This window comes from Thermobacillus xylanilyticus, assembly GCF_907165215.1.
In the GTDB taxonomy this organism is placed as follows: Bacteria; Bacillota; Bacilli; order Paenibacillales; family Paenibacillaceae; genus Thermobacillus; species Thermobacillus xylanilyticus.
Genome location: NZ_CAJRAY010000057.1, coordinates 1 through 47710 on the forward strand (window position 1 = coordinate 1; position 47710 = coordinate 47710).

Genomic DNA, 47710 nt, shown 5'->3' on the forward strand with positions numbered 1-47710 from the left:
CCGCGCCCGCCCGCTGGAGCGCCGCGTTCGCCGACGCGGCGCTCCAGCTCGCGGCCCTGCTGGGCCGGCTGCGCCTCGGCAGCGCCATCGCCCGCAGCGACGGTGTCCGCGGGCGACGGCGCAAGCGCCGCTGCCTCCGCTGCGGCAGCGGCGAGGCGCACATGCGCCGCACGCCCTGTGCGGCGTGCGGCAGCGTCTGCGCCTACTGCGAAGCGTGCCTGCTGCTGGGCCGATGCAGGGAATGCACGCTGCTCATCAGCGGCATTCCCGAAGGCGGCGCATCCGTCCGCATGCGCACGGCGGACGAGCTGCCGCCCATTCCGGCGCGGCTTGAACGCTGGGGGCTCAGCCCGGCCCAATCCGACGCGGCGGCGGCAGCGCTCCGCTGGCTGGAATCCGAGGACGGCGATACGGACCACGGCATCTCCGGACAGCTTCAACAGACGGTTGCGCGCATGGCCTCCCGATTCGCCATCGCTGGAGCGGCTGCCCGGAAGCAGACCGCCCGTTCTGTTCACACCTACGGCGCAGAACGTCCGCCGTTTCTTCTCTGGGCGGTAACCGGTGCGGGAAAAACCGAGATGATGTTCACGCTCATCGACTCCGTGCTCGCGCGCGGCGGGAAAGCGATGGTCGCGACGCCGCGGCGGGACGTCGTGCTTGAGCTGGAGCCGCGCATCCGGAAAGCTTTTCCCGAACATACCGTCGCGGCATTGCACGGCGCCAGCCGGGAGAAGTGGACGAACGCCGATATTACGCTGGCGACGACGCACCAGGCGATCCGGTTCGAGGCCGGCTTTGAGTTGGTCGTGATCGATGAGCTGGATGCATTTCCTTATCACAACAATCCCATGCTGCAATATGCGGCAGCTAAATGCGTGATGCCCGGCGGGCACCGCGTGCTGCTCTCGGCGACGCCGCCGGCGCAGCTTCGGCGCGCGGCCGCGAGAGGGCGCCTGCCGCATGCGCGCATTCCGGTCCGGTTCCACGGCTTTCCGCTGCCGGTGCCGGTCGAGATTCGCGTGCCGCCTGTCCGCGAGATGATCCGCCGCAGGTCGGTGCCGGACAAGCTGAGAAAGGCCATTGCGGCATCATTGTCCAGGGGGGCGCAGGTGTTCGTTTTCGTTCCGCGCATCTCCGACACGGGGCCCGCGGCAACGCTGCTCGGCACGATTTGTCCGCCGGATGCGGTGATCGGTTATACGTCCTCGCAGGATGAACAGCGGACGGAGACGGTGATGCGGTTCCGCCGCCGCGAGCTGCGCGTGCTCGTGACGACGACGATCCTCGAGCGCGGGGTGACGATCCCGCGCAGCGATGTGTTCGTGCTGGACGCCGATGCGCCGCTGTTTGACGAGGCATCGCTTGAGCAGATGGCGGGGAGGGCCGGCCGGTCGAAGGATGACCCGCATGGGCGGGTTTATTTTTGCGCGCCGCATGCGACCCGTGCCCAGCGCGCCGCCATTCGCCAGATCCGGGAGATGAACGCGCTCGCTGCCGCCCGCGGGTATATCCGGAAGGAAACGCTTGCCGCCGTCGGGAAGCAAGAAGCGCGAGCGGGAGGCATGATGCATCGATGAAATGGACCGCGATCCTGCGAAGTCTGTTTTCGCAATCGGTCGATCTGCTGGGACCGCCGGATGCGCATTGCCTCGTCTGCGGCGGGCGTCGGCGCGGCCTGCCGCCGCGATCGGCGGACGGGCTGCGCATCGGGGATTGGCTGTGCGACGGCTGCCTGGCATGCATTCCCTGGATCCGCCGGCCCGCCTGCCCGCGCTGCGGGCGGCCCGTGTTTTGTCCCGATTGCATCCGGCAGCCGGTGCGCGCCTTCGAGATGAACCGCAGCGCGGTGCGTTACAACGACGACATGAAGGCATGGCTGGCGCTGTACAAATTCCGCGGAGATGAACGTTACGGCGAGGTGCTGGCCGAGATGATGCTGCCGGCTTTCGAACGTTTGACCGCGGAAGTATCCGCCGCGGCGGGTGACGAAGCAGGCAGGGTTGTCTCCGGGACAGGTTTTGCCGGCTTGAAGAAGATCTCCGGATGGCCGGACCGGATGCGCGGAGGTCGTCAAGCCGCCGGGCAAGTGTGGCATGCCGTCACCTATGTGCCGGTCAGCCGGGAGCGGGCGGAGGAGCGGGGATTCAACCAATCGGAGCGGCTCGCCCGGGCTACCGCCATGCGGGCGAATGCGCCGCTTCTGCCGCTGCTCCGGCGCATCCGCGACAGCGGCAAGCAGAGTCAGCGCGGACGGTCCGAACGGCTTCGCGCGATGCGCGCCGTGTTCGGGCCGGATGACGCGGGGATCAGGCGGCTTGCCGAACTGCGCGCTTCCTGCGGAAACCGGGCTTCCGAGCCGGTCCGGGTGCTGCTCGTGGATGACATTTACACGACCGGTTCCACGGTGGAAGCATGCGCCGGCGCGATCCGCGCCGCCGCTTCGTATCCCGTTCAAGTCTATGTGCTGACCTGGGCGCGATCGTGAACAAGCATCCGGCTTACCGGTTTTGAACCTGCTTGTCGTAGAGAAGTTTGTTTTCTATTAATTGATAGACCAAGACGCAGAATAAATAGATCATCATGCCGGCAGCCGCCTGGATGAGGTTGCCGTGATGCCATAAACAGAACAACAAAGCCCCCGTGGCAAGCACTGAAGCAAGTATGAGGCGGGAAATCGTTTCAATTTTCTTGCCCGCAGGTTTTCCAAAATGAAAAACATGCGCGACAGCAAAGGCGATCAGCATCCACTCGTAACCGGCCAATGCTTCGCTGCGTTGGACGGATTTCAACAGCTGCACGCCGCCCAGATAAACGCCTCCTCCAACCAGACAGATGAACAGCGCAATCAAAACCGCCCGCCGGATGTAGGTTTTCAATCGAAAAACTCCCTTCCCGCTGCCGGCATTTGAAGAAGTGTAAATTTTTATAACTATTATACTATAATGGAATTTCCGTACGCGGCAGAACAAAATAAGCACAATCTACCAAATTTCGGAGGTGTTACCGATACCCTGACGCCGCCGGCGCCCGATGCACCCTCGAGAAGTACGCCTTAAGTCCCTATTTTTCGCAAAATCTCGCATTATTCTTCCAATTTCGGTACAATAGCAACAGAGTAATCTGTGTGCATGGGGGACTGGAGGCCAATGAACCTCGATTACTGTCCGCGCTGCGGCAAGCTGTATGCCAAGGGATATCGCGACATTTGCCCGAACTGCATAAAAGAGATAGAAGAAGAATATCAACGATGTGTCGAGTATCTGAAGGAGCATCGCCACATCAACATTCAGCAGCTCTCGGAGGCAACCGGGGTATCCGTGCGCCAGATTACCCGGTTTATCCGCGAGGGGCGGATCTCCATCAGCGCCTTTCCGAACATGTATTATGGCTGCGAATCGTGCGGAGCGCCGATCCGGGAAGGCAACATGTGCCCGAAATGCGTACGGAAGCTGGCCAATGAGATCAAGGCGCAGCAGGCGGTCGACGAGCGGCTGAAAGCCGATACGCAGTCCGATCGGCTGGGTACGTATCAGATCAACAAGACCGAGCGGAAAGATCGCTGACCCTCCTATAAATTTTGTGATGAAGGCAACCGATAATACCCTCATAAGGGATTATCGGTTGTTTGCGTATTGTCGCAGGGAAAGAGGTGGCAGCCATGAAAATCAACGAGATCGGACGCCTGAGTGCCGTCCGGACCTATCAGCAGCAGCAGGAGACGCGCGCCGGCAGCAAGGGCGCGGTGAACCGTAAGGATGAAGTGCGGATCTCGGCGGAAGCGCAGCAGCTTCTGTCGGACAGCCGGATCATGGGGGCCGATCGCGCCCAACGGATCGACGAACTGAAGCAATCCGTATCGACGGGCACGTACCATGTCGATGCCGGCAAGATCGCCGAGAAGCTGTGGCCGTACTTGAAATAATGAAGAAAGACGGTGAGCCGGATGGCGGTCCAGGACATTGTCCGGATATTGGACGAACAAGCCGAACTGTACAGAGAGTTGCTCGATACGGCCAATCAGAAGACGCCCGTGTTGGTCAAAGGGGACGTCGACCAGCTTAACGTCATCCTGCAGAAGGAACGCAAGCTGATCGCCAAGGCCGAACAGCTCGAGCAGCAGCGCATCCTCGAGACGCACCGCCATTTCGTATCGCTCGGTTATATATCCCGCTTGAATACGCTGCGCGAAGTCATCCAGTCGGTGAATCAGCCGGAACTGAAGCAGAAGCTCATCGAGCAGCAGCGTGAGCTGTCAAAACTGCTGGGTGAATTGCGCCGCGTGAACGAATTGAACCAACAACTGATCCGGCAAGCGCTGGCGTTCATCGACTATTCCATCGGACTTGCGGTTGACGATCCTGCCGAGGATATCGTGTATCAACATCCGCAGAAGACTAACGCCAGCGGCGGCAGGAACGGCATTTTTGATACGCGGGCCTAGGCCAAGGAGGCGGCGACGTTGAGATCGACTTTTCATACGCTGGAGACATCCAAACGCAGTCTGTTTACGCAGCAGACGGCCATCAATACGGTAGGACACAACATAGCGAACGCGAATACCAAGGGCTATTCTCGCCAGGTCGTCAGCATGACGGCCGCGCGGCCGATCGAAGCCTACGGCATGAGCCGTTCGGTGGTGCCGGGACAGCTCGGCACGGGCGTCGAGTTCACGGATATCCGCCGAATCCGGATGGCGTTCCTCGACGACCAGTACCGCAATCAGAACAAGCTGGTCGGCACCTACTCGATTCAGGCGGATACGCTGGACAAGCTGGAAGCCATTATCAATGAGCCGAGCGATTCCGGCATCCGGACCGTGCTGGAACAATTCTGGAACGCCTGGTCCGATCTGAGCAAGGATCCCGAGAATGTCACGGGACGCAAGATTGTCCGCGAGAGCGCATTGGCGCTGGTCGACGCATTCAATTCGATCAGCCGCAGGCTGAACGATCTGACGGCGGACTTGACGACGAGCATCGGCGTCAAGGCGACGGAGATCAACACGATCATCGAGACGATCGCCTCGCTCAATACGGAGATCCGCCGGATTGAAGGTCTTGGCGACAATGCGAATGACCTGCGCGACCAGCGCGATCTGCTCGTCGACAATCTGTCCCGGATCGCGAACGTCTCCGTCGTCGAGTCGGAGGCGGGGTACACGATTTCGATCGGCGGCATTGTCGTCGTCGACGGCAGCACCTATACGCCGGTTACGGCGGATGCGCTTGTTGCAGCCGTCCAGAGCGGGGATCTGAACAGCGGCGAAGTGCACGGCATGATCGTTTCGCGCGATACCTATGTGGCGGAATATCGCCGTCAGCTCGACTCGCTGGCGAATACTCTGGCGAACGGTCAGATTCAGGTCGTCATTCCGAAAGGTTCCGTGCTCCCGGGAAGCACGACGCCGCTTGCCAGCGATACCGTCATTACCGTGAACGGCATTAACGGTTTGCATCAGCTGGGGTACACGCTTGAAGGCGGAACGCCTCCGGCCGTCGGTCTTCCTTTCTTCACGGCGTCCGACGGATCGGGGAATATTACGGCCGGCAATCTGCAGCTGAATCCCGCAATCGTGGCCGACATCAACAAGATTGCGACGTCCATGAGGCTGGATACGAGCGGTACCGTCGTCCGCGGGAACAATACGCTCGCGCTTCTGATGAGCGAACTGAAAGAAGTCAGCTTCAGATTCGACGAGACGGCGAGCGGCAACGGCGTGACCAATGCGAAGATCGGAGACTATTACAATGCGCTTGTCGGCGAAATAGGCGTCATCTCGAACCGGGCGCAGCGCAATCTGCAAAATTCGCAGATGCAGCTGGATCAGGTGGATGCCAACCGGCAATCGGTCAGCGGCGTATCGCTCGACGAAGAAATGTCCGACCTGATCCGCTTCCAGCATGCTTACAATGCGGCTGCGCGGCTGATGACATCCTTCGACGAGATGCTGAACAAATTGATAAACGGCACCGGTATTGTCGGCCGCTGACGGGTAAGGAGGAGTAAGCAATGCCATTGCGCATAACGCCGGGGATGATGCATATGCAGCTTACCCGGAACCTGAACCGCACGCTGACGGAGATGTCGAAACTGCAGGAGCAGATGACGACCGGGCGGAAGATCAACCGTGCGTCTGACGATCCCGTAGGCATTACGTACGCGCTCCGCTACCGTAGCGAGCTGTCGGCCAACGAGCAGTATCAGAAAAGTGTCGATATGGCGCTCTCGTGGCTCGATTTCAACGATACGGTGCTGCATCAGGCGCAGGATGTGTTGAAGCGGCTCAAGGAACTGGCCGTTCAGGGATCGAACGGGACGAATCCGGATGTCGCGCTGAACAATATTGCCGTCGAAGTCATCCAGCTCAAGGAACAGATCGTCGATATCGCAAACAGCACGTTGAACGGCAAATATGTATTCAACGGCGAGAAAACGGACGTCATCCCCTACGATCCGACGGTCACGCCGTTTGATCCGAGCACGATTGAGACGGATTCCGGCGCCATCTACTATATGGTTGGCGTCGGCGTGAAATTGCAGATCAATCTGAGCGGTTCGGACGTATTCGGCAGACCCGGGGAAGCGGACAACATTTTTGCCGTGTTTGATCAGATCATTACGGCATTGCAGAATGGCAATCACAGCGGAGTTTCGGCGCAGATCGCGAATATCGAATCGCGGATGGACAAGATCTTGAATCAGCAGGCGGAGATCGGCGCGCGCGTCAACCGCGTCGAATTGATGCAGAACCGGCTGAAGGATCTGGAGCTCAATCTGACGGATCTCCAGTCGAAGACGGAGGACGTCGATATGGAGAAACTGATTATCGATGCGAAAGTCAACGAGAATATTTACCAGGCTTCCTTGTCCGTCGGCGCCAAGATTATTACGCCGTCATTGGTCGATTTCCTGAACTGAGGCGGCCGGAGTCATGGTACCGCAGATTTCCATTCATACGCAGCGCGGCTTGATCGGCGTTGATTCGGAACCGGGAAGGTTCGAGATCAGGCAGCGGCAGCCGGAGGTTCAGGTCGAGACGAAGCGGCCGGTCATTGCGGCGCGCAACCGGCCGGGTGAACTGATCATCGATCAGACATTGACGCATAATGCGCTCAACGGCGGCAAGCTGGAAGCTTTCTGGCTGCGTATATACGCCCAGTACCAAGAGGTTGCCCGCCGGAATCTCGAGAAGATCGTCATGGACGGCAACCGGATCGGCGATCTGAGAATCAAGCAGAATCCGATTCCGGATATCGCGCTGGATGAATTTATTGAAGGACCGCCGGATTTGCAAGTGTATGGTGAAGCAAGGCCTGACAACACGAAGTTCGAATATATCCCGAACGATCCGGATATTCAAGTCGATCCGGGCGGCGTGGAAATCGATGTGCAGCTGCATCGTCCTGAGATTCGCTACCACCGTGGGTATGTCAAGGTGTACATGGTGCAGTATCCGGCCGTGACGATCACGCCGCCGCCGGCGATTGAATTGATGGCGTAGGCTGTGGGAATACAGCTATAAGCGAGGATTGCGCTTATAGCTTTCTTTATTTCTCAAATGGAGGCTTGCAGGGTATGAAGATGGAAACGACCCGATTCGGCGAAATCGAGATCAACGAGCAGGAGATTATCACGTTTCCGGATGGAATTCCCGGATTCGAACGGGACAGGCGATTCGTCATTCTCGAGTTGGAGGATCTGGATGGCTTTGCCTGTCTGCAGTGCATTGATCGGGGAGAATTGAGTTTTATCATTGTCAATCCGTTTGTTTTCTTTCCCGAATACGAATTCAATTTGCCGGATGCGGAAGCGCAGCAGCTTGAAATTGCGGAGCCTGGCGACGTTGCCGTGTGGTCGATTGTGACGATCAGGGACGAGCTGGAGTCGGCGACCGTCAACCTGGTGGCGCCGATCGTGCTGAACAGACAGAAACGGCTGGGCAAACAGGTGATCCTGGTCGATCCCAACCTGAGCACGCGGCATGCGCTGTTCCGAACGGCAAAGGAGGTGTAGCGGATGCTGGTGCTCTCGCGCAAGAAAGGGCAGGCGATCATTATTGACGGCCGCATCGAAGTCACGGTGCTCGAGGTGGAGGGGGACACGGTGAAGATCGGCATCGCCGCGCCCCGTGAAGTTCAGATCACGCGCAAGGAACTGCTGCAGTCCGTGAAGGAAACGAATGAGGAAGCGGCATCCGCGGTCATCGATGTCGGCCAGCTCCGTCAATCACTGCAGAAGATGAAAAAAAATTTGCCGAAGCTATAAAATATCCGCTGATTCTGCCGATATAGGAATTAGGTTCGCATGGGGCGGCCGACCCATGGCGAGCGATCCACAAGGAAGTGGACGACTATCATTTCAAGGAGGAAAATGAATCATGCGCATTAACCACAACATTACGGCACTGAACAACCATCGCAACATGTCGCTGAACAACACGGCACTGGCGAAGAACATGGAGAAGCTGTCTTCCGGTCTCCGCATCAACCGTGCAGCTGACGACGCTGCAGGTCTTGCGGTCTCCGAGAAGATGCGCGGCCAAATCCGTGGTCTCGAGCAAGCGCAACGGAACGTTCAGGACGGCATCTCGTTCGTTCAAACGGCAGAAGGCGCAATGAACGAAATCAGCGCCATGCTCGTTCGGATGAAAGAGCTGAACGTTCAAAGGGCGAACGGCACGTACTCCTCCACAGACATAGATAACATTAACCAAGAACTCGACGCTCTGGGCCAACAAATTGATAGCATCCTCACGGGCACGAAGTTCAACGGCATCTCGATTACGGGCGGCACGGTTGCGATCCAAGCGGACGACAGCTCGCAGCAAATCTCGATCGCAGGCATCGATTCGAGCGGCTTCTCGAATCTGTCGAGCACTAACTCGCTTGGTGATATCGAGACGGCGATTGTGAACGTCGCAACCGAGCGTGCGAAACTCGGTGCGCTGCAAAACCGTCTCGAGTACACGTCGAACAACCTGGGCACGACGATCGAGAACCTGTCGGCTTCCGAATCCCGGATCCGCGACACCGACATGGCGAAAGAAATGGTCGAGCTCGCGAAGAACCAAATTCTGCTGCAATCTTCGCAAGCAATGCTCGCACAAGCAAACGCAGCACCGCAAGGCGTACTGTCGCTCCTGCGCTAATCGAATTTCCGTTCATGAGAGGCTCTGGAATTTCAGGGCCTCTTTTTTTGTTTCATACTCGTGTTGCCCACGCAAGAAAATGGACGGCGTCAGCCGTTTTCTTGTGCGATGGGAAGCCGCATTCTCTAAACTTGAACCGCAATTCTGTCGATAATAGTAGATAATAACAGATTAGAGCGGAGTGATCAGGGATGATTGTGCAGACCGGCGGCAGCAAGCCGCAAACCGTAATGTTGCAATCCGCTTCGATGCGGACGCCTGTCGACCAGCCCGTACATCAGCCTGAGTCGACGCCAGTGCCTGCCATGCGCAACTGGAGGGAATTGGATCGACTCGAACGGGAAGGCGTCAGGCTGTCCATTGGCGAAGAACAGATTGTAAGGGCAATCGAAACTGCACTCAAGGCGCTGGAAGGGCCTTCGACGATGTTTGAGATGAGGGTGCACGAAGAGACGCGCTCCATCATTGTTCGCGTATTGAACAGGGAGACGGGCGAGCTGATCCGGGAGATACCGCCCGAGAAGACGCTGGACCTGGTCGTCAAAATGATGGAATTCGCCGGGCTCTTGGTCGACGAGAGAGTATAAGGGGGGACAGGATATGCCGCTTCGAATTACCGGGTTTTCCGGCCTCGACATTGATGCCCTTGTCAAGGACTTGATGAAGGCGAAACGCGTGCCGCTCGATCGTCTGAATCAGCAGAAGACGAAACTGGAATGGCAGCGGGAGCAATACCGGAGCATCAATGCGAAACTGGTGGATTTCCGCAATAACAAGCTGTTCAACTACAGCCTGAGCAGCGCGATCAATGCCAAGAAGGCAACCGTTACAGGGGAGGCTGCGTCTGCGGTTACAGTGAAAGCGAACTCTTCTGCCCTGACGGGTTCACTTACGATCGAAGTCAAAAAACTGGCGACGGCAGCTTCTGCTCTAAGCTCGACCGGCGTTGGCAAGACGTCGTCAGACAAGCTGACAGAGCTGGGGTTTGTACCGGATAATGGTGAGATTAAAGTTGAAGTGAACGGTAAAACGATCAGCGTTTCCGCAGACGCGACGATCGGCGATCTGGTGAGCGCCATCAACGCAAGCGATGCGGGCGTGACGGCGTTCTTCGACGACGCGACACAGAAACTGTCTTTGACGGCGAAAGCGACGGGTGCGGGCAATATCGCGCTGTCTGCCGATTTGAAGGACAATTTCAAGCTCGATCTTAAGCCGGGCGACAATGCGCAAGTTGTCATTAACGGCATCGACACCACGCGCGATTCCAACACGTTCACCGTGAATGGCGTCGAGATCACCCTCCATGCCGAAAATCCCGGCAAGACGGCCGTCATCAATGTCACGACGGACACGGACAAAATTGTCGACACCATCAAAACGTTCATCAATGATTACAACAGCCTGATCGACCTTCTGAACAAGAAGGTAAGCGAGGAACGGTACCGCGACTATCAACCGCTCACGGCCGACCAGAAGAAGGAAATGAAGGATTCCGAGATCGAACTCTGGGAAGAGAAGGCGAAGAGCGGGCTGCTGCGAAGCGATTCGACGCTGACGAAGCTGATCAACGATATGCGCATAGCCATATATTCCGATGTTGAATTTGATGGAAAAACGTACAACCTCCTGAAGGATTTCGGCGTTGAGACCGGGACGTGGGAACAGCGGGGCAAACTGATCCTCAAAAATGAAGACCAATTGAGGGCGGCAATTGAAGCGAATCCGGAAGCTGTCATGGAGTTCTTTACACGGAAGACGACGGTCACGGATCCGGATATCAAAGATTCGCCGACAAACACGGACAACGGACTGTTCAACCGTCTGTCTACGGCTGTCATGAAGGCCATTGAGCAATTGTCGACAAAAGCGGGGACATCCAAATTCAGCACGGACGAAACGGCGGCCTTCCTCCCCAACAGTTACATGGGCGAGCAGCTTCGCCAACTTGAACTGAGGATTTCGGATATGTCTCGACGTCTGACTCAGATGGAGAACCGCTATTACCTGCAATTTGCGGCAATGGAGTCCGCCATCAACCGGTACACCGCAATGTCGAGCAGCCTGTTTGGAATGACCATGTGACATGAGCAGCTTGTCACTTGTCATGATCGTGCGAAATGAATCGGAGCATTTGCCGCGTTGCATCGAGAGTGTGCGGGGACTGGTCGATCATGTCATCGTGGCCGACACGGGATCGACGGATGATACACCGAATATTGCCGCCTCATTGGGAGCCGAGGTTGTCCGGTTTCCCTGGGTCAACGATTTCTCGGCCGCGCGAAATTTTGCTTTGTCTTGCTCAAAGGCGGAATGGAATTTGATCCTCGACGCTGATGAATATGTTGTCGAAGCGGATATTGAAGCGGTCAGGGCATTCATGCGCGGCAATCGAGCTGTCGGCCGTATTCAAATCGTCAGTTTGACACAGGCGGACGATGAGACGAATGAAACTCGAAACTTCATTACACGTCTCATCCCGCGCAATCTGAGGTTCAAAGGCAGAATCCACGAGCAAGTGGATACGGATTTGCCCCGTATCAATGTTCCGATAGTTGCCCGGCACCTCGGCTATTATAATCGCAACAAGGCAGAGCGAAACATACCGTTGCTGCTCGAAGAGTTGAAAAACTCCGGCGATCATGCGTACCTGTACTATCAGTTGGCGAAGGAATATGACGGCATTCGGGATGCGTCCAACAGTTTGGCATGTTACAAGAAAGCTGTGACGCTTCTGACCGGCCGGGAACGTTATGCGCCCAATGTCATCGTGGATTATTTGTACCTTCTCATCAAACTGCAGCAATTTGATACCGGTTTGGAACTGATTCACAGCCGGTCGGATTGGGTGCGGGCGTTCCCGGATTTTCATTTTGCTTGCGGCATATTCTACCGGGAGTTGATTCTGCATGATCCCGGCCGGTATGCCTCGATGCTTCCGATGATTGAAGCATCGTACCGTCGGTGCATCGAGATTGGCGAGACGGACCGTTATGACAGCGTCGCGGGAACTGGCTCATATGCCGCATGGTACAATCTCGGCAATTATTACGAAATCATCGGCGATCGGGACAGAGCGATCGAATGTTATCGGCAATCCGCAAGTTATCGTTATGAGCGGGCGTTGAAACGATTGCAAGAGATTGTGTGAGGAGTGTGTAGGATGCTCACTTCGCCTATCCAGAAATATCAACAGTCGTCTGTGCAGACTGCTTCTCCGGGTCAGTTGATTCTGATGCTGTACGATGGTGCGATTCGATTTGTCAAACTCGGAATTGCCGGAATCGAGGAACGGGACATCAGCAAAGCGAACAATTCCCTCATTCGGGCGCAACGTATCATCAACGAGCTTATGGCGTCGCTGAACACATCTTTACCCCTATCTGCAACCCTGATGGGGATATACGAATATATGAACCGGCGGCTGATTGAGGCAAATATCAAGAAGGACAAAGCTCCGGCCGAAGAAGTGCTCGGACACCTGGTGGAGTTGAGGGATGCCTGGGGCAAAATCATTCAGCCGGGACAGCAAGGACATGCTTGACGGTCTGTTGGATCAGGTATTGAAGGAGACGCAACGGCTAAGCGATGAAGGACCAGAAGCCGGCTACGAAGCATTTGTCGCATTGACTGACCTGCGTGAGAAGCTGATGCAAGCCGTGGGGGAACAGCAAGCGGCGCTGACGCCTGAACAGAAGATGTCTCTGCGCCGGCTGCTGGAACTGGATCCGGTCATCCTTCGGCATATGCAGACGTTGAAGGCCGAGGCGGAGCAGGGCCTGGTTCGCATTCATCAGTCCAGCCTGCAGCGCGAAGCCTATCAACCGCACTACGATGTGGGCAGTATAATGTTTGACCGAAAAAAATAAACAAAAAATTGAAGGCGCCAATAACGGCGCCTTCGTTGTGGTTATAACTCATGCAGCAACGATAAATTCTTGTAACCAGGGTCCAATTCGAACAGTTTTTGTTTCATGGCGTTCCGGGCTGCAGGATCCGGGCTGATCAACAAGTGCTTGATATACCATAATTTGCGATTCGGCTCAAGTTTGATGGCTTGTTCCCAATATTGTTGCGCTGAATGGACATCTCGTTGCAGTGTGCACCAGTCAGCCAGGTTGGCGTAACTGTTGGCGTCCATGCCGTCATGCGTCAGCAAATGGTGATAGTACTGGAGCGCCAGGTCGATCTGATGTCGACCGTAGAAAAAATTCGCCAGTTGATTGACGACAGGAAGGTCGTCAACGGCTTCCATCAACCGATCGAATGCTTCGAGCTTTCCCATCGTGTACAGTTCTTGCAGCATTTCGGCTGCATAGCCGTGAGGCAATGAACGGTCGGCAATCCCTGCGAACCAGGATTTAATCCATGCGAGCAACGGCATGTAAACATGGTCGTCGGGCAGTTGAACATCTTCAAGCCACTCCGGACGGTTCCAGACGAATGCACCAATTATGTAATGCTTCACGGTCGAGACGGCCTGTCGTTCAGCGGGGGATGCGCCCTCCCATTCATTCCGCACGGCCGCCGGATCGTTCGTCATGATGGCATATCGTATCCGTTCATCCGGTTTCAGCAGTTTGCGAACAGAAGCGTGGCCCGCATAATGTGTTGCAAGCGGCGTAATGCCCAGCTTGATTGATATTTTCCCGAGCATGGCCGTCAGCAGCGCGTCCGGGTTCAGCAACTGGTCCAACAGATGAATGATGGATTCGGTTTTTTCCTGTAGCGACATCAATTCAACAAGTTTGCTGACGGCTGAAACTTCTTTCGGGTTGGTTACGATGATCTTGGTCAAGTAGTACACAGTTTGCGCAAAGTTCTTTTCTTTCTCATATATCATTGCCAACTGATATAATGGAAGCCGCAATGCCGTATCCGGACTGGTGATCGCAATCGGTTCATTGCGCGCGGCACGTCGCTCTGCTTCCTCCACCGCCATATGAAATGTCTGTTTTGCCTTGTCGTGGAACCCCAGATTGTAGAGAATGATGCCTTTGACAGTGCAAATGTCAGGATTGAATTCATAACTCTCTAAATGTTGTTCAAAGAAATGGTAGGCTTTGGCGAGGTCGCCCTTGTTGATCAGCACTTGAATGGTGGTGAATAAGACTTGTTGATATGCCGCCCCCAAATCTTTTGCGTTTTGCAGCGCCTTGTTCAAATGTTCCAATGCCTTGTCGTATTCCCGCATCATCGAGTACTGATTGCCGAGTTGGAGATGATCGTAGGCAGAAAGTCCCGTTGTCGCTTCCAACTTCTTGAACAGTTCCAGATTGCGCTGGTGCTTGTTTTTGGCGCGAATCGTCTCTTCGACGTAACCGGAGTGAAATAGGCGCACCGGAAGGCTTGCGCTATGCATTCGGACCCCTGGACGGGCCGATATCGGTTGTTCATGAATGGGACGGACATAACGAATATCCAGATGGTTGCCGAATACGCGCCCGACCTTGCTCTCATTCGTAGAAAAATTGTGCTTCTCTCCAAGCAGACTGATGATCGTGAGATTGTAAATGAGGTGCGGCTCAGGGTCCATCGAGCCGAGCAATTCCCGGAGTTTGCGAATTTCGGATTCCTCGAAATATTCATCCGCATCCAGCACCAGAATCCACTTGCCGCGCGCATATTTTAATGCTTCGTTGCGTGCAGCGGAAAAATCATTGACCCACTCGAATGTGTAGATCCGATCAGTGAAGCGGCTGGCGATATCCCTTGTCGCATCGGTAGAACCGGTATCGACAATGATGATCTCGTCGACATAGCCTTGGACGCTTTTCAGGCAGCGTTCCAGAACGGATTCCTCGTCCTTGACGATCATGCAGAGCGAAATAAGAGGCGTCATCTGTTTCCTCCTCAAGAATCTTTCGGATGCCTGTAGACGTTCAAAAGTGATGCGAGATTGATCGACCTTTGGCAAATTGGACGAGCGACTCTCTCCATTATAATCGGTTATTTCATTAAACAACATAAATAAGGCGCCGCAACATAAATCAGTTTCGCAATTTGACGATAAGCGGTATTAAAAGTATGAAGAATTTTGTCGAAATAAGATATATTACCTGATAGGAGGGGACGGCACTCTATGCGGATATTAATCTATTCTTTTGATTTTCATCCGTGTCCCGGCGGAGTGGATACCTATGTTCGGCAATTGATTAACGGGATGAGAAAACGCGGCCATACGGTTGACTTTTTGTGTTCGTCTCATATTCGATTTTTGCCTGGTGAAGTCCAATCGGCGATCGCGGCTTACCAAACAAATCTGGAATTAATTCAGTTGCCCGCCGCAGTAAAAAGAATCGAATACTTAAAATACGCCAACGAACTGCTTGTCAACTCCATCGATTTGCATCATTATGATTTGGTACATTCGAATAACGGCGTCACAAGCTACGTTATTAATAGAATCGCTCCACAGATCCCCCTGATCGGTACAGTTCATGGAATCTACTATGAAGAGGCGCTGGCCAACGGATGGGTGTCGACAAAAGAAGAGGCTGAGTTAATGGGCATCTACGACCAATACGCTGTGAATTGCCCGGATATTGTTCACATGGTATCTCATGATATGCTGCAGCGAGTCCCGGTAATGGATAACAAGAGACATGTTGTGATCCATCATGGATTGCAGCTGGATGAATTTCAACCGACTTACTTGAATAATGAGACGGTTCGAATGGCATGTTCGGGGATGCTTACGTCACGAAAAGGGTATGACATCCTCATGGATGCGTTGATCATGCTCAAGGATGAAGATGTTGAAGGGTACGAAGTCGTCATCTATGGTGACGGTCCGGCAAAAGACGAGTTGCTGCAGACCGTACAAAGGCATCAGCTGCCCGTTTCATTTCGCGGAATGGTGGCACCCGAAATTTTGCGTAAAGAATTGCCGGGGTTTGACATCTTTATTCATCCTTCGCGATACGAGTCGTTCGGGTTATCCGTCACCGAGGCGTTGGCATCGGGGTGCGCGGTAATCTGCTCAAATACCGGCGGACTCAAAGAACAGATTACACATGAACATAATGGTCTGCTTTTTGAAGTCGGTGATACAAGACAACTGGCCAACTCGATACGCCGTTTGCTGGATGAAGTCGATTTAAGAAACCAGTTGCGGCGAAACGGAGTAATGACCGCACAGACGCATTTTTCTGAACACAAAATGTTGGATCAATACGAGCAGCTCTATGCCGAAGCCATAAGCCTCAAAAATTGGAGGGGGATTCAATCTTGAGAGGATGTTACATCGGAAACAACCGGGTATTGGTCAGCCTGACGTGGGGCGGCAAACTGATCGTTCATGCCAATGATATGAGCATCTCTCCCGATTTGATCATTCACGGCATCTACGACGTGCCTTTGACAAATTTTCTCTTGAAGAATCTCAAACCCCACCATGTCTTTGTTGATGTTGGCGCGAACATGGGGCTCTTTACGGTTTTGGCCGGTTATTTGGTGGGAGCGAAAGGAAAAGTTATCGCCTTTGAAGCAAATATTAACCACTATGAACTCATCAAAGACAATATCGCACTCAATTATTTGACCGGAAATACGCTGGTCTTTCATGCAGCGGTTTATTCAACGGAGACGCGGTTAACCTTTCACGCCACAGAAAGATTTATGGGAAACGGCTCGATTGTTCCGCATGATGATTTTTATAAAAATCGCTATAACGTCGATACGTTTCAGTCCTATGAAGTGGATGCGGTAGCTCTGGACGATGTATTGATTGAACTTCCGTACATTAACTTTGTGAAGTTGGATATCGAAGGCGGCGAATATCATGCTTTTATGGGCATGCAGAGGTTGCTGGAGAAGAAGGCGATTGGAACCGTCATTTTTGAATTGAACAAGAGAATGCTGGGCAAAGATTGGTTTTCTTTGTACAGCCGGTTAGCAGAATATCGCGATTTGCACGGTTATTCGTTCTTCCTTCTCAATCTAGAAGGAGATCTGAAGCCCATCGAGCTGGATGCTTTGTTTACGTTGGATGAAGTGCCTGCTGTTGTCATGACAGCATAATAAAATGACAGGGTGATACCGCTTTGGATATATCCGCTGAGATACAACAACAATACTACAAGCGCATTCATTCTTACCTGTTGAATTATAAGCCTGGTGAAAAGCGCTGGAAAATAGACAACTGCATGGATGGCGCAAAGAAGAGGAAGTTGACCGTTGCCTATATCATGAATCACGTGAGAGTTTGCGGCGGTGTCAAAATCATCTTCGAGCATACCCAGCGTCTGGTCGAGCGTGGTCATGATGTCTACATCGTCAGCCATGCGGCAAGACCGGATTGGTTTGATCTGAAGGCCGAATTTATTACCGTGCCCCCTCAGTTCAGCAGAGTGCAATATGTTTCCGAAGATGTGGACATTATCGTGTGCACGGTTGCGGATCAGTTGCCGGAATGCTTTTTATTGTCCAACAAACCGGTGGTGATGTTCGAGCAAGGAGATACCTACATCTTTGAATTCGAAAAAAATCCCCCCGGGAAGAAAGAATATTTTGCAAAGTTATGGAGCATACCGGTTCCGGTATTCGGGGTATCAAAGGTATTGGTGGATACGTTGCAACGCCATCTCGGAGTTCAGGGCACGATTATTCACAACGCATTGGACCCCAATATTTACTATCCCCGGGCCGAACACTCCAACCCTTCGAAACCTGCGATACTGTTTGTCGGAAGAGAAGATGTTCCATTCAAGGGAATACAAGATGTTCGAAAGGCGTTGGAGATCGTAAGAGAATCGGGCAGAGCGTTCGATGAAGTCTGGGTCACTCAGGTGAAACCCAAATCTTCATTTGAGGGGAAGCTCTATGTCGATCCCTCGCAAGCGGAACTGGGAAATATTTACCGAATGTGCGACATTTATGTTTCTGGTTCATATTATGAATCTTTCTCGTTGCCGCCGCTGGAAGCGATGGCGTGCGGATGCGCCGTGGTCTCGACTGACAATGAAGGAGTTTTGGAGTATGCGCAACATGGCGTGAATTGTTTGCTGGGGAAAGTCGGAGATCCGGGCAGCCTGGCGCAACGCATTATCGAGTTGATCGACGATCAGCAGAAAAGAGAGTATCTTGTCCAGAACGGATATCAAACCGCTGCCCGTTTCAATTGGAACAACATTATGTCACAATGGGAGGATTACCTTGGTGCAATCGTCCAGAATTGGGAGACCGGCCGTTATCCCGGACTGCTCATCAAACGATTGCCTTCCCGTTTGAGCCAACAAGAAGCTATCCGAATCATACAAGATGCTGTTTCTCGTATGGAAGAAGAGTACTGCCTGTGGCTATTCGAAGGAGAAGCCCTGTCAGATTCGGATGTTGAACGGATCAGGCACATTTTAAGCCACAGTCTGTCATCCATTTATGCTTTGCAAGTGCAGTATTCGAAAGATATTCCAGAGCACCCGGTAGCACGCCTGGAAAACAGGATATTCAAACGCCATTCAATCGTTTCTGACGTATCCGACCTGTCGCAGTCCATGGTTATTCCCGTTCAATTGGAGGGTGTCGGCGACTCCTGCTTCCTCCCGGACTGGCTGAGAGAAACCCGTTTGCAGTACTCCCGTGGCGATTATGAAGGTATTATTGTCCATTTGAAGAGCAGGTATGCAGCGCTTTCTCAAGATGACAAGCCTGTAGCGGTCAAATGGCTGGCACTCGCTTTGATGGAGAAAGACAGGCTTACGGATTGTATGGATGTACTGAGCAAAGCGATGCAATCGTTTCCTTCGTATAGTGACCTCTCGTATCTGCTCGGCAGAGTATTACTCTTTGCGGGCGACGTGAAAAGGGCGGAGATGTGCTTCAAATTGGCAAAGACGTCAGGGACGGCCGCATTGTTCAAGGAGTATTTCCACGATATGGAAAAAATATGCAGCATGTACCTGCAGTGATTTGCGGCATTGGGACAGTCTGGAATGAATTCGCTTTCAAAAAATGTTTGACTTTGTTTTCCCCGGAGTGTATAGTCAAGTTGTGGGCCATGATAAAACCGTGTCGCCTCACAGCCATATGAACACGAAGGGAATGTATGTTTGATGCAAGGAAGAGTAAAATGGTTTAACGCGGAAAAAGGCTATGGATTCATCGAGACGGAGGAAGGCGGCGACGTATTCGTTCACTTCTCCGCGATCCAAGCCGAAGGTTTCAAGACGCTCGAGGAAGGCCAAGCCGTCGAGTTCGACATCGTTCAAGGCGCACGCGGTCCACAAGCAGCCAACGTCGTTAAGCTGTCCTAAACGTGAATCGAACTGTCAGACGTTGACCAAGGCCCCGTACCCCCGGTTTCATCCGGGGGTTTCATTGTTTGGCGGACCTTTCGGCCATACCGGCCGAAACCGGTTCGTCCGAACCCGATAAGCGCCATATTTCTGGTCTAAAAATTCAAAAAATTCAAAAATTATTCACGGAAAAGAGTGTTAAGTTTTTGTAAATGCCTGGGCCGATGTGCTACAATGAAATCAGGTCAGATAAGGAGGAGTGCGATATGAGGTTCAACATCCGTGGCCGACAATTGCCTGTAACGGAAGCACTGAGGGATTACGCCGAGAAAAAGCTGTCCCGGCTGGACAAGTATTTCGAGGCGCCTCTTGCCTCAGACGCACAAGTCACGCTCTCCGTCATCAAGAACAAGCATGTCGTCGAAGTGACCATTCCGCTTCCGGGCGTGCTGCTCCGGGCCGAGGAACGGCATGACGACATGTACGCGGCGATCGACCTGGTTGTGGACAAGCTCGAGCGTCAGATCCGCAAGCACAAGACCCGTGTGAACCGCAAACTCCGCCAGGACCGGGGATTGAAAGCGTTGTTCACGGAAGATTCGGCCGGCGCGGTCACCGTTGCCGAAGCCGAGGAAGACGACGCTTTCGAAGTTGTCCGCACGAAGCGGCACACGCTGAAGCCGATGGATGTGGACGAAGCGATTCTGCAGATGAATCTGCTCGGTCACAACTTCTTCGTCTTCATCAACGATGACACGAAGGAAGTCAATGTCGTTTACCGCCGCCATGACGGCAAATACGGACTCATTGAACAAGGTTGATGGTTTGTTCATCCAGGATTGCGGCCGGCCCGGAAGGGCCGGCTTTTCTGATATGCGGCCCGGGCGGCGGACGGGTTTGCCACGCTTCCGCCGAACTGCTACAATTGATTTTATGAGTTGACAGACGAAAGGGGCTCTCACGCCATGCTCGGTCTTGTGAAGAAAATTTTCGGCGACGCCAACGAGCGTGAGATCAAACGGTGCCTGAAGACCGTTGAGCGCATCAACGCCTTGGAGCCGGATTTCGCCAAGCTGTCGGACGAGCAGCTCCGCGGGAAGACGGACGAGTTCAAGGAGAGGCTCTCCCGGGGAGAGACGCTCGACGACCTGCTGCCGGAGGCGTTCGCGGCCGTGCGCGAAGCGTCCAAGCGGACGCTCGGCATGCGGCATTTCGACGTCCAGCTGATCGGCGGCATGGTGCTGCATGATGGCAAGATTGCCGAGATGAAGACAGGGGAAGGCAAGACGCTCGTCGCGACGCTTGCCGCGTATCTGAACGCGCTGGAAGGCAAGGGCGTGCATGTGGTCACGGTCAATGACTACCTGGCCCAGCGGGACAGCACGATGATGGGACAGATCTACCAGTTCCTCGGCCTGACCGTCGGCTGCAATCTGCACGGCCTGACGCACGCGCAGAAGCAGGAAGCATACAATGCCGACATCACGTACGGCACGAACAACGAGTTCGGCTTCGACTACCTGCGCGACAACATGGTGCTGTACAAGGAACAGATGGTGCAGCGGCCGCTCAACTTCGCGATCATTGACGAAGTCGATTCGATCCTGATCGACGAGGCGCGGACGCCGCTCATCATTTCCGGCCAGGCGGCGAAGTCGACCGAACTGTACTACGCCGCGGACCGATTTGTCCGGACGCTGAAGGAAGAAGAAGATTACACCATCGACGTGAAGATGCGCTCCGTCACGCTGACGGAAGCGGGCGTCGAGAAAGCGGAGCGCGCCTTCGGCATCGACAACCTGTTCGACCACGCGAACGTGACGCTCAACCACCACGTTCAGCAGGCGCTGAAGGCGCATGCCATCATGAAGCGTGACGTCGACTACGTCGTTCAGGACGGCGAAGTCATCATTGTCGACGAGTTCACCGGCCGTCTGATGGCCGGCCGACGCTACAGCGACGGGCTGCACCAGGCGATCGAGGCGAAGGAACAGCTCAAGGTGCAGAACGAGAGCATGACGCTCGCGACGATCACGTTCCAGAACTACTTCCGCATGTACCGCAAGCTCGCGGGCATGACCGGCACGGCCAAGACGGAAGAGGAAGAATTCAAGAAGATCTATGGCCTCGATGTCGTGCAGGTGCCGACGAACAAGCCGATGATCCGGGTCGATATGCCGGACATCGTGTACAAGACGGCAAACGCGAAGTTCAAGGCGGTCGTGGAAGAGATCGTCAAACGGCACCAGAACGGGCAGCCGGTGCTGGTCGGCACCGTCTCGATCGAGAATTCGGAGAAGCTGTCCGAGATGCTGAAGCGCCGCGGCATTCCGCACAAGGTGCTGAATGCCAAGTACCACGCGGAGGAAGCCGAGATCATCGCCCGCGCCGGACAGCGGGGCGCCGTGACGATCGCGACGAACATGGCCGGCCGCGGCACCGACATTCTGCTCGGCGAAGGCGTGGCGGAGCTCGGCGGACTGCATATCATCGGGACGGAACGGCACGAGAGCCGGCGGATCGACAACCAGCTCCGCGGCCGTGCGGGCCGGCAGGGCGACCCGGGTTCGTCGCAGTTCTACCTGGCGCTGGATGATGAACTGATGCGCCGCTTCGGTTCCGAGAATATTATGGGGATGATGGACCGCCTGGGCTTCAGCGAGGATGAGCCGATCGAGAGCAAGCTGGTATCGCGGGCCATCGAATCCGCCCAGAAACGGGTGGAAGGCAGCAACTTCGATACGCGCCGGATCGTCCTCCAGTACGACGACGTCATGAATCAGCAGCGGGAGATCATCTACAAGCAGCGCCGCGAAGTGCTGTTCGCGGACAATATCCGCGAGCATGTCTTCGACATGATCCGGCCGGTCGTCGAGCGGATCGTCGAGGCGCACTGCGCCGACGAGGACATCCCGGAAGAATGGAACCTGGATGCGATCGTCGATTACGCGCACGCCACTTTCCTCAAGGAAGGCACGATCAAGCGTGAGGATCTCGAGGGCCGGGAGAAAGAATCGATCGTCGAGTTCCTTATGGAGGAAGTGCGAAAGCTCTATGACGAGCGCGAGCAGCAGATCGGCGAGGAGACGATGCGCGAGTTCGAGAAAGTCGTCGTGCTGCGCGCCGTCGACAGCAAGTGGATGGACCATATCGATGCGATGGACCAGCTCCGGCAGGGCATCCACCTGCGGGCGTACGGCGGCACCGATCCGCTGCGCGAATACCAGTTCGAGGGCTTCGAGATGTTCCGCGAAATGGTCGAGAACATCCAGGAAGAAGTCACGAAGTATATTATGAAGGCGCACGTCGAGAGCAACGTCCAGCGCCAGGAAGTCGCCAAAGGCCAGACGGAGACCGGCGGCGGCAGCAATCGCGAGACGCAGCGGCGACCGATCCGGCGCGCCGAGCAGCGGGTCGGACGCAATGACCCGTGCCCTTGCGGCAGCGGCAAGAAGTACAAACATTGCCACGGATCGAACGTTTGATCTGCGGCGGAAATTTTCAAATTTGAGGTGACCAGCGAACCATGATTGACGCAAGCGTCAAACAAGACCTGCGCGAGATGGCGAAGCGGCTCCAAGCACTCAGGGGGTCTCTTTGACTTAGATCTCAAGCAGGAGATCATTGCGGATTATGAAGAGAAGATGACGGCGCCCGATTTCTGGGATGACAATGACCGGGCGCAGAAACTGATTGCCGAGCTCAACGCGGTGAAGTCCGTCGTCGAAACCTACAACCGGCTGACGGGCGATCATGCGGATCTCGAGACGCTGCTCGAGTTGGCGGAAGAAGAAGGCGACGAGTCGCTGGAAGCCGAACTGGCGGAAGGCGTGGCCAAGCTCGTCCGCGACATCGGCGATTTCGAGCTGCAGCTTCTGCTGAACCAGCCGTATGACCGGCTGAACGCGATCCTCGAACTGCACCCGGGCGCCGGCGGCACCGAATCGCAGGACTGGGCGCAAATGCTGTACCGGATGTACACCCGTTGGGCGGAGAAGCGCGGCTTCAAGGTGGAAGTGCTCGACTACCTGCCCGGCGACGAAGCCGGCATCAAAAGCGTGTCGATCCTCATCCGGGGGTACAACGCGTACGGCTATCTGAAAGCGGAGAAAGGCGTCCACCGGCTCGTCCGCATTTCGCCGTTCGACGCGTCCGGCAGACGCCACACATCGTTCGTCTCCTGCGACGTCGTGCCGGAGATTGACGACGACGTCGAGATCGAAATCCGGCCGGAGGATCTGAAGATCGACACGTACCGCTCGAGCGGCGCCGGCGGCCAGCACGTCAACAAGACGGAATCGGCGGTCCGGATCACCCATATCCCGACCGGCATCATCGTCGCGTGCCAGTCGGAACGCTCGCAGATCCAGAACCGCGAGCGGGCGATGAAGATGCTCCGTTCGAAGCTGTACGAGCTGAAGATCGAAGAGCAGCGGAAAGAACTGGCGGCCATTCGCGGCGAACAGACGGACATCGCGTGGGGGAACCAGATCCGCTCCTACGTCTTCCATCCGTACAGCATGGTGAAGGACCACCGCACCCAATTCGAGACCGGCAACGTGCAAGCGGTGATGGACGGGGATCTCGACGGCTTCATCGACGCTTATCTGCGCAGCCAGATCCGGCAAGATTCGTAAATTTTAATCCTTCGATTCGACCATCCATGATATAATCGTCGTGGAACTGCCCCGTGATCTGCGGTTGCCCATTGCCCCAGGCCGCGCGCCGCGATCCGTTCCATAACCTGAAGCAAATCGGGAGGATGGATCGGAGCCTATGGAAAGCAGCATTCTTCAAGCGCTCGCGCAGATGGAAAGCCGGATCCGCGAAGACATCGGCGGACTTCGTTCGGAAGTCGGCGAACTTCGGGTGAAGGTGGATGGTCTCGAATCAAGGATCGATGGACTCGAGTCGAAGGTAGACGGACTTGAGACAAGGATCGGCGGGCTCGAGTCGAGGATGGACCGACTTGAGTCAAGGATGGACCGACTTGAGTCAAGGATGGACGGACTTGAGTCAAGGATGGACGGACTCGAGTCGAAGGTAAACGGACTTGAGTCGAGGATGGATGGGCTCGAGACAAGGATCGGCGGACTTGAGTCGAGGATGGACGGGTTCGAGTCGAAGATGGATGGTTTGCGCGCGGATGTTGACGAACTTCGTTCGGAGACCGGCAGGCTTCGTTCGGATGTCGATGAGCTTCGTCAGGAAATGAACCGCCGGTTTGACAATATCGAAGAGAAGCAGATCGAACTGATTGCGCGCTATACCAGCATGCACTCACGCAAACTGGAAGCCGACCGTTTTGAGATCGATGCGTTGAAACTCCGTGTCGATCGTCTCGAATACATTACGAAACATATGGCATGACGACCAGCCGCCCGGACGCTCACCGGGCGGCTTGCTGTTCGTTCGGATTTAACCACTTCTACGGTTGGGCGGACCAATCATTCGGCGCGGCGATGCCGTATAGGAACATTGTGCGGAACTGCTCGCCGAGCAGCCGCAAATCGTGGAACTGGGCCAGCACGTCGGGCCGGGCGAAAAACTCGGTGACGCCCTGCATGTACACCATCAGGATGTGGGGGGACAGTTCCTTGCGGATGACGCCTTCCTCCTGGCCGCGCACGATCAGGTCGCGCAGCTGGTCGTGCATGTGCTCCCGGTAATAGTGCAGCAAGTCCGCTATGATCTGCGGATACAGCTCCAGGCTTTCCCGGATGAACCGCTCGGGCACGACAGGCATGTTCTGGTAATCGAGGATCGACGCGAGGGCCGACAAGGTGTCCGGGCTTTCCTCGATCTTCCGGTTCATGATCTCGTGCTGTTCCCGCACATAGCGTTCCATCACCGCGCCGACCAGCCGGTCCTTGCTTTGAAAATATTTGTAGATCGTCATTTTGGCGGCCGGGACGGCGGCAGCGATGTCATCCATGCTGACGTCGGCAACCCCCCGGGCAAAAAAGAGTTCCGTCGCCTTCTCCAGAATCTGCTCCCGTTTGTTCCGTTTCAAATCCAACCCACGTCTCCCGTCTTCGGCATTCCGCGGCCTTCAGGTTGTCTCAGCCGGTAATGTCTTTGTTGTGATAATACCCGATGGCTCCTAAGGCGCACAAGAGACTGACCAGCACCATGACCGCCGCGCAGGGCGCGTCCAGTCCGCCGTTTTCCACGATGGCGGCCGCATCCGTGAAGGAGAACAGGCTCACATGGCGCAGGAAATCGAACCGGTCCGACAGCCCCGCCATAATATGCAGCGCGTAGGACAGGAACACGATGCCGAGAGCAAGCGACACGATGCTTCGGGTGCGCCGCATGACGGCCGAGAGCAGGAAGGACACGGAAGCGACGGTCACGTGAAGCAGGAAGGTTGCGAGCAAATACCACACGAGAATGTCCAGCTCCACCGCTTCATCCGCAAACCCCGTGCAGGCGAAGCTGACCGCGGCGATGACCGCATTCAACATGAACAGGTTGGTGAGCACGGCGGCCAGCTTCTGACCCGTCACCTCAATTCGGGTGACCGGCTTGGAGAGCAGGAACTCGGCGGTATGATCGTTTTCCTCCTTCGCCAGCATGCCCGCCGCGAGCAGTGCCGCGTACACGCTGCCGACCAGCGTGTTGATCAGGTGCACTTCTACGCCGTAGAAGCCTGTATACGTGCCCAGATTCAAGGTGTCCATGCCGAACACTTTGGCAAGCGGCTCGGGGAACACGTTCAGCATCTCTTCCGCCGTCTGCGCATCCTCGGCGAAGGACGGATACACGCTCATCATCATCAGCACCAGCCCGCCCAGCACAAGACTCCAAATGACAAGCCCCCGGGCATTGGATTTGAGTTCCCTTCTGAAAATCATCCGCCTCACGCCCCTTCGTCCGTTTTGTACTCGTGCATGAAAATTTCCTCCAGCGACGGTTCCCCGATGCGGATATCCGACAGGGGAAGCTGCCGGGCATAATCCAGCAGGTCGCGGATATTGCCGTTGTAGAGCAACGTCATAATATTACCGCTGATGTCCTGGCGAATGATGCCGGGCAACTCGGATTCCCGCACCGGCTCCGGCCGGCTTTCGGCGGCGAAGGTGAGCTCGACCGTCTTGTAGCTGCCGCGGACGAGTCTGCTCACCGACTCCACCCGGACGAGCCGGCCGTCCCGGATAATGGCGACACGCCCGCACATCCGCTGCACTTCGCTGAGAATATGGGAAGAGAAGAAAATCGTCGCTCCCCGTTCCTGTTCCTCTTTCAGCAGATCAAAAAATGCATGCTGCATGAGCGGATCGAGCCCGCCGGTCGGCTCGTCGAGAATAAGCAGCCGCGGACGGTGCAGAAGCGCCTGGATGATGCCGACCTTCTTCCGGTTGCCGAAACTGAGATCCGCAATCTTGCGCGACAGATCCAGATCGAGCCGCTCCGCCAGACGGCGCATGCGGTTTTCGTCCAATTTCCCGTAGAAGCCGGCGGAATAGCGCAGGAGATCCACGGCTTTCATATCGTCGTAATAGTGCACTTCACTCGGCAGGTAACCCGTCTCGCGCCGGATTTCCCGGGACTGGCGCACAACGTCTTTGCCGAACACGCTGGCCGATCCCGCCGTGGGATGGATCAGATTGAGCAGGATGCGGATCGTGGTGCTTTTGCCCGCGCCGTTCGGACCGATAAAACCGAAAATTTCGCCTTCTTCGATCGAAAAGGACAGTCCCTCAATGCCCCGCCGCTTCCCGTACCGCTTCGTCAACCGGTCCAGTTCCACAATCGCCATTCGGATTCCCCATTTCAAGAAAATATACTTAAAATAATATTTGAGTATATTATAAAACGTATTACCGCCATGTAACAAGACATTATTATACCATTAATAACAAACTAGTATATTTTTCTGCTGGCAATGCATCGTTGTATTTTCATGTAACTCGTTGTATAATGATACAGACTTGTGCGCTATTTATTCCGCTGCCGCCATGGTGTAGAATGGGGAAGTCAGCATACGAATGGGAGAGGAACGGACAGATGGAAACGAAGATCAGGGCGGCGATCGTCGGTTCGACCGGCTATGGCGGCGTGGAGCTGATCCGGCTGCTGGATGCCCATCCGAAGGTCGAGATTGCCGCGGTGCTGTCGTCGTCCAGCGCAGGTGAACCGCTTGCGGCCGGATATCCGCATTTGACGGAAATCCGCACGGATGTGCTGGAAGCGATCGACCCGGCATCGCTCGCGAGGAAAGCGGACGTCGTGTTTCTCGCGACGCCGGCGGGCGTTGCTGCGAAGCTGGCGCCGGAGATGCTGGAGGCCGGACTGCACGTGATCGACATCTCCGGCGACTTCCGGCTGAAATCGCCGCAGATTTATGAAGCGTGGTACAAGAAGCCGGCTGCCGATCCGGCGTGGCTGGAGCGCGCCGTCTACGGGCTCGCCGAAGTGTTCGGCGAAGATGTGCGCGATGCGCGGCTCATCTCGAACCCGGGCTGTTACCCGACGGCTTCGCTGCTCGGGCTCGTGCCGGCCGTGCAGGCGGGGTTCATCGACCCGGCGACGATCATCATCGATGCGAAGTCCGGCGTATCCGGCGCGGGCCGCGGCGCAAGCCTCGGAACCCACTATGCGGAAATCAACGAGAACTTCAAGGCATACAAAGTGAACAAGCATCAGCACATTCCCGAGATCGAGCAGGCGCTTTCCCGTGTCGCCGGGCATGAGGTGACGGTCACGTTCACAACCCATCTCGTGCCGATGACACGCGGCATCATGGCGACGATGTACGCGACCGTGACGGGCGGCCGCACGCAGCGGGATTTCATCGACCTGTACCGGAGCTACTACGAGAACCGCCGTTTCGTGCGCGTGCGTCCGGAAGGCGCGCTCCCCGCGACGAAGGAAGTGTACGGCTCCAACTACTGCGACATCGGCTTCGCCGTCGATGAGCGGACGGGGCGCGTCACGATCGTGTCGGTTATCGACAACCTCGTGAAGGGCGCGGCCGGACAGGCGATCCAGAACCTGAACCTGCGCATGGGCTGGGACGAAGGGCTCGGTCTGAACTTCGTGCCGGTGTATCCGTGACAAGCGCATGCCATGATTTCTCAAAATCTATGATCCTGCAAGGAGACCACGATACGAACATGGGACAAGAGTTGCCATTCGAGGCCGTGCCGAACGGCTCCATTACGACGCCGATCGGCTTTGTGGCCGGCGGACTGCATTGCGGCCTGAAGAAGACGGACCGCAATGACCTCGGCGCCATCGTCTGCGAAGTGCCGGCGGCCGCCGCCGCCGTCTACACGATGAACCAGATCCAGGCGGCGCCGCTCAAGGTGACGCGCGAAGGGCTCGGGAAGGAAGGCCGGCTGCGCGCCGTGCTCGTCAACAGCGGCAACGCGAACGCCTGCACCGGAGAAGCGGGCGAAGCCGACGCCCGCGAGATGCAGGAGGCGTTCGCGCGGACCCTCGGCGTTCCGCCGCATCAGGTCGCGGTCGCGTCGACCGGCGTCATCGGCGAGCGGCTCAAGATGAACCGGGTCCGCTCCGGCATCGCCGAAATGCCGGTGCGGCTGACCGGAGACGCGGACGGGGCTGAAGCATTCTGCCAGGCGATCCTGACCACCGACCTCGTGAAGAAAACGGTGTGCGTGAAGCTCGACGTGGGCGGCAGGACCGTCCATGTGGCGGGCGCGGCGAAGGGTTCGGGCATGATTCATCCGAATATGGCGACGATGCTCGGCTTCATTACGACCGACGCCAACATCGGCGGCGAGGCGCTGCAGGCGCTGCTGCGGCAGGCGACAGACGTGACGTTCAACATGATCACCGTCGACGGCGACACGAGCACGAACGACATGGTCGTCGCGATGGCGAGCGGGCTGGCCGGCAATGCGGAACTTGCGCCGGATCATCCCGACTGGAGCAAGTTCGCCGCGGCGTTCACCCATGTGTGCGAAGTGCTGGCGAAGGCGATCGCCCGCGACGGCGAAGGCGCGACGAAGCTGATCGAAGCATGCATCGCCGGCGCGGCGAGCGACGACGACGCCCGTGCGATTGCGAAAACGGTCATCGGTTCGTCGCTTGTCAAATCGGCCGTTTTCGGGGCCGACGCGAACTGGGGCCGCATCATCGCGGCGGTCGGCCGCGCCGGGCGTCCGATCAATCCGGCGACGATCGACATTTCGCTCGGACCCATCAAGGTACTCGAGCAGTCCCGGCCTGTGCCGTTCGATGAGGACGAGGCGCTCGCCTATCTGAAAGGCGACACCGTCCGGATCGAAGTCAACCTGAACATGGGCGAAGGCCGGGCGGTCGGCTGGGGCTGCGACCTGACGTACGATTACGTGCGGATCAACGCCGCATACCGGACTTGACGGGAAGGAACGATTGAGGCGATGGGACAAGAACGGTTTGTGATGAAATGCGGCGGCAGCACGCTCGCCGCTTTGCCTGATTCTTTCTTCGACGACCTGCGAGGGCTCCAGGAAGACGGATACCGTCCCGTCATCGTGCACGGCGGCGGTCCGGCCATTTCGGAGATGCTTGGCCGTCTCGGCATCGAGTCCGAGTTCGTGAACGGCCTGCGCAAGACGGACGAGGCGACGCTCGATGTCGTCGAAATGGTGCTCGCAGGCCGAATCAACAAGGAGATCGTGCGGCGAATCCAGTCAAGCGGCGCGAAGGCGCTCGGCCTCTCCGGCACCGACGGCCGGCTGATCCAGGCCCGGCCGGTTGCCAACGCTGACGAGATCGGCTTCGTCGGCGACGTAACCGGCGTGAACGCCGAGATCATCGAAGGCGTCATGGCGATGGGCTACATCCCGGTCATCGCGCCGATCGGCATCGACGATAGCGGGCAGCGCTACAACATCAACGCCGACACGGCGGCGGGCGCCGTCGCGTCGCAGCTCGGCGTCGATCGGATGATCGTCGTCACCGACGTGCCCGGCATCTTGCGCACGATTGACGGCGAGAAGCGGGTGCTGCCGTCCGTGACGACGGCGGAGATCGACGAAATGATCGCATCCGGCGAAATCTACGGCGGCATGATCCCGAAGGTGAAATCGGCCGTGCAATGCATCCAGGGGCGCGTGCGCGAAGTCGTCATCATCGGCGGCGCCGAACCGGGCGCATTCGCCCGCGCGGTGCGCGAAGGCGGCGTCGGCACGCGCATCGTGAAGTCCTGAACGGGGATCATTCCAAATAAATCTTTGAAAGGTGGCGCGGCGAATGAGCGGAGCGCAAGGAACGGAGGGCGCGGCAAGCGCGTTGTTCCCGACATACGCCAGATTCCCGATCGCGCTCGTCAAGGGGCAGGGCAGCTGGCTGTGGGACGATCAAGGGAACAAGTATCTCGATTTCATGTGCGGGCTGGCGGTGACGAACCTCGGGCACGTGCCGGCGCAGGTGAAGGAAGCGCTCGTGAAGCAGCTTGACGAGCTGTGGCACGTGTCGAACCTGTTCGGCATCCCGGGACAGGAAGAAGCGGCCCGACTTCTGACGGAAAACAGCCATGCGGGCGCCGTCTTCTTCTGCAACTCCGGCGCGGAGGCGAACGAAGCGGCGATCAAGCTGGCGCGTAGATACAACAAGAATGTGCTGAAGAACGGACGTTATGAAATCATTACATTCAAGCAGTCGTTCCACGGCCGCACGCTCGCCACGCTGACGGCGACGGGGCAGGACAAGGTGAAGGACGGCTTCGATCCGCTGCCGCCGGGCTTTGTCACCGTGCCGCTCCATGACGAGCAGGCGCTGCGCGAAGCGATCACGGACAAGACGGCGGCGATCATGCTCGAGATGGTGCAGGCGGAAGGCGGCATCATCACGGTCGATCCCGCGTTCGTGAAGACGATCGTGCGGCTGTGCGAAGCGCACGGCCTGCTCCTCATCGTCGACGAGGTCCAGACCGGCATGGGCCGCACGGGCAAACTGTTCGCGTTCCAGCATTACGGCATCGAGCCGGATATTTTCACGCTGGCGAAGGGGCTCGGCAGCGGCTTCCCGGTCGGCGCAATGCTGGCGAAGTCGGGGCTCGCCGAGGCGTTCGGTCCGGGCAGCCACGCCTCGACGTTCGGCGGCACGCCGATCGCGATGGCCGCGGTGAAGGCGACGATCGAGACGATGCTCGCCGAGAACGCGCCGCAGCGCGCCGCGGAATCCGGCGAATACCTCAAGTCACGGCTTAAGGAGAAGCTGGCGGGCAGCCCGATCGTGCGCGAAGTGCGCGGGCTGGGGTTGATCGTCGGCATCGAATGCGCCGAACCGGTCGCCGGATTCGTGTCGGAAATTCACCGCCGTGGCCTGCTCGTCGTGACGGCCGGACCGAACGTGATCCGGCTGCTGCCGAACCTGCTCGTGACCCGCGAAGAGATTGACCTTGCCGTCGACATTCTGGCCGGCGTGCTGACCGGACAGGCGGCGGCCGCGCAATCGTAAGCGGCGCGCACGGGCGCGCCCGCATTCAGAAGGAGTGATGGATGAGATGCCGAATCTGCTCAACGAAGAGATTGCCGCTTCGCTCAAAGGGCGAGATTTTCTCGCACTCGCCGATTTCAAGCCGGAAGAGATCCGCTGGCTGATCGATCTGGCGATTGAACTGAAGCGTAAGTCTAAAGCCGGAGAAGTGTACCAGCCGCTCAAAGGCAAGACGCTGGGCATGATCTTCGAGAAATCGTCCACCCGCACGCGCGTGTCGTTCGAGGTCGGCATGTACCAGCTCGGCGGATACGCCCTGTTCCTGAGCCGGAACGATCTGCAGCTCGGCCGCGGCGAGACGATCTCGGACACGGCGCAGACGATGTCGCGCTATCTGGACGGCATCATGATCCGCACGTACGCGCACCGCACGGTCATCGAGCTGGCGCGGACCGCGACGATTCCGGTCATCAACGGGCTGACCGACTATGCCCACCCGTGCCAGGCGCTGGCCGATTACCAGACGATCCTCGAGCACAAGGGCCGGCTGGAAGGACTCAAAATCGCCTACATCGGCGACGGCAACAACATGGTTCACTCACTGCTCGTCGGCGCCGCCAAGCTTGGCCTGCACATGTCCGTCGCGTCGCCGGAAGGCTATGAACCCGATGCGGAGCTGATCCGGCAGATGCAGGAGACGTGCAGCGAGACCGGCGCATCGATCCGTGTCGTGCGCGAGCCGCGCGAAGCGATCGAAGACGCCGATGTCGTCTACACCGACGTCTGGGCGAGCATGGGCTTCGAGGCGGAGCAGGAGGAGCGGGCGAAGGCGTTCGCCCGTTACCAGGTGAACGAGGAACTGGTGCAGTACGCGAAGCCCGACTTCGTCTTCATGCACTGCCTGCCGGCGCACCGCGGCGAAGAAGTGAGCCCGGGCGTCATCGACGGCAAGCATTCGATCGTCTTCGACGAAGCCGAGAACCGGCTGCACGCGCAGAAGGCGATCATGGCCGCCATCATGGCGTGATTCATTTTCGACAAGGAGCGGAAATCTGATATGGCCAAGGAGAAAATCGTGCTCGCCTACTCCGGCGGGCTCGATACGTCAGTCATCCTGAAGTGGCTGAAAGAAACCTACGACGCGGAAATCATCGCCTTCACGGCCGACATCGGCCAGAAGGAAGAACTGGACGGTCTCGAGGAGAAAGCCTTCGCGACCGGCGCATCGAAGGTGTACATCGACGACCTGCGCGAAGAATTCGCGCGCGACTTCATCTTCCCGATGTTCCAGGCGGGAGCGCTCTATGAAGGGCAATATCTGCTCGGCACGTCCATCGCCCGTCCGCTCATCGCGAAGCGGATGGTCGAGATCGCCCGGGCGGAGGGCGCGACGGCGATCGCCCACGGCGCGACGGGCAAGGGCAACGACCAGGTGCGCTTCGAGCTGACGGCGGCTTCGCTCGCGCCGGATATCAAGGTCATCGCGCCGTGGCGCATCGAGGCGTTCCGCGAACAGTTCCCGGGCCGGGCGGAGATGATCGCCTACGCCGAGAAGCACGGCATTCCGGTGAAGGCCACCGCCTCGAAGCCGTACTCGATGGACCGCAACCTGCTGCACATCAGCTTCGAGAGCGGCATGCTCGAAGATCCGTGGTTCGATGCGAGCGCCGAATCGAACCGGGACATGTACGTGCTCAGCGTGTCGCCGGAAGAGGCGCCGGATGAGCCGGAATACGTCGAACTCGAGTTTGAGGCCGGCAACTGCGTCGCGATCAACGGCGAGCGCATGACGCCGCTGCAGGTGATGGAGAAGCTGAACGAACTCGGCGGCAAGCACGGCATCGGCCGCGTCGACATGGTCGAGAACCGGTTCGTCGGCATGAAGAGCCGCGGTGTGTACGAGACGCCGGGCGGCACGATCCTGTTCACCGCCCACCGGAAGATGGAGTCGCTGACGATGGACCGCGAAGTGATGCATCTGCGCGACTCGCTCATTCCGAAGTACGCTTCGCTCGTCTACAACGGATTCTGGTTCGCACCCGAGCGGCTTGCGATCCAGGCGCTCGTGACGGAGAGCCAGAAGAACGTCACCGGCACGGTCCGGCTGAAGCTCTACAAGGGCAATGTCATCGCCGCCGGCCTGAAGAGCCCGGTCAGCCTGTACAATCCGGACATCGCGACGATGGAAGCGGACCCGACGCAGGCCTACGACCAGGGCGATGCGACCGGGTTCATCCGGCTCAACGCGCTGCGGCTGAAAGTCGCCGCTGCCGCGCAGGCGAAATCGCGCTGAGTCTGAAGGAGGGCTGACCGCTTGCCGGGGCAACGCCCCGGAGGCCAGGACGGCCCTCTTTTTTGGAATACAAGGCGAACCATTCCCCCGCAAGGGGAGCATGAGGAGTGTCAGTCGTGAGCAAATTGTGGGGCGGCCGGTTCACGAAGCAGACGGACCGGCTGGTGGAAGAGTATACGGCGTCGATTACGTTTGACAAGGAATTGGCCGAAGAGGACATCGAGGGCAGTCTGGCCCACGCGGCGATGCTCGGCAAGCAGGGGATCATCTCCGCGGAAGACGCCGAAGCGATCCGTGAAGGGCTGCTCAAGGTGCGCAGCAAGATCCGCAAGGGCGAGATCGAGTTCTCGATCGCGGACGAAGACATTCACATGAACATCGAGAAGCATCTCATCGAAGAGATCGGACCGGTCGGCGGGAAACTGCATACCGGCCGCAGCCGGAACGACCAGGTGGCGACCGACATGCACCTGTATCTCCGCCGCCGGGTCGTCGAGATCGTCGACCAGCTGCACAAGCTGCAATCGGCGCTCATTGAACAGGCGAAGGCGAACACGGATACGATCGTGCCGGGCTACACGCATCTGCAGCGTGCGCAGCCGATTCTGTTCGCCCATCACCTGATGGCTTACGTGTCGATGTTCGGCCGCGACGCCGATCGGCTGATGGACAGCTACAAGCGGATCAACGTGCTGCCGCTCGGAGCGGGCGCGCTCGCCGGGACGACGTTTCCGATCGACCGCCATTTCGTGGCCGAACAGCTCGGCTTCGACCGGGTCTATGAGAACAGTCTGGACGCAGTCAGCGACCGCGACTTCATCGTCGAGTTCCTGGCGCATGCCTCGCTCATCATGATGCATCTGTCGCGGCTCAGCGAAGAGCTCATCCTCTGGTCGAGCACGGAGTTCCGGTTCGTCGAGCTCGACGACGCGTTCTGCACGGGCAGCAGCATCATGCCGCAGAAGAAGAACCCGGACGTGCCGGAGCTGGTGCGCGGCAAGACCGGCCGCGTCTACGGCCACCTGGTCGGCCTTCTGACTGTGCTGAAGTCGCTGCCGCTGGCATACAACAAGGACATGCAGGAAGACAAGGAAGGCATGTTCGACACGGTTCGCACGCTGCAGGGCGCGCTGCAGTTGTTCGAGCGGATGATCGCGACGATGACGGTGAACAAGGACCGGATGCGCGAGGCGGTGAACCAGGACTTCTCCAACGCGACCGACATCGCCGACTTCCTCGTCGGCAAGGGCATGCCGTTCCGCCAGGCGCATGAAGTCATCGGCAAGACCGTGCTGTACTGCATCCGGAACGGCAAGTTTCTGCTCGACCTGACGCTGGACGAGTTCAAACAGTTCTCGCAGCTGTTCGACGAGAGCATCTACGACGTGCTGAAGCCGGAAACGGTCGTGAACGCGCGCGACGTCTACGGCGGCACGGCGAAACCGCAGGTGCTCGCCGCCATCGAACGCGCCGAACGGGAACTGGAGCGGACTGCCGAATGGGTGGCCGCGCACGGCGAAAGCGAATAACCGGATCCCAACTCCCCTGCCCCAACGGCATTCCGATGATCGGATGCCCGTGATGCCGTTTGGCGGCGGGGGATTTTTTTGCAATCAACGCATGCCGTAAAGCTGGGACAGCCCCCAGACAACCGTGACGAGGAGCAGCAGGCCGAGCGCCGCAGTCAACCAGAAGTGCAGTTTTCGCATTCCAGATCACCTCGCGCAAGGGTCATCCTCCATGTTTATGCGCTTCCCGCCGGTTTCATGACGTTTTTCACGCGGCAGATGTCGACAGCGAATGCCGCCGATTTGCCTCCGCTCCCGGCGCCGCCTCCCGAAAATTAGAAATCTTAAATTTGGAATTTGGCACAAATTTAAAGGAATTCCGCCGTTTCTGTCGAAATGAACTTTTTAGCCATCTACAGGAAGTGATACTGTGATCGAAATGCAGGACGTCTGGAAGACCTATCCCGACGGCAGCCATGCGCTCCGCGGCGTCTCTGTCCTCATTGAACGCAACGAATTCGTCTACCTTGTCGGACCTTCCGGCGCCGGCAAATCGACGTTCATGAAGCTGATCTACCGCGAGGAAGTGCCGACCAAAGGCCAGATTTCGGTGAACGGCTTCAATATAGGGAAACTGAAACCGCGAAAAATCCCATACATCCGGCGCAACATCGGCGTCGTGTTCCAGGATTTCCGCCTCCTGCCCAAAATGACGGTGTACGAGAACGTCGCCTTCGCGATGGAAGTCATCGAAGCGCCGAAGCGGATGATCCGCAAGCGGGTCATGGAGGTGCTCGAGCTCGTCGGACTGAAGGGGAAGGCGAACAGCCTGCCCGCCCAGCTTTCCGGCGGCGAACAGCAGCGCGTCGCGATTGCGCGGGCGATCGTGAACAACCCCGCGGTCATCGTGGCGGACGAGCCCACCGGCAATCTCGACCCCGAGACGTCGTGGGGGATTATGAACCTGCTGGAAGAAATCAACTTCCGGGGCGCGACGATCGTCATGGCGACGCACAACAAGGAAATCGTCAATACGCTCCGCAAACGCGTCATCGCGATTGAGAACGGCGTCATTGTGCGGGACGAGCCCAGAGGGGAGTACGGATATGAGATTTAGCACACTCCTCCGGCATCTGCGCGAAGGCGCGCTCAGCCTCGCCCGCAACGGATGGATGTCGTTCGCATCCGTCAGTTCGATCGCGATCTCGCTGTTCATCCTCGGCGTGTTTTTGCTGCTGTCGCTCAACGTGAACAATCTGACGAAGCAGATCGAGAACCAGGTGCAGATCCGGGTCTTTCTGGACCTTGAAATCAGCCAGGCGAAGATCGAGGCGATCGGGCGGTCGATCGGCGCCTTGCCGGAAGTCAGCCGCATCCGGTTCGTCCCGAAGGCGGAAGGTCTCGAGATGCTGCGCCGGAATCTGGGCGAGGACGGCCAGGGCATTCTCGACGATTACGACGATACGAACAATCCGCTGCCGGACACGTACACGGTTGAAGTGGTCGACCCCGAACGGATCGCCGAAGTCGCAGCCAAGATCCAGGAGATCGGCGACGCTGACCCGGATAAGCCGATCCGGAGCGTCCGATACGGTCAGGGGACCGTCGAACTGCTGTTCCGCGTCACGAACGCCGTGCGCAACATCGGACTCATCATCGTCCTCGGCTTGGCGTTTACGGCGACGCTGCTCATATCCAACACGATCCGGCTCACGATTTTCGCCCGCAGGCGGGAGATCGGCATCATGAAACTCGTCGGGGCCACCAACAGCTTCATCCGCTGGCCGTTCTTCATCGAAGGCGCGCTCATCGGCTTTATCGGTTCCGCGCTGACGACAGCCTTGCTGCTTGCGGCCTACAACTGGCTGGTCCAGTCCTTGCAGGTGGAATTCGGCCTGATGATGATCCGGCTCGTCACCGTTTGGGAATCCGGCTTGCTGGTCGGCGGGGTGCTGATCGGGCTCGGAACCGCAATCGGTATTTTCGGCAGTGCGCTTTCCGTTCGCAAGCATTTGAAAGTGTAGGTGAAACCCGCGTGAAGCGATCGTTCGCAGTTCTCATCTGTCTGCTGCTGGCCTTCACCGTCTCCCAGCCGCATCGCACCGAAGCGGCGAGCGAACTGGAGAAGATCCGCAGCGAAATCAAGAAGCTGCAACAGAAGATGAACGATGTCGATGCGAACCTCAAGAAAGTGCAGCAGGACAAGCAGATCGTGCTGAATCAGAAAGAAGTGACGATGGAGCAGATCAACGAGCTTTCCGCCCATATTCATTCGCTCGAAGAAGAGTTGAAGCTTGTGGACGGACGGATCGCCGAGTCGGAAGAATCGCTGCTCCAGGCGGGCCAGGAGCTGGAAGACACCAAGGCGCGCATCGAGGAGCGCGGCGAACTGCTGGACGCCCGCGTCCGTCTGATGTATACGAACGGGTTCGTTTCCTACCTGGATGTGCTCCTCAGCGCGACGAGCTTCTCCGATTTCCTGGACCGGTTCGATTCGCTGCAATCGATCCTGGCGCAGGACAAGGCGATTCTGGAAGCCCACAAGGCGGACAAGGAATTGATCGAGCAGAAGAAGGCGCAGATCGAAGCGGAGCTGGCAGGACTCCAGGAGCTTTACAGCAAGAAGGAAGATTATTACAATTTACTTGTTGACAAAGAAAAAGAAAAAGAAGTTATGATTCTCCAATACAACCGGCAGATCGAAGCGCTGGACCAGCGGGCCGAAGAGCTTGAAGAGATCTCCGAAGAGCAGGAGAAACAGCTCATGGAGCTCGCCCGCAAGGAGAAAGCCGCGATCGAAGCCGAGAAGAAGAGGAAAAACACCGTTTACTATACCGGCGGCAAACTGGGCATGCCGATCAAGGATTACAAGTACGTCAGCTCGAAATTCGGTCCGCGCACGCATCCGGTTACCGGCCAGAAGGGCAAGCAGCACAACGGCATCGATTTCGCGGCGGCCTCCGGCACGGACATCTTTGCGGCCGAATCGGGCACGGTCATTGTCGCGCAGTCGATGAGCGGCTACGGCAACACCGTCATCATCGACCACGGCAACGGCCTGTGGACGCTGTACGGGCATATCCGCAAAGGCGGCATCAAGGTCAAAGCCGGAGAAGTCGTCAAGAAAGGCCAGAAGATTGCGGAAGTCGGAAGCACCGGCGTTTCCACCGGTCCGCATCTCCATTTCGAGGTGCGGCTGAACGAGAAACCTGTCGACCCTGAAAATTACCTGCGCTGACGGCGTCCGCCGCGCGTGGGGCCTCGGACCGCCACCCGAAGCGATCCCGCGGAGGATGGCGGTTTTTCTCCTCCCCTGGGGACGGCGGCAACCGCATGGCCGACGCGGGCCGCAATTTCGATGGGAATATGGCGGCTGAATTTGGAGGGACGATTCATGCTGTTTCGTGGCCGTACGGTGACCGCCATGGTGCTCCTCACGGCGCTCGCGTCCGTGCTCGTTACATTGACGGCCGCGGAGCGGTGGCTGCTCGCCGGATCGGGCGCGGAGACGCCGGCCGGAGCGGCGCCTTCGGAGATCGAAGGGCTGACCGAGCGCGAGTCCGCCCGACTGAATGAAGTGTTGGATCTGATTGAACGGAAATATTTCCTCCCGGTCGACCGGGAGAAACTGCTGGACGGCGCGATCCGCGGCATGATCAACATGCTGGACGATCCGTATTCGGCTTATCTGAACAAGGACGAGGCGGAACAACTGGCGGACTCGATTGAAGGCACGTTCTCGGGCATCGGCGCGCGACTGCAGGTCCGGGGCGGCAAGGTGATCGTCGAATCGGCCTTGCGGAATTCGCCGGCCGAGCGGGCGGGGCTTCACCCGCGGGACGTCATCCTGTCGGTCAACGGTCATTCGCTCCTCGGCGTCGATCTGAACGAGGCGGTCCGCCTGATCCGCGGACCGAAGGGTACGAAAGCGAAACTTGTCGTACAGCGCGAAGGGGTCAGCGATCCGTTCCAGCTCATTCTCGTAAGGGACGAGATCGATCTGGAATCGGTCTTCTCGCGGCTCACGCCCGACGGCATCGGCATCATTGAACTCCGGCAGTTCGCGCTCAATTCGCTGGAGAAATTCAAGGAAGCGCTCGAGGAGCTTGAAGCGGGCGGCATGAAGGCGCTCGTCATCGACGTGCGGAACAATCCCGGCGGTCCCCTTCCGGCCGTCGTGTCGATTGCGCAGCTCTTCATTCCGAAGGGCGAGCCGGTCGTGCAGGTCGAGAGCCGGGAAGACGGGCGCGAAGTGACGGTGTCGCAGGGTTCGAAGAAGCCGTACCCGGTCGCGGTGCTCATCAACCGGGGAAGCGCGAGCGCGGCCGAGGTGCTGGCTGCGGCGCTGCAGGAGTCGGCGGATGCGCTGCTGATCGGCGAGAGGACGTTCGGCAAAGGCACGGTGCAGGTCAGCTATGAGAGCGAAGTCGACGAAGGCAGCCAGGTCAAGCTGACGATCGCAAAATGGCTGACGCCGTCCGGGGAGTGGGTGCACGACAAGGGCGTCCTGCCGGACATCACCGTCGAACAGCCGGAATATTTCAAGGTGGCGCGGCTGTCCAGGGAACGGTCGCTCGTCCGGGACATGACCGCGGAAGATGTGAAGAGCCTGCAAATCATGCTGAAGGCGCTCGGTTACGCTCCGGGCAGGACGGACGGCTATTTCGACGCGGCGACCGAAAAAGCGCTGAAGGATTTTCAGCGCAATGAAGGCCTCCCCGTGACCGGCCGGACGGATGAAGCGACGGCGGATCAACTGGAACAGCGGATGCGGGACATGATTGCCGATCCCGCGAACGACCGGCAGCTGAACCGGGCGCTGGATGCGCTGCGCGTGCGGATCGGCCTGGCGCCGGCAGACGGCGGAACGGCGGAAGCGGAATCGGTGTCCGGCATTCAGGCGCCGGCAGACAAGACCCGGACGGAAGAGGAGTGAATGCCGATGGAATGGGGGCTGGAATGGCTGGAACAGGCGGGATCCGGAATCGCCGCTGCGCTGATCCAGCCGTTCGGATACGTCGCCGTGCTGCTGGTCTTGCTACTTGCGCTCAGGCAGATCCGCGCGGAGCGCAGGCTGTTCCATGCGCGGCTGACGGCCTGGCCGGGCCGGCTGCTCGCGGCGCTGCCGGCGGGACTAGCCGTCGGCGTCCTGGTCTCGACCGCCGTCCTGTTCCTCGGTGTTGATCTTAACGCGGATGCCGTGATCTGGCTGTGGTGCGTGTCGCTGCTGCTCGGGCTGGTGCGGCTGCGCTTCGCGGCGGCCGCTTACGGCGCGGGCCTTGTTGCCTTCTTGCAGTGGCTCTCCGGCTGGTTCGACTGGTCCGGATCGCCTGAACTGATCAAGCGGCTCGCGGCGTCGCTCGCATCGTTCGATGCGGCCGGCCTGCTGCTGATCGCCGGTCTGCTGCTACCGGCGGAAGCCCTGCTGCTCTGGCGGTCTAGCCGCCGCCTGGCCGGCCCGGTCATCGTGGACGGCAAGCGCGGCCGCCCGATCGGCGGCTGGCGGATCGACGCCGTCTGGCCGGTGCCGCTGCTTCTGCTCGTGCCGGCCGCCGGAACGTCCGCCGGCGCCGCGGAACTGCCGTGGACGCCGCTGTTCTGGAGCCTTGGCGAACCGCAGGGCTGGGCGCTGCTCGGCCTGCCGGTCGTCATCGGCTCCGTCTGGCGGACGACGTCGCTCCTGCCGGCGGCGAAGGCTGCGCGTACCGCGCGGGAGCTCTTGTGGACCGGGCTGATCGCCGCTGTTGCGGGGGCGGCGGCCGCCCAATGGGAACTGTTGCTGCCGGCCGCCGCGGCGGCCGTGCCGGCGCTGCGCGAGATCGCATCCTTCATCGAGCGGAGCAGGGAAGCGGCGGCAAGCCCGCTGTACGCCCACGAAGGGAACGGGCTGCGGGTGCTCGCGGTGCTGCCCGGATCGTCGGGGGCGCAGCTCGGCATCGAGCCCGGCGAGATCGTGAGCAAGGTGAACGGCACCGCCGTCCGCACGCCGGAGGAGTTGTACGACGGATTGCTGGCCAATCCGGCGTTCTGCAAGATCGAGCTGCTCAACCACGAGGGCCATGTCCGCTTTGTGCAGCGCGCGCGCTACGAGAATGAACACCATCAGCTCGGCCTCGTGCTGGCGCCGTTCGAAGACGCCGCCTACACCGTGAGCGGCGCGCCGCGGTCGTTGATCGGGCTGCTGCCGTGGAGCCGTCCTTTCCGCCGGCGGGGCGGATCGGCGCCCGCGGCGGAGGTTGCGCATACCGCTCCGGCTTCCGATCCGGCGGCCGCGGAAGGACGCCCGTCCGATGCGGGCAGCGCCGCGCAAGATTGATGAAAAATTACCAGCATGCTTGTCCACACCTCCTTCTCGAACGGACATATATTGCAAGCAGTCCGAACGGAAAGAGGTGATGCAAAGTGGCAACCGGCAATCTGTGACTCGCGCTGTGGTCGGGAGTCAATTTCTCCGGCCGCCGCATCCTGTTCCAGCGCCGGGGCGTTGCGGTACGCGACCTGCGGGCATTCCGGTTCAATGACGAGCTGTCCAGCTTCCGGGTCAGCAACCAGTCGAGGCCGAACCAGGTGACGCTGGTGCTGTTCCGCGACATCAACTACCAGGGCCCGTACCGCGTCTTCCGCGGCAGCCAGTCGGTGGCGGACCTGCGGACGCTCGGCTTCAACAACCAGACGTCCTCGCTCATCCTCGTCGGCCGCAGGCTGTCGGATCAGGAGATCCGGCGCATTCAGGCATCGCGCAGCGCGCCCGGCGGTATCGTGACCATTCGGCAATGATGCCGGAAAGACCGTCCGAAGTTGAAGACCGTCCGGCAGCACCGGACCGGACCGGTCAGGGGCATCGCGATTTTTTCCGGCGAAGGCCGGACAGGCCGACCGGCCGCCGGACTTTCTCACCAAGCCGTCCCCGCGTCCAGCCATGACGGGGGCGGATTTTTTTGTCTGCATTTCCGTAATTGCGCGGCGTGTGGAGAACGGGTATAATCGAATGGGAACATTTATTCTCATTCGGCTGGCGACAGAGGAAAGGATTGGTCCATCCGGCGTCTGCAAGCCCGCCGCATGGGGCATACCGATAATGGCGGACGGCCCGGAGCGACGGATTCGCCCGCCGGAAGCGGGCAGCCGGAAGGAGAGGGAAGCAAGACCGATGCGAGAATCGATTACCGTCCTGGACAAACCGTTCGAGCTTGTCTCCGATTACAAGCCTCAGGGGGATCAGCCCGAAGCGATCGCGAAGCTGGTTGAGGGCGTCCGGCAAGGCAAGAAGCACCAGACGCTGCTCGGCGCGACGGGCACGGGCAAGACCTTCACGATCGCCAATGTGATCAAGGAACTGAACCGCCCGACGCTCGTCATCGCCCACAACAAGACGCTGGCGGCGCAGCTGTGCAGCGAGTTCCAGGAATTTTTCCCGAACAACGCGGTTTCCTACTTCGTCAGTTACTACGATTATTATCAGCCGGAAGCCTATATTCCGCAGACGGATACCTATATCGAGAAAGATTCCAGCATCAACGACGAGATCGACAAGCTGCGGCACTCCGCGACCAGCTCGCTGTTCGAGCGGCGCGACGTCATCATCGTGGCGAGCGTGTCGTGCATCTACGGCCTCGGTTCGCCGGACGAGTACCGCGACCTCGTCCTGTCGCTGCGCGTCGGCATGGAGAAGCCGCGCAACGCCATCCTGCGCAAGCTGGTCGACATCCAGTACCAGCGGAACGATCTCAACTTCGTGCGCGGCACGTTCCGCGTGCGGGGCGACACGATCGAGATCTTCCCGGCGGGCAGCCATGAGCGGGCGATCCGAGTCGAGATGTTCGGCGACGAGATCGAACGGATCACCGAGATCGATACCTTGACGGGCGAGATCATCGGGGAGCGGAACCACGTTGCCATTTTCCCGGCTTCCCACTTCGTCACGCATGAAGAGAAGATGAAAATCGCCCTGAAAAATATCGAGCGCGAACTGGAGGAGCGGCTGGAGGAGCTCCGGTCGCAGGGCAAGCTGCTCGAGGCGCAGCGTCTGGAGCAGCGGACGCGCTACGACCTCGAAATGATGGCGGAGATGGGCTTCTGCTCCGGCATCGAGAACTATTCGGGGCCGCTGACGTTCCGCGAGCGCGGCTCGACGCCGTACACGCTGCTCGACTATTTCCCGGACGACTTCCTGATCGTCGTCGACGAGTCGCACGTGACGCTGCCGCAGATCCGCGCGATGTACAACGGCGACCGGGCGCGCAAGGAAGTGCTCGTCGAGCACGGTTTCCGGCTGCCGTCCGCGCTGGACAACCGGCCGCTCAAGTTCGAAGAGTTCGAGGCGAAGGCGAACCAGCTCATCTACGTATCCGCGACGCCCGGACCGTATGAGCTGGAGCATTGCCCGGAAGTGGTCGAACAGATCATCCGGCCGACGGGCCTCGTCGACCCGGTCGTCGAAGTGCGCCCGACGAAGGGGCAGATCGACGATCTGCTCGGCGAGATCCGCGAACGGATCGCGAAGGACGAGCGCGTGCTCGTGACGACGCTGACGAAGAAGATGGCGGAAGATCTGACCGACTACCTGAAGGAAGTCGGCATCAAAGTCCGCTACCTCCACTCGGACATCAAGACGCTCGAGCGGATGGCGATTCTGCGGGATCTGCGCCTCGGCACGTTCCACGTGCTCGTCGGCATCAACCTGCTGCGCGAAGGTCTCGACCTGCCGGAAGTGTCGCTTGTCGCCATTCTGGACGCGGACAAGGAAGGGTTCCTCCGCTCCGAGACGTCGCTCATCCAGACGATCGGCCGGGCGGCGCGCAACGCGGACGGCCGGGTCATCATGTACGCCGATACGATCACGGATTCGATGGAACGGGCGATCCGCGAGACGGAGCGCCGCCGTTCGATCCAGATCGCATTCAACGAGAAGCACGGCATCGTGCCGCAGACGATCCGCAAGAAAGTGCACGACGTCATCGAAGCGGTGAAGGTCGCCGAATCGAAGGCCGAGTACGGAACGGACGCCTACGGCAAGATGTCCAAGAAAGAGAAGATGAAGCTGATCCAGCGGCTGGAAGCCGAGATGAAGGAAGCGGCGAAGAACTTGCAGTTCGAGCGTGCGGCCGAGCTGCGCGACGCGCTGCTTGAACTGAAGGCTGAAGTCTAGAGTTGCAGGGGTGATAAGCGGGCGGAACCCTGCGTTGGGATGATCTCGCGGCCGTTCGTCACAGCGTCTGATTGCCAGCGTTGGCAATCAGACGCTGTTTTCTTTTCGTTCCCAACATCCCTCCCCCGACGAAGTCCCTCGACCTGCGATCGGCTGCCGATCCGCGGACTCGTCACCCAAATCCGGTCAACTCAACTTCTGTATCCCGTTGATCGTCTAGTTAAGGTGAAAAAAATAAGGTGGTGGAGGGAAAATGTGGAGATCAGGCAGACAAATAGGATTTCTATTGCTCATTATTGTTCTGGTGTTATCGGGATGCCAACGCGCAGCTGTACAGGACGATATGGCACAAAACGGCGGTAATATCGCAACCGACGAAGTCAGTCCATCCGGAGAGAACGGCTTGCCGACAGAGGCCGGATCGCAAGCGGAGGCGGAACAGGCAAATACGACGGAGACGGATGGGACAGACGTGCCAGACAGGGATCTCCCTTCCGAAGAGCCAGCCGTTGAGCCGCGCAAGGAACCGGTTCGCATCCCTGTCTTAATTTATCAATTGACGGACGACATCTTGCAACTGCCGGTTTCTTCGATTCCGTATTATGACAAGGGCAAGATCAGGTTTCTGTCGGAGGAGGACATCAGGGCGTCCGGGAAACGTCGAACCGGACATCAGACCGGAATCGATGATGTGATGGCTCTGACGTCCAATCTCACGGGACGGGAGGACGCGGAACTGGATTGGACCGCCGGCGTCGAAGGTGAACGGCAAACGTCGGAAGGGCTGATCATGAAGGAGACGGCGGAACGGCGTTATGAACTGTTCGTACCCGACGTCGGAAGGTATGAGATCGAACTGGAAGCCCCGCCCGGCCACGAGGTGTTGTATATTTCCAAAATCACGTGGCATCCCAACCGAGCCGCCGGAACGGAGGGGCAAGTCCAATCCGCCGATTTGCGCGCCGCAAGGTCAATCGTGTTTTATGAGCTGCCGGAGGACGTTTTCCAACGCCCGAGAACTTCCATTCCCTATTATAACGACGGAACGATCGAATATTTGCCGGAGTATGTCTTCGAGCAATACGAAGAAGGCCATCAGCCCTGGCTTGGTACGGGAATCGATGTGGCGACCGTGATGACATCCAATCTTGCCGGGCAAGAGAATCCTTATCTTGAACTGAGTGAAACATTGCCCGGCTTCCATTTCAAGCAATCGACGCCAAGCGGGATCGTCATTCAGGCCTTGACGAACGAATTCATTCAACTAAAGGTGCCGGAGATCGGAACTTACGACATTGAGATGACAGTTCTTGGGGATCTTTCGTTTTTGATGATTTCGAATATTACACTTCATTTGAACGAATATTCATAGGGATGAGGAAAGAGGGCAGATATTCTCCGCCCTCTCCCACCCATATCAGGCGAAACGCCACTGAGCGTTCGGAATGGTGCCGGTAGCACCCAAAGCGTTCCGCATGTTTTTGGAAATGTCGATGATGGCACCGTTGATTACCGTCGTATCCTTACAATTGGAATCGTTTGGCTTGCAAACTTCGCATCGTTTCTTTCCTTTGTAGGTGATTGCCCTGGGCGTTGTTCCGGTGTTCCAGTAAGGGTCTGTGCCGCACCAGTTTGCGTCGAAGAGCGGGCCGACATCCCACACTTTCCCGGTAGCTGTCTTTCCGGTGTTTGGATTGTACATTTTTACCGATTTGGCGCAAACATTGTAAGCAGGCAATGCAACGTAATTGGAAGGCAGCGATCCGTGTTGCCCAACGCAGTATGACTTGTTGGATCCTTCAAACCAGGATGCATCGCCCTTGAACCAGACACCGACTTCCACCGTGGTGGTGAGACCATTGGCTTGAATCGTAATTTTCCTCGACGGATCCTGATTGAATACGGACGTAATGATCATGTCGGTGGATTCTCTGATGACCCCTTCCCGGAACGTGACGGTGCCAATCTGATACCCCAACAGCGAGGAAGAAGAGTTGGCATAGACGGGCACGGTGGCATTGAAACTTTTCACCGGTCCACCTGCCGTATTCACCAGGTATCCGCTCGAAATCCTGAACGGCTCCCGTGCAATCACGCTGCCCGAATAAACGTCTTCGCCCGGAGCGTTTTTGGCGATAGAGAAGTACAGCACGTATTCCGCCATTTTCTGGCTCATCCTTTCTGGAAAGATTCGGGTTCCGTTGTTTGCTGGTTCAGCAGTTCCTGGAGGATGCGGGCCTGATCCTGAAGCTTCGCATATTCCTCAACCGGGATCTCAATACTGTTTGGTACCTTTTGCTCCTGACAACCGCACATTCTTGCTCCCACCTTGTCCAAAACTTCTTGAGGAATTCCAGGCCTGGTTGCTTTCCTCGCTTATACAAAGTGAAATCGATTCTGATTTGCACAACGTCAGTGGAGGGGTGGAAGAAGAAAATTGGCCGTGAAATGAATCGGAGGATACAGAGGAGCTATGCGGGATAGTGAAAAAACAGGGCGGCTTCAGCACAAATCGCCGCATGCCGCCCTTTCAAGCTCATGTATTAGAAATCTAACTGTTCCTCCTTCCATTCGACAAGATTGCGGAAATCATTCTTGAATCCGGAAAAATCCAATTGAGCGTGATTTGACGAAATCAGCTCTATGAATTGTGCAAAACCGGGAATTGAATTCATATCGTAATTTTTGACGGCAACGATCACCTTCTCCGCCAAATACTGCTGCAAATCGTTTCGTTCGTTCGGGGACGCGCGACGGCACGCCTTCTGAATGAAGGGTTCTACAAGGTGAAGAATTTCTTTCATCGCTTCCTTGTCTCCCGCTTTCGCTTTCTGCACCAAGGTGAACAAATCATGCCCGATCATTTTTTTTTGCCCACCTCGCTTCGAATGACCTGGATCAAATCCATAATGGTGTTATTCAAACTCAACTTTCGCACCTAGAAAATCAATGTAAAACCAATTGTGGAGCGGGCTTAGG

45 protein-coding genes and 1 pseudogene are annotated in these 47710 nt (G+C 57.8%); 39 read left to right on the forward strand and 7 right to left on the reverse strand.

Going from position 1 to position 47710, the window contains the following annotated elements; all coding sequences use genetic code 11:
- Together KJQ12_RS11615 and KJQ12_RS11620 are read left to right on the forward strand one after the other, a co-directional pair.
- On the forward strand, positions 1 to 1580 hold a 1580-nt coding region (locus tag KJQ12_RS11615), incomplete at its 5' end, for an ATP-dependent helicase ComFA (protein WP_213484801.1).
- The gene (locus tag KJQ12_RS11620; protein ID WP_213484802.1) at positions 1577 to 2488 is read left to right on the forward strand and encodes a ComFC family protein; all 912 of its coding nucleotides are present in this window, start codon (positions 1577 to 1579) and stop codon (positions 2486 to 2488) included. The genes KJQ12_RS11615 and KJQ12_RS11620, both read left to right, overlap by 4 nt.
- 13 nt (positions 2489 to 2501) lie before the next feature.
- Here KJQ12_RS11620 and KJQ12_RS11625 read toward each other — a convergent pair whose 3' ends face one another.
- A complete protein-coding gene (locus tag KJQ12_RS11625) occupies positions 2502 to 2879 on the reverse strand; it encodes a hypothetical protein (protein WP_213484803.1) in 378 nt (125 codons plus the stop codon).
- Between the two features lie 270 nt (positions 2880 to 3149).
- Here KJQ12_RS11625 and KJQ12_RS11630 point away from each other — a divergent pair, with 270 nt between their 5' ends.
- The 14 genes from KJQ12_RS11630 to fliT all read left to right on the forward strand — a co-directional run bounded on the left by KJQ12_RS11630 (position 3150) and on the right by fliT (position 13020).
- A complete protein-coding gene (locus KJQ12_RS11630) occupies positions 3150 to 3566 on the forward strand; it encodes a TIGR03826 family flagellar region protein (protein ID WP_213484804.1) in 417 nt (138 codons plus the stop codon).
- 95 nt (positions 3567 to 3661) lie between these two features.
- Complete coding sequence (gene flgM, locus KJQ12_RS11635; RefSeq protein ID WP_213484805.1) at positions 3662 to 3925, forward strand: flagellar biosynthesis anti-sigma factor FlgM; 264 nt, start codon at positions 3662 to 3664, stop codon at positions 3923 to 3925.
- A 21-nt stretch (positions 3926 to 3946) separates the two neighbouring features.
- Positions 3947 to 4444, forward strand: coding sequence for a flagellar protein FlgN (locus KJQ12_RS11640; RefSeq protein ID WP_213484806.1), 498 nt, complete (start codon positions 3947 to 3949; stop codon positions 4442 to 4444).
- Positions 4445 to 4462: 18 nt separating this feature from the next.
- Positions 4463 to 5992 (forward strand): flagellar hook-associated protein FlgK, encoded by a 1530-nt coding sequence (gene flgK, locus KJQ12_RS11645; protein WP_213484807.1) that lies wholly within the window; start codon positions 4463 to 4465, stop codon positions 5990 to 5992.
- Between the two features lie 20 nt (positions 5993 to 6012).
- Positions 6013 to 6921 carry a flagellar hook-associated protein FlgL gene (gene flgL / locus KJQ12_RS11650; RefSeq protein WP_213484808.1) on the forward strand — a complete coding sequence of 303 codons (909 nt, stop codon included), beginning with the start codon at positions 6013 to 6015 and terminating at the stop codon, positions 6919 to 6921.
- Between the two features lie 13 nt (positions 6922 to 6934).
- Positions 6935 to 7504, forward strand: coding sequence for a DUF6470 family protein (locus KJQ12_RS11655; protein ID WP_213484809.1), 570 nt, complete (start codon positions 6935 to 6937; stop codon positions 7502 to 7504).
- Positions 7505 to 7578: 74 nt separating this feature from the next.
- A complete protein-coding gene (gene fliW, locus KJQ12_RS11660; RefSeq protein ID WP_213484810.1) occupies positions 7579 to 8016 on the forward strand; it encodes a flagellar assembly protein FliW in 438 nt (145 codons plus the stop codon).
- Between the two features lie 3 nt (positions 8017 to 8019).
- Positions 8020 to 8268, forward strand: coding sequence for a carbon storage regulator CsrA (csrA, locus tag KJQ12_RS11665; RefSeq protein ID WP_213484811.1), 249 nt, complete (start codon positions 8020 to 8022; stop codon positions 8266 to 8268).
- Positions 8269 to 8380: 112 nt separating this feature from the next.
- On the forward strand, positions 8381 to 9151 hold the full coding sequence (locus tag KJQ12_RS11670) for a flagellin N-terminal helical domain-containing protein (RefSeq protein WP_213484812.1): 771 nt from the start codon (positions 8381 to 8383) through the stop codon (positions 9149 to 9151).
- A gap of 191 nt (positions 9152 to 9342) precedes the next feature.
- The gene (locus KJQ12_RS11675; protein ID WP_244860585.1) at positions 9343 to 9738 is read left to right on the forward strand and encodes a flagellar protein FlaG; all 396 of its coding nucleotides are present in this window, start codon (positions 9343 to 9345) and stop codon (positions 9736 to 9738) included.
- Positions 9739 to 9751: 13 nt separating this feature from the next.
- The gene (fliD, locus tag KJQ12_RS11680) at positions 9752 to 11236 is read left to right on the forward strand and encodes a flagellar filament capping protein FliD (RefSeq protein ID WP_213484813.1); all 1485 of its coding nucleotides are present in this window, start codon (positions 9752 to 9754) and stop codon (positions 11234 to 11236) included.
- 1 nt (position 11237) lies between these two features.
- Positions 11238 to 12302 carry a glycosyltransferase gene (locus tag KJQ12_RS11685; RefSeq protein WP_213484814.1) on the forward strand — a complete coding sequence of 355 codons (1065 nt, stop codon included), beginning with the start codon at positions 11238 to 11240 and terminating at the stop codon, positions 12300 to 12302.
- 12 nt (positions 12303 to 12314) lie between these two features.
- Positions 12315 to 12695, forward strand: a complete 381-nt coding sequence (fliS, locus tag KJQ12_RS11690; protein WP_213484815.1) for a flagellar export chaperone FliS — start codon at positions 12315 to 12317, stop codon at positions 12693 to 12695.
- Positions 12688 to 13020, forward strand: coding sequence for a flagellar protein FliT (gene fliT / locus KJQ12_RS11695; RefSeq protein ID WP_213484816.1), 333 nt, complete (start codon positions 12688 to 12690; stop codon positions 13018 to 13020). The genes fliS and fliT overlap by 8 nt, the downstream gene beginning before the upstream one ends.
- Positions 13021 to 13061: 41 nt before the next feature.
- Here the strand turns inward: fliT and KJQ12_RS11700 are convergent, their stop codons facing one another.
- Positions 13062 to 14993, reverse strand: coding sequence for a TPR domain-containing glycosyltransferase (locus KJQ12_RS11700; protein ID WP_213484817.1), 1932 nt, complete (start codon positions 14991 to 14993; stop codon positions 13062 to 13064).
- A 240-nt stretch (positions 14994 to 15233) separates the two neighbouring features.
- On the opposite strand from KJQ12_RS11700, the gene KJQ12_RS11705 reads away from it, so the two are divergent.
- The 8 genes from KJQ12_RS11705 to KJQ12_RS11740 all read left to right on the forward strand — a co-directional run bounded on the left by KJQ12_RS11705 (position 15234) and on the right by KJQ12_RS11740 (position 24756).
- On the forward strand, positions 15234 to 16385 hold the full coding sequence (locus KJQ12_RS11705; protein WP_213484818.1) for a glycosyltransferase family 4 protein: 1152 nt from the start codon (positions 15234 to 15236) through the stop codon (positions 16383 to 16385).
- A complete protein-coding gene (locus KJQ12_RS11710) occupies positions 16382 to 17173 on the forward strand; it encodes an FkbM family methyltransferase (RefSeq protein ID WP_213484819.1) in 792 nt (263 codons plus the stop codon). The genes KJQ12_RS11705 and KJQ12_RS11710 overlap by 4 nt, the downstream gene beginning before the upstream one ends.
- A 23-nt stretch (positions 17174 to 17196) precedes the next feature.
- The gene (locus tag KJQ12_RS11715) at positions 17197 to 19059 is read left to right on the forward strand and encodes a glycosyltransferase family 4 protein (protein ID WP_213484820.1); all 1863 of its coding nucleotides are present in this window, start codon (positions 17197 to 17199) and stop codon (positions 19057 to 19059) included.
- A 144-nt stretch (positions 19060 to 19203) separates the two neighbouring features.
- Positions 19204 to 19404 carry a cold-shock protein gene (locus tag KJQ12_RS11720; protein WP_015253186.1) on the forward strand — a complete coding sequence of 67 codons (201 nt, stop codon included), beginning with the start codon at positions 19204 to 19206 and terminating at the stop codon, positions 19402 to 19404.
- Between the two features lie 248 nt (positions 19405 to 19652).
- Positions 19653 to 20207, forward strand: a complete 555-nt coding sequence (gene hpf, locus KJQ12_RS11725) for a ribosome hibernation-promoting factor, HPF/YfiA family (RefSeq protein WP_213484822.1) — start codon at positions 19653 to 19655, stop codon at positions 20205 to 20207.
- Between the two features lie 144 nt (positions 20208 to 20351).
- Complete coding sequence (gene secA, locus KJQ12_RS11730; RefSeq protein WP_213484823.1) at positions 20352 to 22871, forward strand: preprotein translocase subunit SecA; 2520 nt, start codon at positions 20352 to 20354, stop codon at positions 22869 to 22871.
- 41 nt (positions 22872 to 22912) lie between these two features.
- A protein-coding gene (gene prfB, locus KJQ12_RS11735) for a peptide chain release factor 2 (RefSeq protein WP_213484824.1) occupies positions 22913 to 24023 on the forward strand; the annotation gives its coding sequence in 2 pieces (ribosomal slippage) (positions 22913 to 22984 and positions 22986 to 24023; 1110 coding nt in all).
- Between the two features lie 139 nt (positions 24024 to 24162).
- The gene (locus tag KJQ12_RS11740; RefSeq protein WP_213484825.1) at positions 24163 to 24756 is read left to right on the forward strand and encodes a hypothetical protein; all 594 of its coding nucleotides are present in this window, start codon (positions 24163 to 24165) and stop codon (positions 24754 to 24756) included.
- A gap of 58 nt (positions 24757 to 24814) precedes the next feature.
- On the opposite strand, the gene KJQ12_RS11745 is transcribed toward KJQ12_RS11740, so the two are convergent.
- The 3 genes from KJQ12_RS11745 to KJQ12_RS11755 are packed head-to-tail and all read right to left on the reverse strand — an operon-like array spanning position 24815 to position 27148.
- A complete protein-coding gene (locus KJQ12_RS11745) occupies positions 24815 to 25399 on the reverse strand; it encodes a TetR/AcrR family transcriptional regulator (protein ID WP_213484826.1) in 585 nt (194 codons plus the stop codon).
- 49 nt (positions 25400 to 25448) lie between these two features.
- Complete coding sequence (locus tag KJQ12_RS11750) at positions 25449 to 26243, reverse strand: ABC transporter permease subunit (protein ID WP_213484827.1); 795 nt, start codon at positions 26241 to 26243, stop codon at positions 25449 to 25451.
- Between the two features lie 5 nt (positions 26244 to 26248).
- Positions 26249 to 27148, reverse strand: coding sequence for an ABC transporter ATP-binding protein (locus KJQ12_RS11755; RefSeq protein ID WP_213484828.1), 900 nt, complete (start codon positions 27146 to 27148; stop codon positions 26249 to 26251).
- A 248-nt stretch (positions 27149 to 27396) separates the two neighbouring features.
- On the opposite strand from KJQ12_RS11755, the gene argC reads away from it, so the two are divergent.
- From argC to KJQ12_RS11830, 15 genes and pseudogenes are all read left to right on the forward strand, one after another.
- Positions 27397 to 28446, forward strand: coding sequence for an N-acetyl-gamma-glutamyl-phosphate reductase (gene argC, locus KJQ12_RS11760; protein ID WP_213484829.1), 1050 nt, complete (start codon positions 27397 to 27399; stop codon positions 28444 to 28446).
- Positions 28447 to 28505: 59 nt separating this feature from the next.
- Positions 28506 to 29738, forward strand: a complete 1233-nt coding sequence (gene argJ, locus KJQ12_RS11765; protein ID WP_213484830.1) for a bifunctional glutamate N-acetyltransferase/amino-acid acetyltransferase ArgJ — start codon at positions 28506 to 28508, stop codon at positions 29736 to 29738.
- 21 nt (positions 29739 to 29759) lie between these two features.
- The gene (gene argB / locus KJQ12_RS11770) at positions 29760 to 30551 is read left to right on the forward strand and encodes an acetylglutamate kinase (RefSeq protein ID WP_213484831.1); all 792 of its coding nucleotides are present in this window, start codon (positions 29760 to 29762) and stop codon (positions 30549 to 30551) included.
- A gap of 43 nt (positions 30552 to 30594) precedes the next feature.
- A complete protein-coding gene (locus tag KJQ12_RS11775) occupies positions 30595 to 31803 on the forward strand; it encodes an acetylornithine transaminase (protein WP_213484832.1) in 1209 nt (402 codons plus the stop codon).
- A 46-nt stretch (positions 31804 to 31849) separates the two neighbouring features.
- Positions 31850 to 32809 (forward strand): ornithine carbamoyltransferase, encoded by a 960-nt coding sequence (gene argF / locus KJQ12_RS11780; RefSeq protein WP_015253198.1) that lies wholly within the window; start codon positions 31850 to 31852, stop codon positions 32807 to 32809.
- Between the two features lie 30 nt (positions 32810 to 32839).
- Positions 32840 to 34075, forward strand: coding sequence for an argininosuccinate synthase (locus KJQ12_RS11785; RefSeq protein WP_213484833.1), 1236 nt, complete (start codon positions 32840 to 32842; stop codon positions 34073 to 34075).
- Between the two features lie 116 nt (positions 34076 to 34191).
- A complete protein-coding gene (gene argH, locus KJQ12_RS11790) occupies positions 34192 to 35604 on the forward strand; it encodes an argininosuccinate lyase (protein WP_213484834.1) in 1413 nt (470 codons plus the stop codon).
- 409 nt (positions 35605 to 36013) lie between these two features.
- Complete coding sequence (ftsE, locus tag KJQ12_RS11795) at positions 36014 to 36700, forward strand: cell division ATP-binding protein FtsE (protein WP_213484835.1); 687 nt, start codon at positions 36014 to 36016, stop codon at positions 36698 to 36700.
- Entirely contained in the window at positions 36690 to 37607 is a 918-nt protein-coding gene (ftsX, locus tag KJQ12_RS11800; RefSeq protein ID WP_213484836.1) for a permease-like cell division protein FtsX, read from the forward strand. Before ftsE ends, ftsX begins: the two co-directional genes overlap by 11 nt.
- A 212-nt stretch (positions 37608 to 37819) precedes the next feature.
- Positions 37820 to 38743 (forward strand): annotated as a pseudogene (locus KJQ12_RS11805) (murein hydrolase activator EnvC family protein); the annotation flags it as partial.
- Positions 38744 to 38977: 234 nt separating this feature from the next.
- Positions 38978 to 40519, forward strand: a complete 1542-nt coding sequence (locus KJQ12_RS11810) for a S41 family peptidase (protein ID WP_213484838.1) — start codon at positions 38978 to 38980, stop codon at positions 40517 to 40519.
- A gap of 6 nt (positions 40520 to 40525) precedes the next feature.
- Positions 40526 to 41899, forward strand: a complete 1374-nt coding sequence (locus tag KJQ12_RS11815; RefSeq protein ID WP_213484839.1) for a PDZ domain-containing protein — start codon at positions 40526 to 40528, stop codon at positions 41897 to 41899.
- 251 nt (positions 41900 to 42150) lie between these two features.
- Entirely contained in the window at positions 42151 to 42360 is a 210-nt protein-coding gene (locus tag KJQ12_RS19605; RefSeq protein ID WP_244860586.1) for a hypothetical protein, read from the forward strand.
- A gap of 373 nt (positions 42361 to 42733) precedes the next feature.
- Positions 42734 to 44731 carry an excinuclease ABC subunit UvrB gene (uvrB, locus tag KJQ12_RS11825; protein WP_280529260.1) on the forward strand — a complete coding sequence of 666 codons (1998 nt, stop codon included), beginning with the start codon at positions 42734 to 42736 and terminating at the stop codon, positions 44729 to 44731.
- Positions 44732 to 44984: 253 nt separating this feature from the next.
- Positions 44985 to 46103, forward strand: coding sequence for a hypothetical protein (locus KJQ12_RS11830; protein ID WP_213484840.1), 1119 nt, complete (start codon positions 44985 to 44987; stop codon positions 46101 to 46103).
- Positions 46104 to 46148: 45 nt separating this feature from the next.
- Here the strand turns inward: KJQ12_RS11830 and KJQ12_RS11835 are convergent, their stop codons facing one another.
- Together KJQ12_RS11835 and KJQ12_RS11840 are read right to left on the reverse strand one after the other, a co-directional pair.
- Positions 46149 to 46895, reverse strand: coding sequence for a hypothetical protein (locus KJQ12_RS11835; protein WP_157373492.1), 747 nt, complete (start codon positions 46893 to 46895; stop codon positions 46149 to 46151).
- A 379-nt stretch (positions 46896 to 47274) separates the two neighbouring features.
- Positions 47275 to 47595, reverse strand: a complete 321-nt coding sequence (locus KJQ12_RS11840) for a helix-turn-helix domain-containing protein (RefSeq protein WP_015253213.1) — start codon at positions 47593 to 47595, stop codon at positions 47275 to 47277.
- Positions 47596 to 47710: the final 115 nt, after the last annotated feature.

What these genes read in the sequence shown, in the direction of transcription:
- KJQ12_RS11620 (WP_213484802.1), top strand. Translation starts at nt 1,577, where the DNA reads ATGAAATGGACCGCGATCCTGCGAAGTCTGTTTTCGCAATCGGTCGAT.
- KJQ12_RS11630 (WP_213484804.1), top strand. Translation starts at nt 3,150, where the DNA reads ATGAACCTCGATTACTGTCCGCGCTGCGGCAAGCTGTATGCCAAGGGA.
- flgM (WP_213484805.1), top strand. Translation starts at nt 3,662, where the DNA reads ATGAAAATCAACGAGATCGGACGCCTGAGTGCCGTCCGGACCTATCAG.
- KJQ12_RS11640 (WP_213484806.1), top strand. Translation starts at nt 3,947, where the DNA reads ATGGCGGTCCAGGACATTGTCCGGATATTGGACGAACAAGCCGAACTG.
- flgL (WP_213484808.1), top strand. Translation starts at nt 6,013, where the DNA reads ATGCCATTGCGCATAACGCCGGGGATGATGCATATGCAGCTTACCCGG.
- KJQ12_RS11655 (WP_213484809.1), top strand. Translation starts at nt 6,935, where the DNA reads ATGGTACCGCAGATTTCCATTCATACGCAGCGCGGCTTGATCGGCGTT.
- fliW (WP_213484810.1), top strand. Translation starts at nt 7,579, where the DNA reads ATGAAGATGGAAACGACCCGATTCGGCGAAATCGAGATCAACGAGCAG.
- csrA (WP_213484811.1), top strand. Translation starts at nt 8,020, where the DNA reads ATGCTGGTGCTCTCGCGCAAGAAAGGGCAGGCGATCATTATTGACGGC.
- KJQ12_RS11670 (WP_213484812.1), top strand. Translation starts at nt 8,381, where the DNA reads ATGCGCATTAACCACAACATTACGGCACTGAACAACCATCGCAACATG.
- KJQ12_RS11675 (WP_244860585.1), top strand. Translation starts at nt 9,343, where the DNA reads ATGATTGTGCAGACCGGCGGCAGCAAGCCGCAAACCGTAATGTTGCAA.
- fliD (WP_213484813.1), top strand. Translation starts at nt 9,752, where the DNA reads ATGCCGCTTCGAATTACCGGGTTTTCCGGCCTCGACATTGATGCCCTT.
- KJQ12_RS11685 (WP_213484814.1), top strand. Translation starts at nt 11,238, where the DNA reads ATGAGCAGCTTGTCACTTGTCATGATCGTGCGAAATGAATCGGAGCAT.
- fliS (WP_213484815.1), top strand. Translation starts at nt 12,315, where the DNA reads ATGCTCACTTCGCCTATCCAGAAATATCAACAGTCGTCTGTGCAGACT.
- fliT (WP_213484816.1), top strand. Translation starts at nt 12,688, where the DNA reads ATGCTTGACGGTCTGTTGGATCAGGTATTGAAGGAGACGCAACGGCTA.
- KJQ12_RS11700 (WP_213484817.1), bottom strand. Translation starts at nt 14,993, where the DNA reads ATGACGCCTCTTATTTCGCTCTGCATGATCGTCAAGGACGAGGAATCC.
- KJQ12_RS11705 (WP_213484818.1), top strand. Translation starts at nt 15,234, where the DNA reads ATGCGGATATTAATCTATTCTTTTGATTTTCATCCGTGTCCCGGCGGA.
- KJQ12_RS11720 (WP_015253186.1), top strand. Translation starts at nt 19,204, where the DNA reads ATGCAAGGAAGAGTAAAATGGTTTAACGCGGAAAAAGGCTATGGATTC.
- hpf (WP_213484822.1), top strand. Translation starts at nt 19,653, where the DNA reads ATGAGGTTCAACATCCGTGGCCGACAATTGCCTGTAACGGAAGCACTG.
- secA (WP_213484823.1), top strand. Translation starts at nt 20,352, where the DNA reads ATGCTCGGTCTTGTGAAGAAAATTTTCGGCGACGCCAACGAGCGTGAG.
- KJQ12_RS11740 (WP_213484825.1), top strand. Translation starts at nt 24,163, where the DNA reads ATGGAAAGCAGCATTCTTCAAGCGCTCGCGCAGATGGAAAGCCGGATC.
- KJQ12_RS11750 (WP_213484827.1), bottom strand. Translation starts at nt 26,243, where the DNA reads ATGATTTTCAGAAGGGAACTCAAATCCAATGCCCGGGGGCTTGTCATT.
- KJQ12_RS11755 (WP_213484828.1), bottom strand. Translation starts at nt 27,148, where the DNA reads ATGGCGATTGTGGAACTGGACCGGTTGACGAAGCGGTACGGGAAGCGG.
- argC (WP_213484829.1), top strand. Translation starts at nt 27,397, where the DNA reads ATGGAAACGAAGATCAGGGCGGCGATCGTCGGTTCGACCGGCTATGGC.
- argJ (WP_213484830.1), top strand. Translation starts at nt 28,506, where the DNA reads ATGGGACAAGAGTTGCCATTCGAGGCCGTGCCGAACGGCTCCATTACG.
- argB (WP_213484831.1), top strand. Translation starts at nt 29,760, where the DNA reads ATGGGACAAGAACGGTTTGTGATGAAATGCGGCGGCAGCACGCTCGCC.
- KJQ12_RS11775 (WP_213484832.1), top strand. Translation starts at nt 30,595, where the DNA reads ATGAGCGGAGCGCAAGGAACGGAGGGCGCGGCAAGCGCGTTGTTCCCG.
- argF (WP_015253198.1), top strand. Translation starts at nt 31,850, where the DNA reads ATGCCGAATCTGCTCAACGAAGAGATTGCCGCTTCGCTCAAAGGGCGA.
- KJQ12_RS11785 (WP_213484833.1), top strand. Translation starts at nt 32,840, where the DNA reads ATGGCCAAGGAGAAAATCGTGCTCGCCTACTCCGGCGGGCTCGATACG.
- ftsX (WP_213484836.1), top strand. Translation starts at nt 36,690, where the DNA reads ATGAGATTTAGCACACTCCTCCGGCATCTGCGCGAAGGCGCGCTCAGC.
- KJQ12_RS11810 (WP_213484838.1), top strand. Translation starts at nt 38,978, where the DNA reads ATGCTGTTTCGTGGCCGTACGGTGACCGCCATGGTGCTCCTCACGGCG.
- KJQ12_RS11815 (WP_213484839.1), top strand. Translation starts at nt 40,526, where the DNA reads ATGGAATGGGGGCTGGAATGGCTGGAACAGGCGGGATCCGGAATCGCC.
- uvrB (WP_280529260.1), top strand. Translation starts at nt 42,734, where the DNA reads ATGCGAGAATCGATTACCGTCCTGGACAAACCGTTCGAGCTTGTCTCC.
- KJQ12_RS11830 (WP_213484840.1), top strand. Translation starts at nt 44,985, where the DNA reads ATGTGGAGATCAGGCAGACAAATAGGATTTCTATTGCTCATTATTGTT.
- KJQ12_RS11835 (WP_157373492.1), bottom strand. Translation starts at nt 46,895, where the DNA reads ATGGCGGAATACGTGCTGTACTTCTCTATCGCCAAAAACGCTCCGGGC.
- KJQ12_RS11840 (WP_015253213.1), bottom strand. Translation starts at nt 47,595, where the DNA reads ATGATCGGGCATGATTTGTTCACCTTGGTGCAGAAAGCGAAAGCGGGA.